The organism is Flavobacterium sp. DG2-3 (assembly GCF_030730925.1).
Taxonomy (GTDB): Bacteria; Bacteroidota; Bacteroidia; order Flavobacteriales; family Flavobacteriaceae; genus Flavobacterium.
This window is the reverse complement of sequence record NZ_JAVAMB010000003.1, coordinates 288,358-334,671: the sequence shown is the minus strand read 5'-3', so window position 1 is coordinate 334,671 and position 46,314 is coordinate 288,358. Positions and strand designations below refer to the sequence as shown.

Sequence of the window (46,314 nt, the reverse complement as noted above, 5' to 3'; positions counted from 1 at the left end):
TGGTCTACTAGGACTCGAACCTAGAAAGACGGCACCAAAAACCGTAGTGTTACCATTACACCATAGACCAGCAGTGCGGTTAAGCGGGTGCAAAATTAAAACTTTATTTAATTTATGCAAATTTTAAAGTAAACTTTTTTCAAATAAAAAAAGCCTCTCATTTCTGAGAGGCTTTTCTGTTGGTCTACTAGGACTCGAACCTAGAAAGACGGCACCAAAAACCGTAGTGTTACCATTACACCATAGACCAGCAGTGCTGTTAAGCGAGTGCAAATTTAAGTCTTTATTTAGTTTGTGCAAACTTTTTGAGCAAAAAAAATGTTTTTTTTTGATTTTTTTCACGTTAAAATCAGCTTCAGCATTAAAAACTCCTCATAGACAACATATTAGTTTTAAAAGATAGTTTTGTAGAATTTTATGTTAATGGTCGTTTCTTTAAGTAAAAAAACATTTTCTTTGTAGGATAGAAAAACATTCAAATTTTTAATACCTAAATATGGCACAATTCAATTTCAATAAATGGAATACAATTATTGGTTGGTTTGCATTTGCAATCGCTTTAATAACTTACACATTAACTGTTGAACCTACAATGAGCTTTTGGGATTGCGGAGAATATATTGCTACCGCAGCCAAACTTGAAGTAGGTCACCCACCTGGAGCTCCGCTTTTTCAGATGATGGGTGCATTTTTTGCCATGTTTGCAATAGATGCTCAGCATGTAGCTCTGATGGTTAACATGATGTCTGTTTTTTCTAGTGCATTTACCATATTATTTATGTTCTGGTCGTCGTCTATGATTTTGAAAAAGATTGTAGGTCGTTTTACAGAAATTGATCAAAACAATTCAATTGTTATTTTAGGAAGCTCATTTGTAGGGGCTTTGGCTTATACTTTTTCGGATAGTTTTTGGTTCAACGCAGTAGAGGCAGAAGTTTATGCAATGGCTTCTTTATTAATTGCTTTGCTTTTCTGGCTTGGTTTGCGTTGGGAGCAAGACATGGACCAACCAAAAGGAAACAAATGGTTACTAATTATTTCTTTGGTTATTGGTCTTTCGTTTGGAGTTCACTTTATGGCTCTTTTAACTATTCCATCGATCGGATTTTTATACTATTTCAAACACTACGAAAAAGTTACAATCAAAAATTTCATTATTGCTAACATTGTAGTTATTGGAATTTTATTGTTCATTTTTAAATTACTTCTTCCTCTTACTATGGCATTTTTCGGAAAAACCGAAATCTTCATGGTTAACAGCATGGGACTTCCATTTAATTCAGGAACTATCTTTGTAGCTTTATTATTTATTGCGTTTTTCTATTTCGGCTTAAAATACACGAAGCAAAAAGGTTTAATATTCTACAACACTATCATATTGTGTATTTTATTTATCCTGATTGGTTTCTCAACTTGGTTAATGCTTCCTGTTCGTGCAAACGCGAATACAGTTATTAACGAAAACAAACCATCAGATGCAACTGAGGTTTTGGCTTATTATAATCGTGAACAATATGGTGTAAATCCGTTGTTTTACGGACCTCAATACACAGAACTTTTTGCTGGTCTTGATGCTAAAACGCCTTATTTAGACAAAAAGCCTAACTACGAAAGAGATTATAAAACTGGTAAATACATTATTACCAATAATTATAAAAATGCAGAACAAAATTCTGATGACAACCAGAAAGCGATTCTGCCTAGAATGTGGAGCACGGAAACAGCTCACATTCAAAACTATATCAACTTTACCAATCCTCCGAAGTTCCGAATTAATCCTAATTACAATTATGAGGAAGATTTGGCAAAATACGGAATCGACGCAAGCCAATTGACTGAAGATGAATATAACAAAGCTACAGCTCAATTGCGCAATGAAGTTGAAAAAACTGTTTCTGAATTCAGAAGAGCTTATGCTCAAAAACAGATTGATAACGAAGGTTACGTAAAATTCTTAAGAAGCTATGGTGAATATCTTCTTATCGAAAAACCTTCTACAGGAGACAACTTCAGTTTTATGTTTGAATATCAATTCGGATACATGTATTGGAGATATTTAATGTGGAACTTTGTTGGACGCCAGAATGACATTCAAGGCAAATATGACAATCTGGACGGAAACTGGATTAGTGGTATCAAACCTTTAGATTCTGTTCATTTAGGTTCTCAAGACAACTTACCTTCTGATGTTTTAAACAACAAAGGGCGTAATGCTTATTATTTTATTCCGTTTATTCTAGGGTTAATCGGTATAATGTACCATGCTAACAAAGATTTAAAGAGTTTTTATGTTCTTTTAGCTTTGTTTTTATTCACAGGAATTGCATTAAAAATATATTTGAACGAAAGACCTTTTGAACCTCGTGAAAGAGACTACGCGCTTGTAGGTTCCTTCTACGTCTTTGCCATCTGGATCGGATTTGGTGTTTATTCACTTTACGAAAGTCTTCAGAAATATCTCGCTCCTAAAATTGCTGGACCAGTACTTATTGCGGGAAGTTTATTGGCAGCGCCTGTTTTAATGGCGGCTCAAAACTGGGATGATCACGACAGATCTGGAAAATATACAGCAGTTGCAATGGCAAAAGCGTATTTAAGTTCTTGTGATAAAGATGCTATTTTATTCACCATTGGAGATAATGACACCTTCCCTCTTTGGTACGCGCAGGAAATTGAGCATTTTAGAACCGATGTGAAGATTGTAAATACGAGTTTGTTTATGACAGACTGGTACATCGATCAAATGAAAGCGAAGTCTTATGAATCTAATCCGTTGCCAATTTCTTTCAATCACAGCCAGTATGTGGGTGATAACTTGGATTATACGGCTTATATTCAAAAAATTGATACTCGTTGGAATATTAAAGATTTTATCGATTTCATCAAAAACCCTAAATCTACTGTTGGATTACAAAACGGACAAACTATCCATTTCTATCCAACAAACAAGATTAGAGTAAATGTAGACAAGAATCTGATTATCAAAAACAAAGTTGTTAATCCTAAATATTACGATTCTATTGTTCCTTATTTAGATATTGATATTAAAGGAAGTGCATTATACAAAAACCGTTTAATGATGCTTGATATCTTGGCTAATAACAATTGGAAGCGACCAATTTATTTTAGCGGCGGTGCTTTTGATGATGAAGATTATTTATGGTTAAAAGATTATCTGCAGTTAGACGGAATGGTTTACAAACTGGTTCCTGTAAAAAATGCTCCTTCTAAAGACGGTGGACCATTAGATATGGGACAAATTGATGCCGATAAAATGTATGATATCGTAATGAAATGGGATTGGGGTAACAGCGAAAGCGAAAAAATCTACCACGACCCAGAAACGAGAAGAAACAGCATTACGTACCGTACGAATCTTTCTAGATTAATGAATCAGCTTATTGCTGAAGGTAAAATTGACAAAGCTAAAAACGTAATAAATTTAGCAATGACTAAAATGCCTTTGGATAAATTTGGATATTATTCGTTAGTTGAAGGTTTTGGTGACGGTTATTATAAAGTTGGCGAAAAAGCTAAAGCCCAAGATCTTTTAAATAAACTGGTTCAGAAATATAGAGAGAATTTGGATTATTATAAAACTTTAACGCCTTCAGATCAGACCGATTTGGCAATGGATATTATTACAGATATCGAGCGCTATAGAAGTTTGCTGCATGTAATGGATGAAAATAAAGACACTGCTTTTTACAATAAGCACAAAACTACATTCAATACTTATGTAAATATTTTTGAGCGTTTTGGACGTGAAAAAGAATAAATAATATACGAAAATCTTACTGATTAAAAAAATGCAGCACTGTTTGATAAATAGCGCTGCATTTTTTAATTTTATACGTACAATATAATTTTAATTCAAAATGAGCTTTTATTGGGTAAAAACTAATGCATTTATCAAAAAGGTGTTTTCTAAATATTGCTGGGACATTCCTAACAACGAAAAGAAAATATACCTCACTTTTGACGATGGCCCAACTCCAGAAATCACAGACTGGGTTTTATCTGAATTAAAAAAATTTGATGCCAAAGCTACTTTTTTCTGTATTGGAAAAAATATCAAAGCAAACTTGGCTTTATTTGAAAAGTTAATCACCGACGGACATTCTATTGGAAACCATACCATGAACCATGTAAATGGATGGAAAAGCCACACAAATGAATATGTTGAAAATGTAAAAAACTGCGCGGCAATTTTAGACGAACAAGAAAAAGCGCCTCGCTGTTTGCTATTCCGCCCTCCTTACGGGAAAATTAAAAAAGCGCAGTCTAAGATTCTTAGAAGTTTAGGCTATAAAATTGTAATGTGGGATGTTTTAAGTGCTGATTTTGATCAAAGCATTACTCCTGAAAAATGTCTTGAAAACGTGACAAAAAATGTAAAATCAGGAAGTGTAATTGTTTTTCATGACAGTATAAAGGCTTCTCCAAATTTAAGATTTGCCTTGCCTCGAACACTGCATTTTTTAAAAGAAAACGGATATAAGTTTGATATTATTCACTAAATAACATCAATAAAAAGAAGTTATTTAGACGCTGAATTGTTCCTGAACAATCCCGATTATAGTATTGGCATCAAGCTCTCCAGATTGCCTCCAGATCATTTGTCCTTCTTTATAAATCATTAAAGTTGGAAGTCCTTTAATACGAAGTGCTTCAGCTAGTTCCTGATTTTTATCTACATCAATTTTGATTACTTTGGCCTTATCACCAAGCGCAGCAGCTACGTCCTTAATAACAGGATGCATAGATACCGAAGATTCATTCCAATCTGTGTAAAAGTCAATTAACACTGGAACTTGAGCATTTATTAATTCTCCAAATTTTGACATAAAACCAAAAATTTAAGTTTTTTAAATCTCTTAAAAGAAATATATATTATACAAATGTAGCATTTTTAACGAATTAAGCGACATTACGGCCTTTTTTTAGTTCAATAACTGTTATTTCCGGCATAATTCCAACTCGTCCTGGATAAGCGTGAAAACCAAACCCACGGTTAACATAAACGTATCTTCCGACGTTTTCGTACAATCCCGCCCATTGTTTGTAAATGTACTGCGCCAAACTCCATTTAAAATATCCTGGAATTTCGATTCCGAACTGCATACCATGCGTATGGCCTGCAAATGTCAGATGAAAATTCTTTGGATGGTCTTTAATTTCGGCCTCCCAATGACTCGGATCATGGCTCATTAAAATTTTAAAATCGTCTTGATGCACATTTTCAGAAGCTTTATTCAGATCGCCAGCTTTCTTAAAATTCACACCCCAGTTTTCTACCCCAATTAAAGCGATTTTATCATCACCTTTTTGAATATAAGTATGCTCATTCAGCAAAAGCTTAAAGCCAATCTGGTCGTATAATCTTTTTATTTCCTGAAAATTTTCATTTTTATCCTTTTCAGAAGGCCATGTTACATATTCACCATAATCATGATTTCCTAAAACCGAAAACTTACCGTATTTGTAATTCTTGATACGATTAAAAGTTTCCAGCCAAGGATGCATTTCTTTAGCATGCGTATTTACAATATCTCCAGTAAACAAAATCAAATCAGATTCCTGTTCATTAATCAGATCGATTGCATAATTAATCTTTTCTGGATTATCGAAACTTCCGCTATGAACATCAGAAATCTGCGTGATTTTAAAACCATCGAAAGCATCTGGAAGATCTGGAAAAAATACGGTTTGTTTGATGACTTTGAAATTATATTTCCCTTCAAAAATTCCGTAAATAATGGAAAGAAACGGAATCGCAGCCAACCCTAAAGCAATCTGGCTAACAAACTTTCTTCGATCTGGCATCATTTCTTTACGTGGCGCATTGTAAACAAAATAATTTACAATACTAGCTCCTATTCTAAAAATATCCTCACCAAACATTATTAAGGTAAGTACAATTTTTGGAACGTATATTACCAGCATCAAACCTGTAGTAAACATAAACTGTCTGGTTTGACCAACAGAGCGATCTACCTGAGAAAATGAATATATAATGAAGATTAAAGCCAGTAAACTTATAATTTGATAACCAACCAAAACCCAGCGTGCTTTGATTAATGTTCGAAAAGCCTGATAAGAATAGAACTCAATAAATAATAAAAGAGCGCATAGAATTACAAAACGAAGGATCATTTAATATAGTTTTAAACAAAGTAACAAAGAATGAAAATTCTATTGGTTTTTATTATAATAAATTTAACGCTCTAAAAATAAAAAAGCCGAAAGATTACTCTTTCAGCTTTAACCTACCTATCTTTAAAACTATTTTATATTAGAGATTTACATCTCATTTATTTTGCTGTTGCAGCTTCTGGTTTTGCAGCTTCTGCTTTTTTACCTCCTTTTGCTTTTTTGTGTTTTTTATCGTGTTTTTCTGTTTTTACCTCTTTAGTTTTTGCTGGTGCTGGAGTTGTTTGCGCGTTTACCATTGCAAATGTTCCTAAAACTGCTACTGCTAAAATTGCTGCTTTTTTCATGACTTTTAAATTTTATGATTACTATTATTTCATTATTTATAAGTCAAAATTACATTCATGAGATTAAGGCAAAATGAAGAAAAAGTCTTACAATAAAGTTTAACTTTTAATTATGTTTTTCAAACCATAATTTAAAAGAAGTTCCTTCATTCAATACCGATTTTACCGTAATTTCTATATGGTGAAAAGAAGCAATACTTTTTGCAATGGCAAGACCTAAGCCCTGCCCTTCCTGATCTGAACTGATTCGGGCAAAACGGCTGAATACTTTATCCAATTGTGTTTCGTCCATTCCAATTCCAGTGTCTTTTACTGAAATAAAATAACGATTATCTCCAAAACCATCTTCGACCATAATCTTTCCCTTCGGCTTGTTATATTTTATAGCGTTGGTCACCAGATTATAAATCAGGATATGAATTAAGGTTTTGTTTCCAATAAAAATAAAACTGTTTTGCATTTTATTTTCAAACTGAATTTCTCTATCCTCAATACGATCTTGGAGATCTTCATACAAATCTGAAACAATTTCACGAAGGTTGATTTCTTCATTCGCTTCGTATTGATTGTTATCAATTCTTGAAATCAGCAATAAATTATTAATGATTTTTTTCAGCATATCGAGCGTCTTTAAAGAACCTGCAATTTTATCCATTGCATTATCATCCAGAGATTCATTCTGCAATAAGTTTTCAAGCTTATTTTTAAGAAGCGCAATTGGCGTTAGAAGCTCGTGTGAAACATTCGAAATAAACTGTTTTTCTTTTTTAAAAACTTCAGCAATTCGATCCATCATCTGGTTTAAAACAAAATCTAACTCTCTGAAATCTCTTGAAACCGCTTTTATCGGAGTGTGATCGAATGCATCTGGTTCGTTGACACGCCTGATTTTGGTATCGATAATTTTATAAAATGGTTTTAAAAGATATTCGATATAAAAAGTATCGGCCAAAAAGGTAATCAAGAGAATCACCACAAAAACAATAATAATAAACAGTTTGATTACGAATGTTAAATCGTTGACTTCGCTCAAACTGCTGCCAATTTCAAGCTGATAATCTTCGCCTTCATAAGTAAAATGATGCTCTAGAATTCGATATTCGTTTTCTTCGCCTTCAATTTTTCGGTATTCATTACTAAAAGTTGTTTTTTTCTGACGTGGTTTTATCGGAACTCTAGAAAGCACCAAAAACTCACTATGAAGGGTTGAAAACTCAGAAAAAGTTCCTGTTGAATTGTCCGGATTTTCTATAAAATCATTTATTTCCTCTTGATTCAGATGTTCAATAAATTTTTTCTTTTTTTCGAGCAGCGTGGTATTAATATGGCGATATACGACATTTTCTACCAAAATAGGAAGCATCAGCCATAAAATCAAAATGACCAGCAATCTGGTCAAAGCATTAAAAATGACTAATTGATGTTTTATTTTCACAAGAATCGATTTATTCGTTTATACGATATCCTACATTTCGAACCGTTTCAAACCAATCTATAGCAGTATGTTTGTCCAATTTTTTTCGGAGATTACGAACATGCACATCGATAAAATTAGAATCTGAATTTACCTCCAAAACATCTCCCCAAATATGTTCTGTCAGCTGCAATCTTGTGATAACGCGGTTTTTATTTAAAACTAAATATTGAAAAATATCAAATTCTTTTTTGGTGAGGTTTAAAGGAATTTCATTAAAACTAACTTTATAATCCTGAAGTTGCAGTAAAAAACCGTGAATGCTTAAATTGTTTAAAGTAAAACCATGAATCCTGCGAATTACCGCAAATATTCTCGCCGCCAATTCTGTCAAAGCAAAAGGTTTCGTTAAGTAATCATCGGCTCCTAGATGAAGCCCATTAATTCTATCACCTAATTCTCCGCGGGCAGTAAGCACAATCACCGCAATTTTTGATTTTGTTTTTCGAATGGTCTGCAAAACTTCAAAACCGTCGCCATCAGGCAAACCAAGATCCAGCAGCATAACATCATAATCATTGCTTCCGAATTCTTCCAGAGCATCGGCACAGTTATTTGCAATTTTACAAATATAACCTGCATTGCATAAAAAATCGAAAACTTCTACAGCAAGTTCTTTATTATCTTCAACAATTAAAACATTCATAAACAAAGGCTTTTAAGCGCAACTAAAATTAATCAATTATCAAAAGTCTAATCGCACATTATTAAAAAATTAACGAATAAAAAAAGCTGATAAATTTCTCCATCAGCTTTCTTCAATCGCATTCTCATAATCATTATTCCTGTTTTGTTTCCTTACAATGCTCCGAAAACAAAACGAGAGCAACTCTTATTTTTTCACTTTTGCAGTCTCTGGTTTTGCAGTTGCTGCTTTTGGCGCTTCACTTTTTACTGATTTTGTTTTTTTATCAGCTTTGTGTTTAGGATTTTTGGTCGCTTTTACTTCTTTTGCCGGAGCTTCTTTTCCGTCTTTTGCAGGAAATGCGTGAACCATTGCACTTGTTCCTAAAACTGCCACTAGTAACATTAATAAATTTCTCATGATTTCTAAGATTTAAGAATTAATAACCTTTTATTTTACAGATCAAAATTACCCTTACAAGATGAAGGAAAAATGAAGAAATCCTACGTTTAAAATATTTTAACTTGATGTTAACGCTTTGTGTTTCTGAACCATATAAATCATGTAAGTTTATTTTGGATTAGTAGGAATAATTTAATCTCATCGTAATAAAAATTAAAATGACCTTACATGACTTATATGGTTCAATAAAATATTCCTTTTCACAATTTAGACGCACTGCGGTGTGTCTCTACAAAATGACATGACTTATATGATTTAAAAATTAGACGTACGACTGTGCATCTCTAAAAAAATAAACTTATATGGCTTATATGGTTTAAATTTAGAAGCATTACGGTGCTTCTCTACATATATGGTGGAAAAAAAATCTGATTAGTTTAACTTTTGAGAACCCAATTGATTATTTTTACAGACTAATATTTTTAATATGTCAACTCAAAAACGCCTTTTTCTTCTAGATGCTTACGCATTAATTTTTCGCGGTTATTACGCCTTTATTAAAAACCCGAGAATCAACTCAAAAGGAATGGATACATCTGCAATTATGGGGTTTATGAACTCACTTTTGGATGTTATTAAAAGAGAAAAACCAGATCATTTGGCCGTTGCTTTCGATAAAGAAGGAAGCCACGCGAGAACCGAAATGTTCACCGAATATAAAGCCAATCGTGACGAAACTCCAGAAGCGATTAAAATTGCGGTTCCGTACATTCAAGAATTATTACGAGCGATGCATATTCCGATTATTGAACTTGCTGGCTGCGAGGCCGATGATTTAATTGGAACTATTGCCAAACAAGCAGAAAAACAAAACTACAAAGTCTATATGGTAACGCCAGATAAGGATTTTGCACAGTTGGTTTCTGAAAATATCTTTATGTACAAACCTGCCCGTATGGGTAACGGAATCGAAATTTGGGGCGTTCCAGAAGTATTGGCAAAATTTGAAATTGAAAGACCTGAGCAGGTAATTGATTTTCTTGGAATGATGGGTGACGCTGTAGATAATATTCCTGGATTGCCAGGTGTTGGAGAAGTTACGGCTAAAAAGTTCCTGAAAGAATTTGGAACTATGGAAAATCTTTTAGAAAATACGCATTTGTTAAAAGGTAAAATGAAAGAGAACATTGAAGCCAATAAAGAAAAAGGTATTCTTTCTAAAAAATTAGCAGCCATTATCACCGATTGTGATGTTACCTTTAATGAAGAAGACTACGAACTTTCTCGCCCAGATATCGAAAAAACAGATGCTATTTTTCAAGAGTTAGAGTTTAGAAGAATGGCGGAGCAATTTGATAATTTATTTAAAACGGGTGGTACGCAGACTGAAGCGCCAGATGCAAATGCTAAACCAGCCAAAAAAGCATCAGCTAAAAACGAAGATCAATTTGATCTTTTCGGAAGCGCGACTACAGATGAAGATACAGACACTCATAGAACTTCTTTCTACAATACTTTAGAAAACACAGAACATTCATACCAAACTGTTCAAGGTGATTTAGGAATTAAATTGCTTTTGCAAAATCTGCAAAAACAGCCTTCTGTTTGTTTTGATACTGAAACAACAGGAATTGATGCGCTGCATGCAGAATTGGTTGGAATGTCTTTTGCTTACGAAAAAGGAAAAGCATTTTATGTTCCGTTTCCGGAAAATCAGGAAGAAGCAAAAGCTTTGGTTGATAAATTTGTTCCGTTTTTTGAAAATGAAAACATTGAGAAAATTGGACAAAACTTAAAATACGATTTAAAAATCCTTTCTAATTACGGTGTTACTGTAAAAGGAAAGCTTTTTGACACGATGATCGCGCATTATCTAATTAACCCAGATATGCGTCATAATATGGATATTTTGGCAGAAACCTATTTAAAATATTCTCCAAAATCTATTGAAACTTTAATTGGTAAAAAAGGAAAAAATCAGCTTAACATGCGTGATGTTCCTTTGGAAGATATTAAAGAATATGCTGCCGAAGATGCCGATATTACTTTACAATTAAAAGAAATTTTTACCACTGAATTAGACAAGACCGAAACTAAAAAGTTGTTTGATGATATCGAAATTCCATTGGTAAGCGTTTTGGCTGATATGGAAACTGAAGGTATTCGTTTGGATGTTGATTTCTTGAAAGAAATGTCGAAAGAAATGGATGTCGAAATCAAATCTTTGGAACAAAAAATCTACGAAACGGCTGGAGAAACCTTCAATCTGGCTTCTCCAAAACAATTAGGAGATATTTTATTTGACAAACTTAAAATTGGCGGAGCAAAACAAAAGAAAACCAAAACGGGCCAATACGCAACTGGTGAAGAAGTTTTGACTTATCTGGCAAATGACAACCCAATTGTAAAAGATATTTTAGATTGGCGTCAAATGGTAAAATTGCAAAGCACTTATATTCTGGCTTTACCAGAACAGGTTGATAAAAAGACCTTGCGTGTTCATACTGATTATATGCAGGCTGTTGCTGCAACTGGACGTTTAAGTTCTAATAATCCGAACTTGCAGAATATTCCGATTCGTACTCAGAGAGGACGTCAGATTCGTAAAGCTTTTGTGGCGCGCGACGAAAACCATACATTAATCTCTGCCGATTACTCTCAGATTGAATTGCGAATTATTGCCGCTTTAAGCGGAGAAGAAAATATGATTGCCGCTTTCCAAAATGGAGAAGACATTCACAGAGCCACGGCCGCAAAAGTTTTTGATGTGGCGCTAGAAGAGGTTTCTCGCGAACAAAGAAGCAATGCTAAAACGGTAAACTTCGGAATTATCTACGGTGTTTCTGCTTTCGGATTGAGCAATCAAACTTCACTTTCTAGAAGTGAAAGCGCCGCTTTGATCGATGCTTATTATAAAACATATCCAAGATTACGTTCTTATATTAATGAGCAGGTTGAATTTGCACGCGAAAATGGTTATGTACAAACTATTTTAGGCCGTCGCCGTTATTTAAAAGATATTAATTCTGCTAATGCCGTTGTAAGAAGCGCTGCTGAACGAAATGCTGTAAACGCACCAATTCAGGGAAGTGCTGCCGATGTGATTAAAATAGCGATGATCAACATTCATAAAAAACTCCGCGACGAAAACTGGAAATCGAGAATGCTGCTTCAGGTGCATGATGAGCTTGTGTTCGATGTTCACAATGACGAACTCGAAAAAATCCAGCCAATGATTAAACACGAAATGGAAAATGCATTTAAAATGTCGGTTCCTTTAGAAGTTGAACTTGGATTGGGTAAAGACTGGCTAGAAGCGCACTAACAATTTTAGATTTCAGATTGTTGATTTTAGATTTTAGATTTTAGATTTTTTTCAAATAAAAAAAGTAAATGACCGACGATTTTAGGCCGCCGATTAAAACACGAACAACAAAAGAGTTGTTAGCGATAGCCGGCGCTCCAAAAAAATGGAATCCGAGAGCTTACAAATTGGCAACAAACGAACTTCATCTTAGAAAAGTTGATTTTAAATTAATACATCAAGCTAAATATATAGAAAAGAAGAAGGAAAATCTTGAAGTTTTAAAAAAGGCTAAAGAAAGCTATAGCATTTTTGACTTTCTATTTAATCTTGGAGGAACACTTATTGAAATTATATTTTCATGGAATTTAGAAAAAGAAGGGTATCTAACAAAAGCTCAACAGCAAAAGAAGTTTAGAATACTATTATTTTTCATAATTGCGTTTGCATATTTACTTTCTATCTAAACATATAAAGCCATTCTATTCGAATGGCTTTTTTATTCAATAAAAACAAAATCATTTCAAGCTATAAGAATTTCACTTTTCTTACATTTACTACTCCATTTTTAAATTTAAAAAAGTAAAATGAAGAAATTTCTTTTGCACCTATTTCTACTTTATTCAACAATTGCATTTTGTCAAAGCAAAGCCTATTATCTGGAAGGAACTCTCGGAAAAAGTAAAATTTTCATGAGGTTTGAAATTTATGAAGATGACAGTACACCAAACATTGTTTACTTTTATCAAAGCTCATTAAAAGATATTAAACTGGAAGGAAAAGTAAGTGACGGCAATAATTTTACATTCTACTTTAAACCTGGAGATAATATTACTGAAAAATTTTACCTTAAAAAATCAGGAAACAGTTTTGATGGTTTTTGGTATGATGCTAAAGACAAAAAATTAGCCGTTCATCTAGAGCCCGTTAATTTTGACAATTACAAATCAAATCTCAAAATTAGGTTTGATGACGAAAAGCTAAACTTAGTAAAATATAGATTCCTTGAATTTAAAAAACAGAAGACTACACTTTACAACAACAAAGAATTTGTTTGGTATTCTGAAAAGCATTGCGCCTCAGATTTCTTTAGATTGGGAACTAATTTTTCTGAGAAAAGCAAAACCTTGATTAATCCGATTTTAGAACAAATTCATATCGAAAACACCTTAAGTCAGCTTGGCTGTTCTTCTAGTTTTGAATATAGCAATGGACAAGGCATAGAAAGCAACACAACAATAAATTATTTAAATACCAATTTGTTAGGTTTTCAAACTTCTGATTCTTGGTTCTGCGGAGGCGCGCATCCCGATTTTGGAAGCAGCGGTTATTTAATCGATTTAAACAACGGAAAAAAATATGAAATTGATGATATTCTGGCTTTTGATAAAAGTGTAACGGGTGACAAAGAGAATAATTTTGATGCTTTTTCAAAATACAGAACTGATTTTTTTGCTCCTAAATTACTTGCTGTAATTAATTCTCAGGAACATTTTGAAAAACCAAAAAATGAAGATGATTATTGTGATTACACCAATGAAGAATACTGGGATTTTCCATCTTGGAATTATACAGAAAAAGGAATTGAATTTACTCCTATCTTTTATAGAGCAGCAAGATCCTGTGAAGAATCTTTTCTAGTTCCGTTTGAGAAATTAAAAAAATACAAGAATCCTAAATTTCCTTATGAGTTAAAATAAAAAACATCCGCCGCGGCGGATGTTTTCTGTTTATTTTTTCTTTCTCGTAGATTCTCTTTCTTTCAATTTCGTTTTAATGACGATTGTTTCGTATTCAGAAATTGTTCCTTCTGGTTCTTCCAATCTTTCGATTAATCTTTTTGCAGCAACTTCTCCAATTTCAACACCGTGCTGACTTACTGTAGTCAGACTTGGCGATAAACGTCTTGAAGCTAAAATTCCATCAGCAAAACCAATAATCGAAATATCTTCTGGAACTCTGTAGCCTTTTTTCAAACTTACTCTTAGCGCAGCAACCGAATCATTTTCGTCCAAAGCGAAAATTCCGTCTACTTTTTGATCCAATATGCCTTCGATTCTGCTTTTCATATCTTCTTCAGAATCGGTACGAAGAATTATCTTTTCGTTTACGGGAATATTATTGTCTTTCAAAGCTTTCAAATATCCGTCAGCTCTCAATTTTCCGATACTTAAATTGTCTACAGAAGAGATTAAGGCAATATTTTTACATCCTAAATCGATTAAATGCTGTGTTGAATTTAATGCAGAATCAAAATCATCTACCACCACTTTATCACATTCAACTTCATCAGCAATTCGGTCAAACATTACAATTGGAGTTCCGTCATTTATAATTTCAGAAAAATGATTGTAATCCTGTAATTTTTGAGCTTCTTCAGAAACCGAAAGAATGAAACCGTCGATTGTTCCGTTACTTAGCATTTCTAGTGTATGAACTTCTTTTTCTAAAGATTCATTAGAAATACACGTAATTACATTATACCCCTTTTTGTCGGCAACTTTCTCAATACCGCTAAAAACTTTCGCGAAGAAAGAATTTAAAATATTAGGAATAATCACCCCGATCGTTTTGGTTTTACGGTTTTTTAAATTTAGACCAATAACATTAGGCTTGTAATTTTTGAGTTTGGCATACTCCTTAATCTTCACCTTTGTTTGCTCACTGATTTCTGGGCTGTCATTTAACGCCTTAGAAACTGTCGATACAGAAACACCAAGTTCTTTCGCAATTTGTTTTAGAGTTGCTTTAGCTTTCATTTAAAAATAGTTTTTCATGTAATTGATACAAATATAGTAGAATTACCGAAAATAAAACAAAAAACAAGTACTTCATCTTCAAATCACTGAAATTTTTTTAAAAGAAAAATAATAAATGTTAAAGTTTAAAACCGTATGTCTAAAAATTTCGTTAATAAACTTAAGACCAATGTTATTAACCTTATTAAAAAACCTTTAATTATGAAAAACGAAGTTAAAATTCATGAAGTTGATCCTTCATTGAATAGCAGAAGGAGCTTTCTTAAGCTCAGTGGGTTAACATTAGTAACCACAGGTTTGGTTTTAGCTGGATGCAGCGACAATGATAACGATGATAATAACATGGGCGACACCTCACTTCCTGGAGTTCGAAATGGTGTTTTTGATTTAGGCTCTGGCGATTTTGGAGTTCTTACTTATGCATACGCTCTTGAACAATTGGAAGCTGATTTTTACACCAAAGTTGTAAATGCAAGCAATTTCAATACTGTTTTTAGTTCTTTAGAACGAGAAGTCTTAACCGATTTGTACCATCACGAGGTGGTTCACAGAGATTTCTTCAAAGCCGCTTTGACTGGAGCGCTTCCAGATCCAAGTTCACAATTGCTTCCTTCCCTAGCCTTTAATTATGGTTCACTAAATTTTAATAGCCGCACCGAAGTTCTTGCTACTGCAAAAGCATTAGAAGATACAGGAGTTGCTGCTTATAATGGTGCTGGAAAATTAATCAAAACTGCCGATTATTTATTGTTAGCAGGAAAAATCGTTTCTGTAGAAGCGCGTCATGCGGCGGCTATCAGAAGTTTGATTAATCCGAATTCTAAAGATTTTGCTGGAGATGATATCGTAAACATGTCAACAGGTTTAGATGACGCTAAAGATCCGTCTAAAATTCTGCCTATTGCTGCCGGTTTTATCACTACAAAATTTACAGCTAAATATTTACCTTAATCTAACCAGCTAAAACTTAGAAATTATGAACATTTTAAAATTTATAGAATCCTTTACTGATGATAATTTATTAAATAGCACTGGCTCAAGAAGAGACAGTTTTTCTCAGTTTGGAAACATCGGAAAAAATTTAGCGCTGGCTTCAATCCCTTTTGGACTATCAGCTTTGACTAATAAAGCTTTCGCTAAAGATATAACAGCAACTCCTGCTACGCCTATTGGAGCGCTTCAATTTGCTCTAACATTAGAATATCTAGAAAACGAATTTTATGCTATGGCTCTAGATTCTGGCGTAATTCCAGCATCTGAAAATGGTGGACGCGATTTAAAAGTTTTTCAGCAGATTGCTGCGCATGAGTCTGATCACGTGAAATTTCTAATTGCAGGATTAGGCGGAACAGCGAGTCCAAACTTTGTTGCCAAACCTACTTTTGATTTTACGGTTGGAGGCGCTTTTAATCCTTTTGGAGATTATCCCACATTTTTGGCTCTTGCTCAAGCTTTTGAAGACACAGGTGTAAGAGCCTATAAAGGACAGGCAGCGAATTTAATTACCACACCCGATTTATTACAAGCCGCTTTACAAATTCATTCTGTTGAAGCTCGCCACGCATCTGAGGTGCGAAGACTTCGAGGTTTAAAAGGCTGGATTTCTAATTCTGATAGAGGCGCAGGAATGCCAGCAGCGACACAAGCCGTTTATGATGGGGAAGGCGTAACCATGCAGGCAGGTTTTAATACTGCAACTGCATTTGGCGCTGCGGCAGGCTCAGAAGCTTATGATGAACCACTTACAACACAACAGGTGGTAGATATTGCCAATATATTTATTGTATAAGCCATTTTTTTTGTATTATTGAACCGTCTTTTTACTTCAGAAGAGACGGTTTTTTTTATGTCCATTTATTTCAAAAACTGAATGCCTGATTTTCAGCGAATAAAATATTCTTTAAGGTATTTGGTTTTAAAATAATTAATTGTACTTTTGCATCCCCTTTATTGGGGATGGAATGTTTAATTAAAATAATATTATGGACGCATTAAGCTACAAAACAGTTTCGGCAAACAAAGGCACTGTAACTAAAGAGTGGATTGTTGTTGACGCTGAAGGTCATAACTTAGGACGTCTTGCATCTAAGGTTGCTATGATCTTAAGAGGTAAGTACAAGCCAAGTTACACACCGCACGTTGACTGTGGAGATAACGTAATTGTTATCAACTCAGAAAAAATTAACCTTACAGGTACAAAATTGAATGACAAAATCTACATGCGTCATACAGGTTACCCAGGAGGACAAAGAACTTTAACTGCTAAAGTATTGCAAGCTAAAAACCCTGCATTATTAGTAGAAAAAGCGGTAAAAGGTATGTTACCTAAAAACAAATTAGGAGCAGAACTTTTCAGAAATCTAAATGTTGTTGTAGGAGCTGAGCACACTCACGGAGCTCAAAAACCTAGAACTGTTAACCTAAATGATCTTAAGTAATGGGAGTTATTCACAAAATCGGTAGAAGAAAAACCGCTGTTGCACGTGTATACGTTTCTGAAGGAACTGGAAACATCACTGTAAACAAAAAAGAATTCGCAACTTACTTTCCAACTGCAACTTTACAATACAAAGTTTTACAACCGCTTTCTATGACAGAAAACGCAAGTAACTTTGACGTAAAAGTAAACGTTTACGGAGGTGGTACAACTGGTCAAGCAGAAGCTGTAAGAATGGCATTAGCACGCGTAATGTGTGAAGTTAACGCTGAAAACAGAGCTATCCTTAAACCAGAAGGTTTATTAACAAGAGACCCAAGAATGGTTGAACGTAAGAAATTCGGTCAGAAGAAAGCTCGTAAGAGATTCCAGTTCTCTAAACGTTAATATTACCTGTCTTGTTCGGATGGGACAAGACATTATCAATTATTTATTGAAATTAAAAAACACAGTTATTGTTGCTCTCCTATCGAGGTAGGATATAGTTTAGCATCTAAATGTATAAAGCCAGAGAAATCGCCATTTATACATTGCTAATCAACAGAACGTAAACTAGTACAAAAATGGCAAACAAAATAGAAGTAAAAGAATTACTAGAAGCAGGTGTTCACTTCGGACACATGACTAGAAAATGGGATCCAAACATGGCTCCTTACATTTATATGGAGCGTAATGGTATTCACATTATCAATCTATATAAAACTGCAGCTAAAATTGAAGAAGCTAATGAAGCTTTGAAAAAAATTGCTGCATCAGGTAGAAAAATTTTATTCGTAGCTACCAAAAAACAAGCTAAAGACATCGTTGCTGATAAAGCAAAAGCTGCAAACATGCCTTACATCACTGAAAGATGGCCAGGTGGAATGCTAACTAACTTCGTAACTATCAGAAAGGCAGTTAAAAAAATGTCTTCTATCGATAAAATGAAGAAAGATGGTACTTTCAACACACTTTCTAAAAAAGAGCGTTTACAAGTTGATCGTCTACGTGCTAAATTGGAGAAAAACTTAGGTTCAATTGCTGATATGTCTAGACTACCTGCAGCATTGTTCGTAGTAGATATCAAAGCTGAACACATCGCAATAAAAGAAGCTCAAAAATTAAACATTCCAGTTTTCGCAATGGTTGATACGAATTCTGACCCAAGAGAGGTTGATTACGTGATTCCTGCAAATGATGATGCTTCTAAATCAATTGACAAAATTTTATCTTTAGTAACTACTGCTGTAATCGAAGGTCTATCTGACAGAGGTGCAGAAAAAGAAGTTGAAGCTGCTGAAGAAGCTCCTGCTGTTGAGGCTGAAGCTGCTCCTGCAACTGAAGAATAAATCAAATTTTAAATTCCAAATTTTAAATTCCAAATTCCAAATACAAAATTAAAAACGTTATGTTGATAATTTAATAAAATTGGAGTTTGGGATTTAGAAGATGGAATTTTTACTTTTAACATTAAAATTCAAAATATTATGGCAACAATTACTGCTGCAGACGTAAATAAATTAAGACAATCTACAGGTGCCGGAATGATGGACTGTAAAAAAGCTTTAGTTGAAGCGGAAGGAGATTTCGATAAAGCGATCCAAATCCTTAGAGAAAAAGGACAAAAAGTTGCTGCTAACCGTTCTGACCGTGAGTCTTCTGAAGGAGCTGCTGTTTCTTTTATCAATGCTGATAACACTAAAGGAGCTATTCTTACTTTGAACTGCGAAACTGACTTCGTAGGTAAAAATGAGGCTTTCGTAACTTTAGCTAAAGATTTAGTTGAAAGAGCTATCAACTTCTCTTCTAAAGAAGATTTCTTAGCTTCTGATTTCAACGGAATTACAGTTGCTGAGAAATTAATCGAGCAAACTGGAGTTATCGGTGAGAAAATCGAAATCGGTGGTTTCGAAATTTTAGAAGGTGCTTTCGTTGGATCTTACGTTCACGTTAACAAAATTGCTGCTTTAACAGCTATTTCTGCTAAAGTTGACAACGCTGAGACTTTAACAAAAGATATCTCTATGCAAGTTGCTTCTATGGGTGCTGATACATTATCTTACAAAGATTTTGATCCTGCTTTCGTTGAATCTGAACTTGCTGCTCGTATTGCTGTAATCGAAAAAGATAATGAAGAAGCTGCACGTTTAGGAAAAACGTTGAAAAATGTTCCTAAATACATCTCTTTCTCTCAATTAACTCCAGAAGTTATCAAACAAGCTGAAGAAGATGCTAAAGCTGAATTAAAAGCTGAAGGTAAACCAGAGCAAATCTGGGACAAAATCCTTCCAGGAAAAGTTCAACGTTTTATCTCTGACAACACTACGTTAGATCAAGAGAAAGCGTTACTTGACCAAAACTTCATCAAAGATGACAGTAAAAAAGTAGGTGATTACGTTAAAGGATTCAACGTTGAAATCACTGGTTTCAAAAGAGTTACTTTAGGTTAATATATTATTTTTTCAATATTAAAAAGCCCGAATATTTAGTTATTCGGGCTTTTTTTATTTCAGTCAACTTTCAACTGGAAAATTTCTCGCTCGCATCAAAGCATCAGATTGTGGAGCATGTCCTCTGAAATTCTCGTACATTGTTTCATTATCGATCGTGTTTCCAACGCTTAAAACTGTTTTATAGAGACGTTCAGAAACATTTTTGTCAAACGGTCCATTTGCTTCCAAAAACGCTTCCCAAGCATCGGCATTGATTACATCTGCCCATAAATAGCTGTAATATCCTGCTGCATATCCGTCACTTGAAAATATATGTGCAAATTGTGGAATTCTATGTCGCATCACAATTTCTGAAGGCATATTAATTTCGCTTAAAATCTTTTTCTCAAAATCATACGGATCGATTATCTCGGTTGTAAGATGCAGTTTCATATCAACAAACGAACTTGAAATTGTTTCTACAGTTGCAAAACCTTCATTAAAATTAGCTGCTTTTCCTATTCTTCCTACTAATGACTGAGATAAAGGTTCGTTTGTTTTGTAATGAAGGGCAAACTTATTTAGTACTTCAGGAGTTGCTAACCAATGTTCTAATAACTGGGAAGGAAACTCCACATAATCTCTTGCGACCGAAGTCCCAGAAAGGCTCGGATAAGTAACATTCGAACACAACCCGTGCAATGCATGGCCAAATTCGTGAAACAAAGTCGTCGCATCGTCCCAAGAAATCAAAGTTGGTTCGTCGCTGTTTCCTTTTATAAAATTGCAGTTGTTTGACACAATTGGCAATACTTTTCCGTTGATTTTCTGCTGATCGCGATGCGAATTCATCCAAGCTCCAGAACGTTTTCCAATTCGCGCATATGGGTCAAAATACCATAATCCAATTGGTTCTCCTGTATTTCTATTATTTACTTCCCAAACTCTAACATCTTCATGATAAACCGGAACATCAAACAACTGCTTAAAACCTAAATCAAACAATTCGCCCGCTGTCCAAAACATCGATTCACGTAAATTTTCTAACTGCAAATATTGCTTTATTTCGTTCTGATCTAAATCGTATTTTTCTTTTCGCACTTTTTCTGCATAATAACGGTAATCCCAAGGCTGGATTTTAAAGTTCCCTCCTTCTCTATCTACCATTTCCTGCATTGCCGAAACATCATTTTTTACTTTGTCTACAGCAGGTTTCCATACAGAATGCATTAGATCGAGCGTTTTCTGCGGATCCTTTGCCATTTTATTAGACAAACTCCACTCAGCAAAATTAGCAAAGCCCAAAATCTTCGCTTTCTCTGCTCTTAATCTTAAAATAGATACAAGAGTGTCATTTGTATCATTTTCATTCTTATTATCGCCTCTTTTTACAAAAATTTTAAAAGCTTGTTCTCTTAAATTTCTTTTGTTGGAAAAAGTCAAAAAAGGCTCAATTGAAGATCTTGTATTTCCGATACATCCCAAAACATTCAGATTTCTTTCTTTTGCTTCGGCAATTGCGGCATTTTTAAATTCTTCAGGTAAACCGTCAAAATCAGCTTCCGTTTTTAATTCGATATACTGATTATTTTCTTCTGCCAACAATTTTTGACTAAAAGAAGTAAAAAGCGTTGCCAATTCTTGGTTTATTTCGGCAACTTTATCTTTGTCTTCTTTGTTTAACTCCGCTCCTTCTCTAACAAAATCGGTATAATACAGCCAAAGCAAACGTTGCTGCTCCTTCGTGAAATTTTCCTTTTCATCCGATTTGTATAAAGCTTCAATTCTAGAAAACAACTTCTCATTTTGATACAGCTTATCATTAATCTCTGCCAATTTTGGAGACATTTCTGTATCAACACTATTAAATTCTGGAGTACTCAAATTCGATCTATAAATTCCGTAAACCGCATAAATTCTATCTAACTTTTCACCAGAAAGTTCTAAAGCTTTGACTGTATTTTCAAATGTCGGCTCTTCTGGATTAGTTGAAATTGCATCAATTTCTTCCAATTTTTCTTTTATTGCAAATTCTATTGCAGGCTTAAAATCGGAAACTTTGTAGGCTGTAAAATCTGGAACCCCTCCATAAGGACCAGACCATTCTCTTAACAATGGATTATCTAATTCTATTGGTGTTTTCATAACTATACTTTTATTAATTCTGTACAAAAATTGGACTAGCAAAAAATGCAACAGAATCTCAAAATTAACCAATCGAAAGCAAACTTCTTAATCCGTTTCTAAGATTTAAAAGAAATAGTTTATTTTTGAAATATCAATACCAAAAATCAAATGTTTAAAACCAGAAAAGAAATTGTTTTTGTAATTTTATCAGGGATATTTATCACCAATGCCGTTGTTGCTGAGTTAATTGGCGGAAAATTAATCCAAGTTGGACCTTTTGTAATGAGTATCGGAATTTTGCCTTGGCCAATCGTATTTCTAACAACCGATTTGATTAATGAATATTTTGGTGAAAAAGGAGTAAAAAAACTTTCTTTTATAACGGCATGTCTGATTGCTTATGCTTTTATTATCTTGTTTATGGCTATGGTAATTCCGGCCGCAAAAGGAATAAGTCCTGTAAATGATGAGCAATTTCAAGCCGTTTTTGGACAGAGCATGTGGATTATAGTTGGAAGTTTAATCGCTTTTATGGCTTCTCAGCTTATTGATGTTTGGATTTTTTGGTTTTTTAAAAACAGAACCGGCGAAAAGAAAATATGGCTGAGAGCAACGGGTTCTACCGTAATTTCGCAATTATTTGATTCGTTTATTGTTTTGGGAATTGCTTTTTGGCTTCCAGGAAAGATAGACTTTGACACCTTTATATCTTCAGGATTAATAGGATATACTTTTAAACTGGCAATCGCTATTTTATTAACCCCAGCGATTTATTTAGGACATCATCTGATTAAAAAATATTTAGAAGGAGATCCAGCACAAAAAAGTTAAAGAATAAAAAACTTAGGTCATGAAAAATAATTACTTTCTTATTTTATTCTCTGTCTCCTATTTCTTTTTAAGCTGTGGAAATGACGAAAAAAAACAGCATAAAAAAACCATTCAGCCTGTTAATAAATTAACACCCGCTGGCGTAAAAATAAATTCTACAATTTCATCAAAAAGCATTACCGCTCCAAAAGAGATCGATTCCAAAAAAACTGTTTCGACAAAAAATCCTTTTGCAGTTAAAACTCCGATAGAAGTTAAAACGGTAAATTCTAAAACCGTAAATAATACTTTAAATCAGCCAACTTCTATAAAAAAAGAAGCCAACGACAAATTATTAAGCTTTGTCAATATTCGCAAAATATTAGAAAAATGCAAAATGGGTCAGACCATGACTCAAAAGCAGTTAACAGAGAACTTCGAGATTCCCGAAGAAGCGGTTAAGCTCGTAAAAAGTGTAACTAAAACAGCAGAAAATGAATTGGCTGTAAAATGGCATTCTACTTGGTTTATTGAAAAAGTATCTGACGCAGAATTGGAAGATGGCAAAATGAAAGTGGTATTTAAAGCCAATAAAATGTACACTTCCGGAAATGCAATTGGCATTAAATACAACAAAAAAATCTACAATAATTTAGTTATAGTTGGACGTTCTGCATATATTCCGAGTGTAAAAGGTTATAGTTGGCAGATTGGAAGATAGTTGACCATACAGTGTTTCGAGAGAAAAAGCTAAAAAAAGTATTTTTTTTAAAATAAAAATAATCTTACAAAAATTAGTAATGATAAAAAATAGTTCGTAGTTTTGTTTTTTAATATTATTAATAAATTTATTACAAAATGAAGAAATTAGCTATTTTATTTGTTTCAATTGGGATATTACTATCATCATGTAGTAGCAACGATAATGAAAGCGACGACAAGGGCTCAATATCTGAAGCTTCTGTTATTGGCAAATGGAAACTTACAAAAAGAGGAAATATCTTAGATGGTTCCGAACTCCTATTAACAATTACTCCAGAGGGCGGGTGCAGTAATGATCAAATTGAATTTTTAGAAAATGGAAACTACAAAGAATTCGAATATGAGTATACCAATTCAAAATGTAAGGAATACACCAATGACGGAACATGGTTAAAATCAAATAATACCTTAAAACTAAAAGACATATTAAATAATGAAACTAGTTATGAGATTCTAAGATTAGATGAAACTTCCTTGAGATTAAAAATTACAAAAGGCAAAGATAATGCAGTGTATAAGTTATTAGAATACACTAGAAAATAATTATATTATTTAATAAAATACGCCTCGTTTCAATTTGAAATGAGGCTTTTTTATATCTTTAAAATAAAAAACAATGGAACTAATTAGATGCGGCTGGTGTTCCACCAGCGATTTATATAAAAAATACCACGACGAAGAATGGGGAACTCCTGTTTACGACGACCCGACTATTTTTGAATTTTTAATTTTAGAAACTTTTCAGGCGGGTTTAAGCTGGATTACGATTTTAAACAAAAGAGAAAACTTTAAAACTGCTTTTGATCATTTTGATTATAAAAAAATTGCTAATTATTCTGAAGATAAAATCGAAGAATTGATGCAAAACACAGGCATTATTCGAAACGGATTAAAAATTAAATCTGCTGTTTCAAATGCACAAGCATTCATGAAAGTTCAAGAAGAATTTGGAACTTTCTCAAAATACATCTGGGAATTTGTTGATGGAAAACCAATCGACAACAATCCAAAAACCTTAAAAGATGTTCCGGCAACAACTCCAATTTCTGATGCGATTAGTAAAGATTTAAAGAAACGCGGTTTCAAATTTGTTGGCTCAACGGTTATTTATGCTCACATGCAGGCAACTGGAATGGTCAATGATCATATAGAAGATTGCTTTACGCGAAAGAAATAACTATCTCAGTTTCAGTTCTAGTTTTCATTTTTTTTGAACTTGAAAACCTTAAACTTGAAACTTTAAACAAAAATTACATATATTTGCTTCACACTTTAGGGGTGTCTGCATCATGCAGGCTGAGATTTTACCCTCTGAACCTGATCTAGTTCATACTAGCGTAGGGAAAAGTAAGATGACTTCTATGCGCGCGCCTGCGTGTATTTTGTAGCCATTCCTATTGTGTAACTATACACTAAACTCAAAAAGGAATGGAACTTAAAATCAATCAACAAACCAAAAATTTCAATGCTGAATCGCTAAGCGTTCAATCATTGCTCGATCTCGAAATTCCGCTCAAACAAAACGGAATCGCTGTTGCTGTCAACAATACTGTTGTTCCAAAAACCAAATGGAACGAATACCTCCTACACGAAACTGACGATATTTTGATCATTTCTGCTACGCAGGGAGGTTAATTTTTAAAATTCCAAATTTTTAAATACCAAATTCCAATTTGCCAATCATACGTAGATGTACTGCAGTGCGTCTCTACGCAAAAACGTTGTGAATAAACACAATCAGAATCAACTTGAAACTTTAAACTTCAAACCTGAAACAAAAACTATGAAAGAAGAACAAATATCCAGAACCCCGTTTCCAAATTCTAAAAAAGTATATATCGACGGAGAAATTCATCCTATTAAAGTGGCGATGCGCGAAATTACTTTGAGCGATACCAAACTTTCTAATGGCGGAATTGAGAAAAACCCTCCAGTAACTGTTTATGACACTTCGGGTGCTTACACTGATCCAAATATTGCTATTGACATTCGAAAAGGATTGCCACGCTTACGCGAAAAATGGATTTTGGATCGAAATGATGTCGAAATCCTAGAAGAAATAACTTCAGATTACGGTCAAAGCAGACTGAAAGATGAAAGCTTAAACCATCTTCGATTCGAATATTTACATCAGCCAAAACGTGCTAAAAAAGGTGCTAACGTAACCCAATTATATTACGCTAAACAAGGAATTATTACTCCCGAAATGGAATATATCGCGATTCGTGAAAATCAGCGAATCGAACTTTTAAATGAACAAACTGAAGCTATGCGCTGTCAGCACCATGGCCATAGTTTTGGCGCCAACACTCCAAAAAGCAAGATTACTCCAGAATTTGTGCGCTCCGAAGTCGCTTGTGGGAGAGCTATTATTCCAAACAACATTAATCATCCAGAAAGCGAACCAATGATTGTGGGACGTAATTTCTTGGTAAAAATTAATGCTAATATTGGAAACAGCGCTGTGACTTCGAGCATCGAAGAAGAGGTAGAAAAAGCTGTTTGGGCTTGCCGCTGGGGAGCCGATACGATTATGGATTTGTCTACAGGAAAAAATATTCACGAAACCAGAGAATGGATTATACGTAACTCTCCTGTTCCAATCGGAACCGTTCCTATTTATCAGGCTTTAGAAAAAGTAAAAGGAATTGCCGAAGATCTGACTTGGGAAATTTTCCGCGATACTTTAATCGAACAAGCCGAACAAGGCGTTTCCTATTTCACGATTCATGCTGGAGTTTTATTGCGTTATATTCATTTAACGGCCAATCGTGTTACTGGAATTGTCTCTCGTGGAGGATCTATCATGGCAAAATGGTGTTTATTCCATCATAAAGAAAATTTCCTCTACACGCATTTTGAAGAAATCTGCGAAATCATGAAACAATACGATGTCGCCTTTTCTCTTGGAGACGGTTTACGTCCGGGTTCGATTGCCGATGCGAATGATGCCGCGCAATTTGCTGAATTAGAAACTTTGGGCGAATTGACAAAAATTGCATGGAAACATGATGTTCAAGTTTTTATTGAAGGCCCAGGACACGTTCCGATGCACATGATTAAGGAAAATATGGACAAACAGTTAGAACATTGCCATGAGGCTCCGTTTTATACTTTAGGACCTTTAACTACAGATATTGCACCAGGTTACGATCATATTACTTCTGCCATTGGAGCTGCTATGATTGGCTGGTATGGCTGTGCGATGCTGTGCTACGTAACTCCAAAAGAGCATTTAGGTTTACCGAATAAAAAAGACGTAAAAGACGGCGTGATTACGTATAAAATTTCTGCTCATGCAGCCGATTTGGCTAAAGGCCATCCGGGAGCGCAATATCGTGATAATGCATTGAGTAAAGCGCGTTTTGAATTTCGTTGGGAAGATCAGTTTAATTTGGCTTTAGATCCAGATACAGCAAGAGAATTTCACGACGAAACGCTTCCAGCTGATGGTGCAAAAGTGGCGCATTTCTGCTCGATGTGTGGACCGAAATTCTGTTCTATGAAAATATCTCAGGAAATTAGAGATGTGGCCGCTGCCGAAAAAGGAATGCAGGAGAAATCGGAAGAGTTTATTGAACAGGGAAAAGAGATTTATATTTAAAAAGAGGATAGAAAATAGAGTAAAGAACAAAGATCTCCTAAATCTGTGAAATCTGCGGGAGAAGAAAAAACAAATCGAATGATTTTAATCTCAAATCCAATTGTGGTAAAAAATGAAATTAATTTAATCACTTCCTTTTTTGAAGAAGGATTGCCATTGCTTCATATTCGCAAACCTTATTTTTCATCTTTAGAAATGATTCAGTTTCTTCAACAGATGAAATTAGAATTTCGGGATAAAATGGTTCTGCATAATCATCATGAATTAGCTGAAGATTTTGGCATTGACAGATTTCATTTTTCTGAAAAAGAAAGAAATCAATCTAGCAGCTCTCCTGCAAGGTTTTCAAAACCTAGTAGGTATTCAACATCAACGCATTCTATAGAAGATTTTAACTCTCTAGAAAATTTTGATTACGCCTTTTTAAGTCCCGTTTTTAAAAGCATTTCGAAAGAAAATTATTCTCCAGAGAAAGATCTTTTCGAAGAAATAAAATCAAGAACAAATCATGAAACAAAAATGATTGCTTTAGGCGGAATTGATTCAGAAAACATTCAAGAAGTTTTAGAAAAAGGCTTTGATGATTTCGCTCTTTTAGGAAGTATTTGGAAAAATAAAAATCCATTAAAACAATTTAAATTATGTCAGCAAATCGCCCTTTCGTACTCACAATCGCAGGTTTAGATCCTTCAGGTGGTGCCGGAATTTTGGCTGATATCAAAACATTTGAACAGCACAAAGTAACTGGTTTTGCTATTTCGACAGCGAATACCATTCAGACTGAAAATCAATTTTATGAAATTCAGTGGACCGATTTGAGTTTTGTAATCCGTTCGATTGAAACAATGTTTTTGAATTATAAAATCAGTGTTGCCAAAATTGGAATTGTATCTTCTTTATATGATTTAAACCGTATTGTTTCGACAGTAAAACGGCTTTCTTCATCAACAAAAATAGTTTGGGATCCTGTTCTAAAATCAACTACAAAATTTGAATTTATGAATATTGAAAATCGTTTAGATTTAAATAAAATACTTTCAAAAATCGATTTGATTACGCCTAATTATCATGAAATGAAAATTCTATTTCCTGAATTTGTTTTAATCGAAAATCAATTTCCTACGAACGTTCTATTAAAAGGCGGACATAACGAAAAAGCTATTGGTACAGATCGTTTATTTCTAAAGGATGAAATTTTAGAATTATTTCCATCAGAAAAAAAATGTTCCGAAAAACACGGTTCAGGTTGTGTGCTTTCTTCTGCTATTGCTTCCAATTTGGCTTTAAATCAATCGATAAAAGAGGCTTGTAAAAATGCTAAAATCTATATCGAAAATTACCTGAGTTCAACATCAACTTTAATCGGATATCATTATGTATAGCAAACTTCAATATATCTCGCAAGGCGAAACTATAGAAAAACAATTATCCAACATTCATCAGGCACTTGATGCAGGCTGCAACTGGGTGCAAATGCGATTTAAAAACCAGACACAAAAAGAAACTTTCACTTTAGCGGAAGCGATAAAACCTTTATGCGAAAAATACGCTGCCAATTTTATTGTAAATGATGATCTGCATCTCGCCAAAGAAATTGATGCCGACGGCGTTCATTTAGGTTTAACGGATACTAAAATTAATGAAGCGAGAGCTTTTTTAGGAACTTCAAAAGTAATTGGAGGGACTGCAAATACTTTTGAAGACATTCAAAATCACGTAAAAGATGGCTGTGATTATATTGGTTTAGGGCCTTTCCGTTTTACGGCTACAAAAGAAAAATTAAGTCCGATTTTGGGATTGTCGGGCTATTTTGACATTCTGCAAAAATTGAAAAAAAATAAAATCGAAATTCCTGTTTATGCCATTGGAGGTATCACATTACGAGATGTTAGTCCGCTAATGGAAACTGGAATTCACGGAATTGCCATTTCTGGAATCATTACGGAAAGTGATGAAAAAGAAAAATTGATTCAACAATTAAACGAAAAATTATATGCAAAAATCATTGTTTAATATCGGAGATAAAGCTTTTAAGTCCCGTCTTTTTCTTGGAACAGGAAAATTTGGGTCGAATGAAGAAATGGAAAATGCCATTCTGGCTTCAGAAAGCGAATTGGTTACCGTTGCTCTCAAACGCATTGATCTGGAAACAGATACTGATGCTATTTTATCGCATTTAAAACATCCAAATATCAATTTATTGCCTAATACTTCGGGCGCACGAAATGCCAAAGAAGCTGTTTTTGCTGCACAATTGGCTCGCGAAGCTTTAGAAACGAATTGGGTAAAACTGGAAATTCATCCTGATCCAAAATATCTAATGCCTGACCCGATTGAAACGTTAAAAGCAACAGAAGAACTGGCGAAACTTGGTTTTATTGTTCTGCCGTACATTCATGCCGATCCTGTTTTATGCAAACATTTAGAAAGTGCTGGAACTTCTGCGGTAATGCCTTTGGGTTCGCCTATTGGCAGTAATAAAGGCTTAAAAACGATTGATTTCTTAGAAATTATAATCGAACAAAGCACTGTTCCAGTTATTGTCGATGCTGGAATTGGCGCGCCTTCTGATGCCGCAAAAGCAATGGAAATTGGTGCAGACGCTGTTTTGGTGAATACTGCCATTGCGGTAGCAGGAAATCCGAAATTAATGGCTGAGGCTTTTAAGGAGGCGGTTATTGCGGGAAGAAAGGCGTTTGAAGCAAAAGTTGCCAATCAGCAGAATTATGCTTCGGCTTCTAGTCCTTTAACCTCTTTTTTATATGACTAATTTTGATTTTCTCTCGCAGATCTCGCAGATTTAGCAGATAAATTTTACACCAAAATGGCCTCAACTAATTTATTCTGATTTTCCAAAACATCAAAAAGAAAGAATTTTCTTTAATTTTGAATTAAAAAAATTATGTTAGAAAATGAAATTTCGTATAAAGTTAGGGGAGCAATTTTTAAAGTATACAATAATCTTGGACCAGGACTATTAGAATCAGTTTATGAGTGCGCACTTTATTATCAATTAGAAAAAGATGGATTACAAGTAGCTAAACAAATTGATTTACCAGTCAAATATGATGATGCTTATTTAGACATAACTTTCAGACTTGATATTTTAGTAGAGGACAAAGTAATTGTAGAATTAAAATCAGTAGACGAGATAAGGCCGATTCATTTTAAACAATTAAATACATACTTAAAATTAACCAATAAAAAACTTGGTTTATTAGTCAATTTTAATTGTTCTAATATCCTTGAAAATATTCACCGCGTTGCAAATAAAATTTAATCTGCACAATCTGCTAAATCTGCGGGAAACAAAATAAAAAAATGAAAACATTCAAATCTATTTTTGAGCAATATAATTGGGATGAAATCCAATCCAGAATATACAAAACCACATCAAAAGAGGTCAAGCAGTCTTTGGCTAAAACGAAACGAAATCTCGATGATTTTTTGATTTTGATTTCTCCTATTGCTCAAAACTATCTGGAGCAAATGGCACAAAAATGCCACGAAATCACCAAGAAGCGTTTTGGGAAAACGATTCAAATGTATGCGCCACTGTATTTAAGCAACGAATGCCAAAACATCTGCACCTATTGCGGATTTAGTTTAGACAATAAAATCAAAAGAAAAACACTTTCTGACGCTGAAATAAAACTCGAAGTTGAAGCTTTGAAAAAAACAGGTTTTGACCATGTTTTACTCGTTACAGGCGAAGCGAATTATACGGTAAATATTAATTATTTTCTGAATGCGATCAACTTAATTAAAGAAGATTTTTCGATTATTTCAGTTGAAGTTCAGCCACTTTCTACAGAAGATTACGAGCGTCTGCACGAAGCTGGAGTTTATTCGGTTTTGGTTTATCAGGAAACCTATCATCAAGAAGTGTATAAAAAGTATCATACGAAAGGCAAAAAATCAAATTTCGATTACCGACTCGAAACTCCTGATCGAATAGGAACTGCGGGAATTCATAAAATTGGTTTGGGCGTTTTATTAGGTTTGGAAGACTGGCGAACGGATAGCTTTTTTAATGCTTTGCATCTCGATTATTTGCAGAAGAAATATTGGCAGACTAAATATTCGGTTTCATTTCCGCGTCTTCGTCCTGCTGAAGGCATTATCGAACCCAATTTTATTATGGATGATAAAGATTTGACTCAGTTAATCTGCGCTTACAGATTGTGGAATGAAGATCTCGAAATTTCAATTTCGACTCGTGAAAACGAGAAATTCAGAAACAACATAATTCCGATTGGTGTTACGAGTATGAGCGCAGGTTCTAAAACAAATCCTGGCGGTTATGTGGTAGATCCGCAGTCTTTGGAGCAATTTGAAATCAGTGATGAACGTTCTGCAGCCGAAATTTCAAAAATAATCAAAAATGCAGGCTACGAACCGGTTTGGAAAGATTGGAGTAAAAGTTATTTTTAAAAAATTCCAAACTTTTAAATTGCTTCGCCTGTTCGCTATCGCTCGAGTCCAAATTCCAATAGAAAAATTCAAAATTCCAATTGGTACGTGAAACTTTGTCAAAGTTTTAAACTTTGACAAAGTTGCTGTTGGAAGCTAAAATTGCGATTCCAAAAAAATCTAAAATCTAAAATCTAAAATTCCCAAAAATGAGCATTATCCAAGAATTTCTTCGTTACAACAGGCAAACCATTCTTCCAGAAATTGGTGATGAAGGTCAGGAAAAATTAAAAAAAGCTAGGGTTTTAGTGATTGGTGCCGGTGGTTTGGGCTGTCCAATTTTGCAATATATTGCGACTGCGGGAGTTGGTTTTATCGGAATTATGGATTTTGATACGATTGAAGTTCATAATCTTCACAGACAGATTTTATATACTGAGAATGAAATTGGACAACATAAAGCCATTGTGGCGCAAAAAGTCGTTTCAAAACTAAATCCGCTTATTGAAGCTGTTTTGATTAATGAAAAATTAACAGCTGAAAATGCTTCAAAAATTATTGAACAATATGATATTATTGTGGATGGTTCTGATAATTTTTCGACTCGATATTTGGTCAATGATACCTGTGTTCAGCTTAACAAACCTTTGGTTTACGGAAGTATTTTAAAATTTGAAGGACAAATTGCTGTTTTTAATCATAACGGAAGTAAAAATCTCCGTGATTTATTTCCAGAAATGCCGGATCCAAAAGATGTTCCAAATTGCAATTTAAATGGAGTTTTAGGAACGCTGCCTGGAATTATCGGAAATATGATGGCGCACGAAACTTTAAAATTGATTTTAGAATTACCAACTTTAAACAATGAATTAATACTTTTTAATACTTTAAATTGGAATTTTACAAAATTGAATTTTTAGAAAACAACCTCATCGCCAACCTTAATAATTCCCGAATTCAAACTCACAATATTAGTCCCAAATAAAACTGAATTATCTACATTTCTGTATTTGCTCAACGTTTTTAGAGGCTCTTTTTTTATAACTCCTTTCTGCGGGTCATTATTTACCATAATACATCTTCCGCAAGGTTTTATATTTTTAAATTGAACTCCGCCAATTGCAAAAGTCTTAAAATTATCTTCTTCGTGAGCATTTTTTGTACTTACAACAATGTTCGGGCGAAATCTTTTTATGGTAATTTTTTCTTCCAGTTTAGAATTCAAGAAATCCAGACTTTCTGTTCCAATTAATAAATAAGGATAACCGTCAGCCAAACTCACATTGTACGTTTCCTGCGTTCTTGAGCTTTCGTGTTTACGAGCCCCAATTTTATTGATTTTCACTAATCTGCATTCAAAGCCGAGTTTATCGCTAAACCATTTTGAACTGTTTTTATTTACTTCGAAAACTTCACTTTTATCCTCCCAAACCTTTGATGCTATTGGGGTCTCTAAAGATTCGTTTATCAAAAATTCATGAGTTTCGCCTTCAAAAGCAATTTGAATTTTATCTCCTGCAATCTGAGGATAAAACTGACTCATTATCGGATATTCCCTTTGGGTAACATGAACATTTTCTGAATTAATCAGCATCCATCTTCTATCATTTTCAAAGCCCATTTCTTCTGCATTGGCACTTTCTAAACTTATGCCTGCTAAACTTTTTATCGGATAGATATAAATTTCTTTTACGCTGTAAACTGCACTCATTTTTATTTACTTTTTAAAATGGACATAAACTCTTCACGATCAATTTCTCTGCAGCCTAAACTCTCCAAATGTGAATTATAAACTTGACAATCCAACAATTTATATTTTTCTTTCTTCAAATATAAGGCTAAAGCAATGAAAGCTGTTTTTGAAGCATTGGAAACTTTAGAAAACATACTTTCTCCGCAAAAGACGTTTCCTTTACCCAAATCAATTCCGTACAAGCCGCCCACTAAAACATCGTCCTGCCAAACCTCAACAGATTTTGCTATTCCTTCTTCATTTAATTTGCAGTAAGCTTCTATCATTTCATCAGAAATCCAAGTTCCGTTCTGGCCTTCACGCTTTATTTGCTGACAATTGGAAATTACTTCTCTAAAATTTTTATTATACGTAACCTTAAATATTTTCTTATTGAGGATTTTTTTCATGCTTTTGGAAATCACCAATTCATCAAAAAACAATACCATTCTAGGATCTGGAGCCCACCAAAGAATTGGCTCTCCCTCATTAAACCAAGGAAAAATACCACTTTTGTATGCCAATTGTAAGCGCTCTGAGCTGAGATCGCCTCCAATTGCCAAAACCCCTTCTTCATCAGCTTCTGTTACTGGCGGAAAAAATAAATCGTTGAATAAGTAATACATCTTTAAAAAATTCCAAATAAAAAAAATCCAAATTCCAATCTTTCTTAAAAAACTTTGTCAAAGTTTTGAACTTTGACAAAACTATATTGAATATAAAAATTCCAAACTCCAAACACAGTAAAGCTTTGGAATTTGGAATTTATAATTTGAGATTTAAACTTTCTTAGAACGGTAAATCGTCTGGTTCGTCTTCGTTTAAGTTTGTTGCTGGAGCAAAAGTTTCTGCTGCTGGCATTGGTGGTGCTTGTGTAGCTCCTTCTGCAGCTAATCTTTCGATTCTCCAACCTTGAATACTATTGAAATATCTAGTTTCTCCTTGTGGATTAACCCATTCTCTTCCTCTTAAATTGATAGAAACTTTTACTGCATCTCCTTGTTTATAGCTACTCAATAAATCACATTTATCTTGTGTAAATTCGATTAAAATATGTTGTGGATACTGCTCCTCAGTAGTAACAACTAACTCTCTTTTTTTGAATGAGGCACTAACTTGCTGCTCTGGGTTTACCACTTTTACTTTTCCTGTAACTTCCATCTTCGTCTATTTAATTATTGTTTCTATTTCTTTTTATTTTTTAGCTAAAAGCACTTTCCAAGCCGATTCTACATCGCCATTATCCAGATATTTTTTGGCTTCTAAATGCACTTTTTTCTGATCGTCGGAGCTTAAAACTCCTTTGACTGCGAAATTTTCTTTCACAAATATACTAACTTCTTCTTTTGTAGGCAAGGCTTCTATATTTCCTAACTTACCTAAATCATTTCCGTCAAAAACAGCGCTTTCTTTTACAAAATCAGGAATTGCATCTACGCCTACTCCCAATGTTGTCAAGGGTTTTGCTACTTCAAAAAGTCCTTGGTTTGATCTTGAATACCAATTGTTTCCAAGTCTTGAAACCAAATCAATTTTATGCTGGTCGATTGCTCCGTTTTCATCCAAAATAGATTCAGCAATATGAATTTTTACTACTTCGCATAAAATTAAATTTCCAGCCCCGCCTTCAGTTCCTAACGGAATAATCTGCGTAATCTTGCATTCAAACTGAACTGGAGATTCTTTTACGCGAAATGGTTTTACTAAATCTGAAGGGATTTGCGTTAATCCAGCTTTAATAAATTCGTTGACACCATCTCCATATTCTGTACTTGCCAACGAGGTCTGCTGTACGATATCGTAATTTACGACATTTATTACTACTTCGCGAGTGGCTTCGGCATTAATTAAAGTATGTTTTATCGTATTATCTCGAACACGTCGCGATGGCGAAAAAACCAAAATCGGCGGATTGGCACTAAACACATTAAAGAAACTAAACGGAGATAAATTAGGAATCCCTGTCTCGCTAATGGTACTCGCAAACGCAATTGGCCTTGGACCGATTGAACTCTGTAGATAGCCTTGCAATTTGGCCGTTGGAATCTCTTTTGGATTAATGCTGATCATACTTTAAAATTTAGACAGAATCTCATTTTAGTACCTGCAAAAGTATTGAAATGGTTTAATTAGAAGAAATAGTTTTGCAGATAAAACGAAAAATCTTTTCAGCATCGGCAAAATATAAAATGTGTATATTTCGTTATATTTATACCACAAAATAACTGATATGTCTTTTTCTGAAAGAACAAATACAACCCGCTGGATTATTATTTCAATTTGCTTTTTAATCATTTCTCTAATTCTTTGGAACACTTATACTTTCTTCCAAATTTTTAAAAATGAGGAACGCTTAAAAATGAATCTTTTTGTAAATGCTCAAATTACTCTAGTAAATGCCGATGAATACACCGACTTAGATTTACCTCTTCAAATTATCAATAACAACACTTCTATTCCCGGTGTGATCATGCTTTACGACAAAGTTGTCAGCGCTAAAAATGTTTCTGACGATGTTTTGAATGACAAGAAAAAAAGGAAAGCGCTTTTAAATAGATTAAAAAATGAAAACGAGCCGATTACTTTTGAATATGCTCCAGGAAAATATCAAACGCTATATTATGGAAATTCTGAACTATTGAACAAACTCAAATATTACCCTATTGCACTGGTTCTCATTATTTTTCTTTGTATTGCTTTGATTTATAATTTCTACAAAAGCACCAAAATGGCAACTCAAAACAAACTTTGGGCTGGGATGGCAAAAGAAACCGCACATCAAATTGGAACACCGCTTTCTTCTTTAATTGGCTGGGTCGAAATATTAAAAACCGAAAATATTGATCAATCCATTAGTACTGAAATTGAAAAAGATATTGATCGATTGCAAACCATTACGGATCGTTTTTCTAAAATTGGTTCTATTCCTGTTTTAGAACTTCACGATATTGTCGAAGAAACAAAAAATGCTTACGAATATTTGCAATCGCGCTTTTCTAAGCAAGTTGCTTTTTCGTTTAAAGCTCCAGATTCTCCGATTTTAGGAATGATTAACCCAACGTTGCACAGCTGGACGATCGAAAATCTAGTCAAAAATGCAATTGATGCCATGAAAGGAAAAGGAACTTTGGATCTTCAGATTGAACAAGATCTGCATCATGTCAAAATTAATGTAAAGGATTCTGGAACAGGTATTTCTAAAAAACAATTTAAAACCATTTTTGAACCTGGATTTACAACCAAAAAACGCGGCTGGGGACTTGGTCTTTCTTTAACTAAAAGAATTGTCGAGGAATACCACAACGGAAAAATTAAAGTGCTTCATTCTGAAATTGGAAAAGGAACTACATTTCAGATTTCATTAAATAAAAAAGTGCAGTAAATAGTTTTACTGCACTTTTATAATAAAAGGGTTAGATTAAGCTTAATCTGGCTTCGACTCCGCTCAGCCTGACAAAATTTATTTCTTTATAAATTCGATTGAATATCTTTTGCTAAAGCTTCGAATTCTTCTTTAGAAAGCGAAACTTTATTAATGAAACGCATTTCATCCATTTCGTTTAACGGAATCAAGTGTACGTGTGCGTGAGGCACTTCAAGTCCAACAACCGCAATTCCGACTCTTTTGCATGGAACTGTTTTCTCTAAGGCCGCTGCAACTTTTTTAGAAAACTTCATTAAGCCTAAATACAGCTCTTCGTCCATATCAAAAATCTTATCAATTTCTTGTTTTGGAATACAAAGCGTGTGTCCCTTAGCATTTGGATTTACATCTAAAAACGCTAAGAAATTATCGTCTTCAGCAATTTTGTAACATGGAATTTCTCCGTTTACTATTTTGGTGAATATTGAGCTCATAGTTTATTTGTTTAAAATATAATAGTGAGATTGCTTCGTTCCTCGTAATGGCTTTAGTCTCTAGAAATTTCAAGGATTTCAAATTTCAAAACTCCGTTCGGAACTGTAATTTCAGCTACTTCTCCAACAGATTTTCCTAGTAAGCCTTTCCCGATAGGAGACGTTACAGAAATTTTTCCTGTTTTAAGATCTGCTTCACTTTCTGCAACCAGCGTATATTTCATCTCCATCCCGTTGCTTTGGTTTTTGATTTTCACATTCGATAAAACCAAAACTTTAGAAACGTCTAATTGAGATTCGTCAATTAATCTTGCATTTGCATATACTTCTTCTAGTTTAGAAATTCTCATTTCTAATAAACCCTGTGCTTCTTTTGCTGCATCATATTCTGCATTTTCAGACAAATCTCCTTTATCTCTTGCATCTGCAATATCTTGAGATGCTTTTGGACGCATTACACTTTTTAAATGCTCCAATTCATCTTTTAATTTTTTTAATCCTTCTGCTGTATAATAAGATACTTTACTCATAACTTCATCGTTTATATAAATACAAAAAATCCCATCGCGACGGGATTTTCTTACCACAAATATACTATAATTTTTAATAGTACATAATTATATGTTAATCATATAGATTTCAAATCTAAATAAATTATTTTTGTTTTAACTAATTCTTATTCAAATAATGAAAAAAATCTGGTTCTTTATCGCATTTACTGCTATTTTATTTTCTTGCAGTGACAACAACAGAAGCAACAACAATCCTAATATTCCTAATTATTCTATAAACGCTTATCTCGATACTAATTTGCCAACGTACAACAAACTGTTGTATCCGAGTAATCCAGTTTATGTTGCTAATTATGGTGCGAAAGGAATTATTGTAATGAAAACTGGCGAAGGAACTTACACTGCTTTTGATGCTGCGTGTCCAAACCAACCTTTGACTTCTTGCACTGCAATGACAATCGACGGAATTTACGCTGTATGCTCTTGCGATAAAACTCAATATAACTTATTTACAGGATTGGGCGGAAAAGAATATCCGATGAAACAATATCGTGTAGAATCGTCTGGAACTGTAATTCATGTCTACAATTAAAACAAAAAAGCCTGAAAATAATTTTCAGGCTTTTTTTGTGTCTTGATTTATTAAAATTTCAAACTCAAACCAATTAAGAAGTTTGTTCCCGCTTGCGGATAGTAGTATGGATAAACATCCCACATTGCGCCATTTGAAACATATTTTTTATCGAAAATATTATTTACTAAAGCAGTAATCGTAATCGATTTGAAAATCTTGTTTGGCTTTATTTCGTAAGAAGCATTAAAATCGTTTACAAAATAATCTGCCAGTTTTGCTGCTGGCAATTCGATATTATTCATGTATTGTTCGCCAACATATTTTTGTAATAACGAAAGATATAATCCTGAAATAGGTTTATAGACTATAATGTTTCCTGCAATAACTTCTGGAGAATAGGCGATTTTTGTTGTTCCGTAATATTCGCCATCAACAGCCAAATCAACATTTTTGTTGCTGCTTAAAGTAAAGTTTGGTCTTAAAGTAAATTTCTCTGAAAGTGCAATTGTTGCATCAAACTCAAAACCTAAACGATAGCTTTTTTCGGTATTAGCACGAATTGGCGCACCAACATCGTCTAATCTTCCCGTTAAAATCAACTGATCTTTGTATCCCATATAATATAGGTTTGAATTCAATTGAAATTTCTCTGTATTAAATCTCCACCCTAATTCAAAATCATTTAGTTTTTCTGGTTTTACATTTCCACCTTCATAATCGGTTCTGTTTGGTTCGCGATTGGCTCTTGCATAAGAAAAATACAAAGTGCTATTTTGAGTAAAAGCATAGTTTAAACCTGCTTTTGGGTTGAAGAAATTAAAATCATCATCAACCAAACCGGTTTCTATGCTATTGGCTTTGTAAGTAACTCTTCTATATTGCAAATCTCCATAAAAACTCAACTTTTCTGTAAACTGATAATTCGCTTTCGCGAAAATATTGCCATCTGTTTTTGCAGAGTAATCATCATAATAATGATCATCCTTTTCAGATTGAGAAGCATATCTAGCCCAGATTACTTTTCCGAAATGATCTCCTTCATATTTGTTCCAGCCACCGCCTAAAATAACGTCTAATTTCTCTGTTTTATATTTGGCAGAAAAAGTAGTTCCGTAAAAATCATTATCCAACCATTTTTGGCGAATTAAATCTGTTGTGGTTACAGCTCCGACCGGATCCAAATTATAATCGGCCATATCGGCATCTTCTTTATAATTTTCGAAATAACCTTTTCCTTTTGTATAATGCAAAGCAAAGTTTGTACTCCATTTATCAGAAATAGATTCGCTCCAATGCAACTGGTAATGATCTTGATTGTAATTATCGGTTTCATTATCATAAAAACGAACATTTCCTGCTTCATCAGTATACATACCTGCCGAATTAAACGTACGATTCTTATTTAGGGTTTCTCCATCAATTCCGTTCCAAGATTGGTAGGTTGTCTGAGCGCCTCCAAAAACCAAAGCTTTAATCAAAGTGGTTTTACCCACATAAGTTCCTTGAAGAAAATACGATTTTAAATCTGAGCTTGCACGATCTACATAACCATCAGATTTCATAGCAGACAAACGCCCCGCAATTTCAAAATGATCATTTAATAATCCTGTGCTAAATTTTACAGTATTTTTTAAACTGTTGAATGATCCAGCTGAACTTGAAATTTCACCTGTTGCTTTGCTAGCATAACTGTCTGTAAGCATGTTTAAACTCGCTCCGAAAGCACCTGCACCATTTGTTGATGTCCCAACTCCGCGCTGTAACTGAAGACTTTCTACAGAAGAAGCAAAATCGGGCATGTTTACCCAAAATGTACCTTGGCTTTCAGCATCGTTGTACGGAATTCCGTTTATGGTTACGTTTACACGTGTTGCATCGCTTCCGCGGACACGAATTCCGGTATATCCAAAACCATTTCCTGCATCAGAAGTTGTTACAACTGAAGGAAGGTAATTCATCAGAACAGGAATGTCCTGACCTAAATTTCTGTATTTAATTTCTTTTTTATCCATATTACTAAAACTCACTGGAGTTTTTGAGGTAACACGAACTGCAGAAACCAGAACATCGTCAAGCTGATTGACTTTGGTAGAATCTTGCTGTTGCGCAAAAGAGAATAGAGTAAAGAAAATAGAGAATAGAGAATAGAAAATAGATTTGGCTCTAAATTTATGAACCTTAGAACCTTTGCAACTTAGCACCTTAGTACCTTTAAATAAATTTTTCATTCGTAAAAAATTACGAATAAAAGGGGGAATTATTCTTTTGTTAAATTAATAAATGTGTTTCACGACAAAATAAAGTGTGCACGCTCAATAGTGTCGTTTTTTCCCTTAGCAACATTACTCGCTCAGGTTCTTTGGGTATGATCTCAGCTCGTTATTTAGAGCACCCCTTTGAGACAGTGCAAATGTAATGTTAAAAATTCCAAAAATCAAATCCCAAATTCCAAAAACGTTTATAGGCAAAATCTCCAAAAAATAAATTCCAAATTCCAATAGAAAACCATTTAGGTGAGTTTTTGGAATTTGGAATTTAAAAAATTGGAATTTCTTCTTTGAATTTAATCTATATTTGGCTTCTTTCGAGATTGTTTCAGATCAGACACATTCTTTTTATCTTTAATTCTCTTTTTAATTACCGCTTTCGGAACTTTTGTAGCCTTTCTAACTTTCGGGACATAAAGTCCTTTTTTGATGATTTCGAGAAATCGTTTCGTTACAATTTCTTTGTTTTTAAGCTGGCTTCGGTCTTCGTCACAATTTAAAATCAGAATATTTTCTGAAGTTAATCTTGCTGATATGTTTTCTTGTAAAAGCAATTTTTCTTCATCAGATAAAGCTTGAGAAGCATTCAAATCAAAATTCAAAACTACTTTTGACGAAACTTTATTCACGTTTTGCCCGCCCGATCCACTGCTGCGTACAGCCTTAAAGCTTAATTCTGATATGATTTTTTCTGCGTCCATATTATTGTGGCTGATGTGCCGCTTTCAATAAATCATTTACTGTTTTTACCGGATTAAAAGTAATCAGCGGAACCGCTACAAAAATAGTTAGCCAATTGGCCATTGAACCATTCCATAATCCTGGCAGTTCATAACTTCTCACTGTTTTCCCGTCAACGCTTTTCTCCACAATAAAACCTGCGTTCTGATCTACAAATTGTAATAAATCGAACTTTTCGTTTTTATAATTTTTAATACCGCAAACCAAATCTACGGGATTAAAATGTGTTGCTTCAGCTAAGATTTCCTGTTGTTTTTTATTTGACAAATCAACTTGCGAAGTTTCTACAATTTGAAGAGAAGTCACTCCCTTATCATTCATAACCCAAAACGGCCCGCCACCTGGTTCACCTTCGTTTTTAACCATTCCACAAACACGAATTGGTCTATCTAGAAGCTCTTTGATTTTTTCAATTTGATTTTCTAAAGTAAATTTATTGAAGTCGCTAGATAAATCTGTATTTAGTTTTTCTTTTAGAAAGCTCGTAATTTCGGTAATTTCTTCTTTCTGAATTTCCTTTTTTTCTATTGCTTGTAAATAGCCAAAAACTTTTTGCTGAATCGTTATTAAAATTCCCGCCAAAGCCTTCTTGTATAAGGTAATCTCATCAATATGATTCTGAATTACATTATCAATATTCTTAACAAAAATAATATCAGAATCAAGCTGGTTTAAATTATCAATCAAAGCTCCATGCCCACCAGGTCTAAAAACTAATTTATCGTTTTTATCTCTTACGAGTTTATTTTTTAAGTCAACATTTACAGAATCTGTTTTTTTACTTTGATAAGAATAAGAAACATTAATCTTCGTTTGAGACAATGCTTCAATATCATCTTTTAGTTTCAAAACCGACTCTTCAAACAGACTTTGATGCGCTTCAGAAACAGTAAAATGCAGATTTGATACTTCTCCAGAAGTGGCATAATGCACACATTCGTTTAAATGTTCTTCTATGGGAATTGCAATATGAGTTTTATATTCATGAAAAGGCAAAACTGCTTTTGGTTTGTTTGCAAAATCAAAATAGTCTGGAGATAATACTGTTTTTATGAAATAATAGTTTTTGTAATCTCTTTCTAAAGATTCAAAATCAGGATAAATTTCTCTCAGTTTTTTATCGACTTCTTTAAAAAACGGAAACTTCTCCATAGCCACTATAAAAATAGGAAGTTCACGATCTTTCGTTCTATTGATATAAGCATTGATAGTTTCTTTATTGATATCAAAATCATTTAGAAAAGCAGTCAAAAATTTAAACATTCTACTTGCAGCACCAGAAGCAGGCACAAACTTTTTTAGTTTAAATTCTGATTTATGAATATCATAAAAAGAAGCTTTTTCTTGGAATTCAGCTTCAGAAAGACTCAAAATTCCATTATTGACTGTAGCCGGACTTATCAAATTACTTTTTGGAATTCCGTTTTTAAAAATTTCCAATTGCTTGAAAACATTTTCAAAATCGGTTCCATGATTATAAATTTCTACGAAATCATTTGACGAAAAACCTTTTTCCTTAGCTATGGTCAGATTATTAATAATCGAAGTTGCCTTTGCCAATCTACATTCCTTATCTCCCGATAATGTTATAAAAGGTTTTTTAGTATCAATTAAAGTTTGTTTAAAGACCGAAAATACTGTTTCTCTGCCTTCAGGAGTATCTCGAATATCGTCTTTTTCCCAAGGAACATCAATATCTGTCAAGAAAAACAAATCGTATTCGTGTTTCAACGCCGCTTCATTTAAAAGTGGATCACAAAAACCGTAATACATTTCAGAAAACACCTTGGTAACCATTAAGTTGGTATCACAAAACAAGTATTTATTTGCGGTAGCTAATTTTTCGTTTTCTAATGCAGTCTGCCCGTAAGCAATTGGCATCATATCATCAGCTACACAAATATGCTTATTTTCTTCCCATTTTTCTTGTAAGTAGTCGCGTGCAAACTCAGGAACCCATTCGGTTTCGTAATACTCTGCAAGCTGTTTTGCTAAGGTTGTTTTCCCTGTACTTTCAGGTCCAAACAAAGCAATTTTTATGATAGTTGTTTTTTGCTGTCTAAGATCTTTCTCCATTCTAAATAAGCTGAAATAGCCAAAATTGTAAAAATTATATACTGAAGTGACAGCATCCCTAAGCCGCGATAAGCATAAAGAGGTACAACAATAATATCACCAATAATCCAAAGTGTCCAGTTTTCTATTTTTTTTCTGGCCATATACCACATCCCAGCAAAAAATATTCCTGACGAAATCATATCTACATAATTGTCAGGATGAATTTCGTAATCAAAATATTTATAAATGCCGAAAACTACAAAAACCGTAACAATAAACAGTAAGATTCCGATTATTTTTTCATTAAAATTTGTACGGGTAATTGGCAAGTTATCTTCTACCGTTCCTCCTTTTGCCCAAACATACCAGCCGTAAATACTCATTATAGAAAAATAAGCATTAATAATCATATCACCTATATAACCCGCTACATAAAGCAGATAAACTGATATGACAGTAGCAATTAATCCTGTTGGATATACCCAAATGTTTTCTTTTTTCGCAAACCAAACGCTTAAAATTCCACATACGAAAACTAAAAACTCTAAAGCTATATGCCATAGTGGGGCATTTTTATAACTGTCTAAAAAAAAGTCTATCATGAAAATGTGGTATTTGGCGTTTATTTTTCAAAAAAATGACTGTTGTTTTCAAAAGCTGTTCCAATAACAACCAAATCTGCCCCAGCATTATACGCTTTTTGAATTCCGTGCAAATCTACGATTCCTCCACCAACAATAACAGGAATTTCTATATTTTGAGAAATCAGCTCGATCATTTCCGTTGGCACTGGCTGTTTGGCACCGCTTCCTGCTTCTAAATAAATCAATTGATTGCCTAACATTTCTCCCGCCTGAGCTGTTGCCAGAACCAAATCAAGATTTTCTCGACTTAAAGGTTTTGTTTTGCTAACACGCGCAACGGCCGTTTCATTGCCACTTTCAATTAAAATATATCCTGTAGAAATTACTTCAAGATTTGTTTTTTTCAGAATCGGCGCTGCTTGAACCTGATATTCTATCAAATAATCTGGATTTCGGCCTGACAATAATGATAAAAATAAAATACCATCTGCTTTTGGTGAAATCTGTGAAGGATCTCCAGGAAATAATAGTACAGGCAGGTTGGTTTTCTGTTTTAAATCCGAAATCAACTCTTCCAGAATATTGTTTTGAACAATACTTCCGCCCACAAAAATATGAGTAGCAGGAGACTGATTAATTTTCTCAATTAAATGAGCTACATTTTCCAGTACAATTTTGTCAGGATCTAAAAGTACAGCCAATAGTTTCTGACCATTACTTTTAGCCTCTACAATCTGTTGTCTAATAGTGAGTATTTGTTCTTGCATTGCGGGTGTAAAAGTAAAAGTTTTTTAATGTCGAAGAACTATTTTGAATGAATTATATTTGTCTAACGTTTTTGATAACGTAAATGATACATTATGATTACAGTTGATTTATTAGAAAAATATGGCGCAACCAGAAAATCTTTCGATCGAAACGATATAATTTTCGAAGAAGGAAATCTGCCATTACACTATTATCAGATCATTTCTGGCGAAGTCAAAATGAGTAATTATAATGATGACGGACGTGAATTTATCCAAGGAATATTCTATAACGGACAATCTTTTGGAGAACCTCCTTTATTTCTAAACCAAAAATATCCTGCAAATGCGATTGCGGTAGAAGATTCGGAGATTTTTATTCTTCCAAAAGAAAATTTCATGAAACTTTTAGAAGAAAACCCAAAAATGAGCATTAAAATAATCGAAAATCTTGCTCAAAGATTGTACTACAAATCGGTAATGGCGGCAGAAATTTCGACACACGAACCCGAGCATCGTGTTTTAAAATTAATCGATCACGGAATTGCTTATTTCAATTTTCAGAAAGATGAAAATGGCTATCTCATTAATTTTACTAGGCAACAAATTGGTGATTTAACCGGTTTGCGTGTAGAAACTGTTATTAGAGCCATTAAAGCTTTAGAAAAAAAAGGCGAATTAAAGATTATTAATCGAAAAGTATACAGATAAAAAAGTTCCCGTTTTATGATTTTAATCATAAAATGAACATCGAATGCGAGCGTATCTTTGTCATATAAAAATCTGAATATCATGACACTATATCAAACAACATTCGACATTTTCAATAGAAATTATATGGGTTCTGCTGCAATGGCAGTTATTGGGCAAAGCTGTTTAGGAGGCGCTGCTGCAATGTACGTTTTAGCAAACGGAACTTCTATTACACAAATGATTCAGCTGGCTATTATTGTTTTAGCTTGTATATTTGTAAACACTTCAATTTTGGCACAAATGAAACATAAAGTGGTTTTTAATCTTTTAATTCTAAGTTCAATTTTAAGTGTGGCATTTATTCTTATAAACACATTATTTCTGTGAAAAAACAAATAGAAAATAGAGCTGACGTAAATTTTCTCGTCAACCATTTCTACGATAAAATAAGAGCCGATCAAGAAATCGGCTTTTATTTTAATGAAATGATTTCTGATTGGGAAGCGCATCTCGAAAAACTGACAGATTTTTGGGAAACCAATCTGTTCGGTGTTCGCAAATACAAAGGAAATCCGCATGCCGTTCATAATGAAGTCGATGCGCATTTTGACGAAAAAATCACAGCAAATGAATTCGGAATCTGGCTAAATCATTGGTTTCAGACCATCGATGAATATTTTGAAGGCGAAAATGCCGATACTCTAAAAAGACGTGCTAGAAAAATGAGTACTTTTTTGTATATGAGTATGTTTAAGCATCGTCAGAAAGAAAGTGAGGTTTAGGTGTCATTGCGAGGAACGAAGCAATGACACTATATTGATTCAGCAAAAGGGATTGCTTCGTTCCTCGCTATGACCAGGCTTTGTGGTTATTTCTCAAAAGCATATACCAAAGTGAAATTCTCGATTTCGAGATAGTGAA

General features: G+C 33.9%; 49 protein-coding genes, 2 tRNA genes and 1 riboswitch (1 of these 52 only partly in view). Of the genes, 29 read left to right on the top strand and 22 right to left on the bottom strand.

The features are described 5' to 3' along the window. Nucleotides 1-70: transfer RNA gene (locus Q9Q97_RS07485), tRNA-Gln, on the bottom strand. A 109-nt stretch (nucleotides 71-179) separates the two neighbouring features. Beyond that, a tRNA-Gln gene (locus Q9Q97_RS07480) sits at nucleotides 180-250 on the bottom strand. Between the two features lie 246 nt (nucleotides 251-496). Between Q9Q97_RS07480 and Q9Q97_RS07475 the strand changes: the two genes are divergently transcribed. Both Q9Q97_RS07475 and Q9Q97_RS07470 read left to right on the top strand, forming a co-directional pair. Beyond that, nucleotides 497-3,778, top strand: a complete 3,282-nt coding sequence (locus Q9Q97_RS07475) for a DUF2723 domain-containing protein (protein ID WP_306155933.1) — start codon at nucleotides 497-499, stop codon at nucleotides 3,776-3,778. Nucleotides 3,779-3,878: 100 nt separating this feature from the next. Continuing rightward, nucleotides 3,879-4,520 (top strand): polysaccharide deacetylase family protein, encoded by a 642-nt coding sequence (locus Q9Q97_RS07470; protein WP_306155932.1) that lies wholly within the window; start codon nucleotides 3,879-3,881, stop codon nucleotides 4,518-4,520. A gap of 24 nt (nucleotides 4,521-4,544) precedes the next feature. On the opposite strand, the gene Q9Q97_RS07465 is transcribed toward Q9Q97_RS07470, so the two are convergent. The 6 genes from Q9Q97_RS07465 to Q9Q97_RS07440 form a co-directional block, all read right to left on the bottom strand. After that, on the bottom strand, nucleotides 4,545-4,847 hold the full coding sequence (locus tag Q9Q97_RS07465) for a co-chaperone YbbN (protein WP_059117840.1): 303 nt from the start codon (nucleotides 4,845-4,847) through the stop codon (nucleotides 4,545-4,547). Nucleotides 4,848-4,920: 73 nt separating this feature from the next. After that, entirely contained in the window at nucleotides 4,921-6,156 is a 1,236-nt protein-coding gene (locus Q9Q97_RS07460) for a metallophosphoesterase (RefSeq protein WP_306155931.1), read from the bottom strand. Between the two features lie 158 nt (nucleotides 6,157-6,314). Further along, nucleotides 6,315-6,500 (bottom strand): hypothetical protein, encoded by a 186-nt coding sequence (locus Q9Q97_RS07455; protein WP_306155930.1) that lies wholly within the window; start codon nucleotides 6,498-6,500, stop codon nucleotides 6,315-6,317. Nucleotides 6,501-6,606: 106 nt separating this feature from the next. Next, a complete protein-coding gene (locus Q9Q97_RS07450) occupies nucleotides 6,607-7,935 on the bottom strand; it encodes a cell wall metabolism sensor histidine kinase WalK (protein WP_306155929.1) in 1,329 nt (442 codons plus the stop codon). Nucleotides 7,936-7,945: 10 nt separating this feature from the next. Further along, nucleotides 7,946-8,620, bottom strand: a complete 675-nt coding sequence (locus Q9Q97_RS07445; protein WP_306155928.1) for a response regulator transcription factor — start codon at nucleotides 8,618-8,620, stop codon at nucleotides 7,946-7,948. 186 nt (nucleotides 8,621-8,806) lie between these two features. Further along, a complete protein-coding gene (locus tag Q9Q97_RS07440; protein WP_306155927.1) occupies nucleotides 8,807-9,019 on the bottom strand; it encodes a hypothetical protein in 213 nt (70 codons plus the stop codon). A gap of 469 nt (nucleotides 9,020-9,488) precedes the next feature. Between Q9Q97_RS07440 and polA the strand changes: the two genes are divergently transcribed. The 3 genes from polA (at nucleotide 9,489) to Q9Q97_RS07425 (ending at nucleotide 14,005) form a co-directional block, all read left to right on the top strand. After that, entirely contained in the window at nucleotides 9,489-12,326 is a 2,838-nt protein-coding gene (polA, locus tag Q9Q97_RS07435; RefSeq protein WP_306155926.1) for a DNA polymerase I, read from the top strand. Nucleotides 12,327-12,394: 68 nt separating this feature from the next. Next, nucleotides 12,395-12,772: a hypothetical protein gene (locus Q9Q97_RS07430; protein WP_306155925.1), complete on the top strand. Its 378-nt coding sequence runs from the start codon at nucleotides 12,395-12,397 to the stop codon at nucleotides 12,770-12,772. A gap of 120 nt (nucleotides 12,773-12,892) precedes the next feature. Further along, nucleotides 12,893-14,005, top strand: coding sequence for a hypothetical protein (locus tag Q9Q97_RS07425; RefSeq protein WP_306155924.1), 1,113 nt, complete (start codon nucleotides 12,893-12,895; stop codon nucleotides 14,003-14,005). Nucleotides 14,006-14,035: 30 nt separating this feature from the next. On the opposite strand, the gene Q9Q97_RS07420 is transcribed toward Q9Q97_RS07425, so the two are convergent. Beyond that, nucleotides 14,036-15,064 carry a LacI family DNA-binding transcriptional regulator gene (locus Q9Q97_RS07420; protein WP_306155923.1) on the bottom strand — a complete coding sequence of 343 codons (1,029 nt, stop codon included), beginning with the start codon at nucleotides 15,062-15,064 and terminating at the stop codon, nucleotides 14,036-14,038. Between the two features lie 201 nt (nucleotides 15,065-15,265). Here Q9Q97_RS07420 and Q9Q97_RS07415 point away from each other — a divergent pair, with 201 nt between their 5' ends. The 6 genes from Q9Q97_RS07415 (at nucleotide 15,266) to tsf (ending at nucleotide 19,930) form a co-directional block, all read left to right on the top strand. Next, complete coding sequence (locus Q9Q97_RS07415; RefSeq protein ID WP_306155922.1) at nucleotides 15,266-16,015, top strand: ferritin-like domain-containing protein; 750 nt, start codon at nucleotides 15,266-15,268, stop codon at nucleotides 16,013-16,015. A gap of 25 nt (nucleotides 16,016-16,040) precedes the next feature. Further along, nucleotides 16,041-16,853 carry a ferritin-like domain-containing protein gene (locus Q9Q97_RS07410; protein ID WP_306155921.1) on the top strand — a complete coding sequence of 271 codons (813 nt, stop codon included), beginning with the start codon at nucleotides 16,041-16,043 and terminating at the stop codon, nucleotides 16,851-16,853. A gap of 193 nt (nucleotides 16,854-17,046) precedes the next feature. Beyond that, nucleotides 17,047-17,502, top strand: coding sequence for a 50S ribosomal protein L13 (rplM, locus tag Q9Q97_RS07405; RefSeq protein WP_125722248.1), 456 nt, complete (start codon nucleotides 17,047-17,049; stop codon nucleotides 17,500-17,502). Then, nucleotides 17,502-17,888: a 30S ribosomal protein S9 gene (gene rpsI, locus Q9Q97_RS07400; RefSeq protein WP_008466792.1), complete on the top strand. Its 387-nt coding sequence runs from the start codon at nucleotides 17,502-17,504 to the stop codon at nucleotides 17,886-17,888. The genes rplM and rpsI overlap by 1 nt, the downstream gene beginning before the upstream one ends. Before the next feature lie 176 nt (nucleotides 17,889-18,064). After that, the gene (rpsB, locus tag Q9Q97_RS07395; RefSeq protein ID WP_095927954.1) at nucleotides 18,065-18,829 is read left to right on the top strand and encodes a 30S ribosomal protein S2; all 765 of its coding nucleotides are present in this window, start codon (nucleotides 18,065-18,067) and stop codon (nucleotides 18,827-18,829) included. A gap of 138 nt (nucleotides 18,830-18,967) precedes the next feature. After that, nucleotides 18,968-19,930: a translation elongation factor Ts gene (gene tsf / locus Q9Q97_RS07390; protein WP_306155920.1), complete on the top strand. Its 963-nt coding sequence runs from the start codon at nucleotides 18,968-18,970 to the stop codon at nucleotides 19,928-19,930. Between the two features lie 63 nt (nucleotides 19,931-19,993). On the opposite strand, the gene Q9Q97_RS07385 is transcribed toward tsf, so the two are convergent. Continuing rightward, nucleotides 19,994-22,057 (bottom strand): M3 family metallopeptidase, encoded by a 2,064-nt coding sequence (locus Q9Q97_RS07385; RefSeq protein ID WP_306155919.1) that lies wholly within the window; start codon nucleotides 22,055-22,057, stop codon nucleotides 19,994-19,996. Between the two features lie 150 nt (nucleotides 22,058-22,207). On the opposite strand from Q9Q97_RS07385, the gene Q9Q97_RS07380 reads away from it, so the two are divergent. The 13 genes from Q9Q97_RS07380 to Q9Q97_RS07320 all read left to right on the top strand — a co-directional run bounded on the left by Q9Q97_RS07380 (nucleotide 22,208) and on the right by Q9Q97_RS07320 (nucleotide 32,548). After that, complete coding sequence (locus Q9Q97_RS07380; RefSeq protein ID WP_306155918.1) at nucleotides 22,208-22,870, top strand: queuosine precursor transporter; 663 nt, start codon at nucleotides 22,208-22,210, stop codon at nucleotides 22,868-22,870. A gap of 19 nt (nucleotides 22,871-22,889) precedes the next feature. After that, a complete protein-coding gene (locus Q9Q97_RS07375) occupies nucleotides 22,890-23,570 on the top strand; it encodes a hypothetical protein (protein WP_306155917.1) in 681 nt (226 codons plus the stop codon). 137 nt (nucleotides 23,571-23,707) lie between these two features. Continuing rightward, the gene (locus Q9Q97_RS07370; RefSeq protein ID WP_306155916.1) at nucleotides 23,708-24,154 is read left to right on the top strand and encodes a lipocalin family protein; all 447 of its coding nucleotides are present in this window, start codon (nucleotides 23,708-23,710) and stop codon (nucleotides 24,152-24,154) included. 73 nt (nucleotides 24,155-24,227) lie between these two features. After that, nucleotides 24,228-24,788 (top strand): DNA-3-methyladenine glycosylase I, encoded by a 561-nt coding sequence (locus Q9Q97_RS07365; RefSeq protein WP_306155915.1) that lies wholly within the window; start codon nucleotides 24,228-24,230, stop codon nucleotides 24,786-24,788. Between the two features lie 87 nt (nucleotides 24,789-24,875). Then, nucleotides 24,876-24,972: riboswitch (TPP riboswitch) on the top strand. 67 nt (nucleotides 24,973-25,039) lie between these two features. Continuing rightward, nucleotides 25,040-25,246: a sulfur carrier protein ThiS gene (gene thiS, locus Q9Q97_RS07360; protein ID WP_306155914.1), complete on the top strand. Its 207-nt coding sequence runs from the start codon at nucleotides 25,040-25,042 to the stop codon at nucleotides 25,244-25,246. Between the two features lie 148 nt (nucleotides 25,247-25,394). Then, nucleotides 25,395-27,215, top strand: coding sequence for a phosphomethylpyrimidine synthase ThiC (thiC, locus tag Q9Q97_RS07355; protein ID WP_306155913.1), 1,821 nt, complete (start codon nucleotides 25,395-25,397; stop codon nucleotides 27,213-27,215). Nucleotides 27,216-27,293: 78 nt separating this feature from the next. After that, on the top strand, nucleotides 27,294-27,899 hold the full coding sequence (locus Q9Q97_RS07350; protein ID WP_306155912.1) for a thiamine phosphate synthase: 606 nt from the start codon (nucleotides 27,294-27,296) through the stop codon (nucleotides 27,897-27,899). Then, entirely contained in the window at nucleotides 27,857-28,597 is a 741-nt protein-coding gene (locus Q9Q97_RS07345) for a hydroxymethylpyrimidine/phosphomethylpyrimidine kinase (RefSeq protein ID WP_306155911.1), read from the top strand. The genes Q9Q97_RS07350 and Q9Q97_RS07345 overlap by 43 nt, the downstream gene beginning before the upstream one ends. Further along, on the top strand, nucleotides 28,590-29,228 hold the full coding sequence (locus tag Q9Q97_RS07340) for a thiamine phosphate synthase (protein WP_306155910.1): 639 nt from the start codon (nucleotides 28,590-28,592) through the stop codon (nucleotides 29,226-29,228). The genes Q9Q97_RS07345 and Q9Q97_RS07340 overlap by 8 nt, the downstream gene beginning before the upstream one ends. After that, nucleotides 29,209-29,985, top strand: coding sequence for a thiazole synthase (locus Q9Q97_RS07335; protein ID WP_306155909.1), 777 nt, complete (start codon nucleotides 29,209-29,211; stop codon nucleotides 29,983-29,985). Before Q9Q97_RS07340 ends, Q9Q97_RS07335 begins: the two co-directional genes overlap by 20 nt. A gap of 132 nt (nucleotides 29,986-30,117) precedes the next feature. After that, nucleotides 30,118-30,495, top strand: coding sequence for a GxxExxY protein (locus Q9Q97_RS07330; protein WP_306155908.1), 378 nt, complete (start codon nucleotides 30,118-30,120; stop codon nucleotides 30,493-30,495). Nucleotides 30,496-30,536: 41 nt separating this feature from the next. Then, nucleotides 30,537-31,649, top strand: a complete 1,113-nt coding sequence (gene thiH / locus Q9Q97_RS07325) for a 2-iminoacetate synthase ThiH (protein WP_306155907.1) — start codon at nucleotides 30,537-30,539, stop codon at nucleotides 31,647-31,649. A gap of 188 nt (nucleotides 31,650-31,837) precedes the next feature. Next, nucleotides 31,838-32,548 carry a HesA/MoeB/ThiF family protein gene (locus Q9Q97_RS07320; RefSeq protein WP_306155906.1) on the top strand — a complete coding sequence of 237 codons (711 nt, stop codon included), beginning with the start codon at nucleotides 31,838-31,840 and terminating at the stop codon, nucleotides 32,546-32,548. On the opposite strand, the gene Q9Q97_RS07315 is transcribed toward Q9Q97_RS07320, so the two are convergent. The 4 genes from Q9Q97_RS07315 to Q9Q97_RS07300 all read right to left on the bottom strand — a co-directional run bounded on the left by Q9Q97_RS07315 (nucleotide 32,545) and on the right by Q9Q97_RS07300 (nucleotide 35,430). Continuing rightward, on the bottom strand, nucleotides 32,545-33,339 hold the full coding sequence (locus tag Q9Q97_RS07315) for an MOSC domain-containing protein (protein WP_306155905.1): 795 nt from the start codon (nucleotides 33,337-33,339) through the stop codon (nucleotides 32,545-32,547). The two genes, Q9Q97_RS07320 and Q9Q97_RS07315, sit on opposite strands and share 4 nt — an antisense overlap. Nucleotides 33,340-33,341: 2 nt before the next feature. Then, nucleotides 33,342-33,986: a leucyl/phenylalanyl-tRNA--protein transferase gene (gene aat / locus Q9Q97_RS07310; protein ID WP_306155904.1), complete on the bottom strand. Its 645-nt coding sequence runs from the start codon at nucleotides 33,984-33,986 to the stop codon at nucleotides 33,342-33,344. 163 nt (nucleotides 33,987-34,149) lie between these two features. Beyond that, the gene (locus tag Q9Q97_RS07305) at nucleotides 34,150-34,521 is read right to left on the bottom strand and encodes a DUF3127 domain-containing protein (protein ID WP_306155903.1); all 372 of its coding nucleotides are present in this window, start codon (nucleotides 34,519-34,521) and stop codon (nucleotides 34,150-34,152) included. A 33-nt stretch (nucleotides 34,522-34,554) separates the two neighbouring features. Further along, nucleotides 34,555-35,430 (bottom strand): flavin reductase family protein, encoded by an 876-nt coding sequence (locus tag Q9Q97_RS07300; protein ID WP_306155902.1) that lies wholly within the window; start codon nucleotides 35,428-35,430, stop codon nucleotides 34,555-34,557. 160 nt (nucleotides 35,431-35,590) lie between these two features. Here Q9Q97_RS07300 and Q9Q97_RS07295 point away from each other — a divergent pair, with 160 nt between their 5' ends. Continuing rightward, the gene (locus tag Q9Q97_RS07295) at nucleotides 35,591-36,742 is read left to right on the top strand and encodes a PAS domain-containing sensor histidine kinase (protein ID WP_306155901.1); all 1,152 of its coding nucleotides are present in this window, start codon (nucleotides 35,591-35,593) and stop codon (nucleotides 36,740-36,742) included. 86 nt (nucleotides 36,743-36,828) lie between these two features. Here Q9Q97_RS07295 and Q9Q97_RS07290 read toward each other — a convergent pair whose 3' ends face one another. Then, entirely contained in the window at nucleotides 36,829-37,218 is a 390-nt protein-coding gene (locus Q9Q97_RS07290) for an HIT family protein (protein WP_306155900.1), read from the bottom strand. Nucleotides 37,219-37,271: 53 nt separating this feature from the next. After that, nucleotides 37,272-37,748, bottom strand: coding sequence for a transcription elongation factor GreA (greA, locus tag Q9Q97_RS07285; RefSeq protein WP_111288069.1), 477 nt, complete (start codon nucleotides 37,746-37,748; stop codon nucleotides 37,272-37,274). Nucleotides 37,749-37,905: 157 nt separating this feature from the next. On the opposite strand from greA, the gene Q9Q97_RS07280 reads away from it, so the two are divergent. After that, nucleotides 37,906-38,322, top strand: a complete 417-nt coding sequence (locus Q9Q97_RS07280; RefSeq protein WP_306155899.1) for a hypothetical protein — start codon at nucleotides 37,906-37,908, stop codon at nucleotides 38,320-38,322. A 50-nt stretch (nucleotides 38,323-38,372) separates the two neighbouring features. Here the strand turns inward: Q9Q97_RS07280 and Q9Q97_RS07275 are convergent, their stop codons facing one another. From Q9Q97_RS07275 to Q9Q97_RS07255, 5 genes are all read right to left on the bottom strand, one after another. Continuing rightward, the gene (locus tag Q9Q97_RS07275; protein WP_306155898.1) at nucleotides 38,373-40,532 is read right to left on the bottom strand and encodes a TonB-dependent receptor; all 2,160 of its coding nucleotides are present in this window, start codon (nucleotides 40,530-40,532) and stop codon (nucleotides 38,373-38,375) included. A gap of 335 nt (nucleotides 40,533-40,867) precedes the next feature. Continuing rightward, complete coding sequence (gene arfB / locus Q9Q97_RS07270) at nucleotides 40,868-41,272, bottom strand: alternative ribosome rescue aminoacyl-tRNA hydrolase ArfB (protein WP_306155897.1); 405 nt, start codon at nucleotides 41,270-41,272, stop codon at nucleotides 40,868-40,870. Nucleotide 41,273: 1 nt separating this feature from the next. Continuing rightward, a complete protein-coding gene (locus tag Q9Q97_RS07265) occupies nucleotides 41,274-43,388 on the bottom strand; it encodes a DUF4301 family protein (protein ID WP_306155896.1) in 2,115 nt (704 codons plus the stop codon). Further along, a complete protein-coding gene (pnuC, locus tag Q9Q97_RS07260; RefSeq protein ID WP_306155895.1) occupies nucleotides 43,349-43,972 on the bottom strand; it encodes a nicotinamide riboside transporter PnuC in 624 nt (207 codons plus the stop codon). The genes Q9Q97_RS07265 and pnuC overlap by 40 nt, the downstream gene beginning before the upstream one ends. A gap of 20 nt (nucleotides 43,973-43,992) precedes the next feature. Beyond that, nucleotides 43,993-44,721 carry a geranylgeranylglyceryl/heptaprenylglyceryl phosphate synthase gene (locus tag Q9Q97_RS07255; protein WP_306155894.1) on the bottom strand — a complete coding sequence of 243 codons (729 nt, stop codon included), beginning with the start codon at nucleotides 44,719-44,721 and terminating at the stop codon, nucleotides 43,993-43,995. Nucleotides 44,722-44,814: 93 nt separating this feature from the next. Between Q9Q97_RS07255 and Q9Q97_RS07250 the strand changes: the two genes are divergently transcribed. From Q9Q97_RS07250 to Q9Q97_RS07240, 3 genes are all read left to right on the top strand, one after another. Further along, nucleotides 44,815-45,411 (top strand): Crp/Fnr family transcriptional regulator, encoded by a 597-nt coding sequence (locus tag Q9Q97_RS07250; protein WP_306155893.1) that lies wholly within the window; start codon nucleotides 44,815-44,817, stop codon nucleotides 45,409-45,411. 81 nt (nucleotides 45,412-45,492) lie between these two features. After that, nucleotides 45,493-45,780 (top strand): hypothetical protein, encoded by a 288-nt coding sequence (locus Q9Q97_RS07245; protein WP_306155892.1) that lies wholly within the window; start codon nucleotides 45,493-45,495, stop codon nucleotides 45,778-45,780. After that, complete coding sequence (locus tag Q9Q97_RS07240; RefSeq protein WP_306155891.1) at nucleotides 45,777-46,175, top strand: group III truncated hemoglobin; 399 nt, start codon at nucleotides 45,777-45,779, stop codon at nucleotides 46,173-46,175. Before Q9Q97_RS07245 ends, Q9Q97_RS07240 begins: the two co-directional genes overlap by 4 nt. 86 nt (nucleotides 46,176-46,261) lie before the next feature. Here the strand turns inward: Q9Q97_RS07240 and Q9Q97_RS07235 are convergent, their stop codons facing one another. Continuing rightward, on the bottom strand, nucleotides 46,262-46,314 hold the final stretch of the coding sequence (locus Q9Q97_RS07235; RefSeq protein ID WP_306155890.1) for a 4'-phosphopantetheinyl transferase superfamily protein. It continues 580 nt past the right edge of the window; 53 of the gene's 633 nt are visible here — the last part of the coding sequence; the start codon falls outside the window, past its right edge; its stop codon occupies nucleotides 46,262-46,264.

Bases quoted from the DNA above. Each gene is read 5' to 3' on its own strand.
- Q9Q97_RS07380 (WP_306155918.1), top strand. From the start codon at position 22,208: ATGTTTAAAACCAGAAAAGAAATTGTTTTTGTAATTTTATCAGGGATA.
- Q9Q97_RS07295 (WP_306155901.1), top strand. From the start codon at position 35,591: ATGTCTTTTTCTGAAAGAACAAATACAACCCGCTGGATTATTATTTCA.
- polA (WP_306155926.1), top strand. From the start codon at position 9,489: ATGTCAACTCAAAAACGCCTTTTTCTTCTAGATGCTTACGCATTAATT.
- Q9Q97_RS07340 (WP_306155910.1), top strand. From the start codon at position 28,590: ATGTATAGCAAACTTCAATATATCTCGCAAGGCGAAACTATAGAAAAA.
- Q9Q97_RS07385 (WP_306155919.1), bottom strand. From the start codon at position 22,057: ATGAAAACACCAATAGAATTAGATAATCCATTGTTAAGAGAATGGTCT.
- rplM (WP_125722248.1), top strand. From the start codon at position 17,047: ATGGACGCATTAAGCTACAAAACAGTTTCGGCAAACAAAGGCACTGTA.
- Q9Q97_RS07470 (WP_306155932.1), top strand. From the start codon at position 3,879: ATGAGCTTTTATTGGGTAAAAACTAATGCATTTATCAAAAAGGTGTTT.
- aat (WP_306155904.1), bottom strand. From the start codon at position 33,986: ATGTATTACTTATTCAACGATTTATTTTTTCCGCCAGTAACAGAAGCT.
- Q9Q97_RS07250 (WP_306155893.1), top strand. From the start codon at position 44,815: ATGATTACAGTTGATTTATTAGAAAAATATGGCGCAACCAGAAAATCT.
- Q9Q97_RS07290 (WP_306155900.1), bottom strand. From the start codon at position 37,218: ATGAGCTCAATATTCACCAAAATAGTAAACGGAGAAATTCCATGTTAC.
- Q9Q97_RS07305 (WP_306155903.1), bottom strand. From the start codon at position 34,521: ATGGAAGTTACAGGAAAAGTAAAAGTGGTAAACCCAGAGCAGCAAGTT.
- Q9Q97_RS07440 (WP_306155927.1), bottom strand. From the start codon at position 9,019: ATGAGAAATTTATTAATGTTACTAGTGGCAGTTTTAGGAACAAGTGCA.
- Q9Q97_RS07370 (WP_306155916.1), top strand. From the start codon at position 23,708: ATGAAGAAATTAGCTATTTTATTTGTTTCAATTGGGATATTACTATCA.
- tsf (WP_306155920.1), top strand. From the start codon at position 18,968: ATGGCAACAATTACTGCTGCAGACGTAAATAAATTAAGACAATCTACA.
- Q9Q97_RS07320 (WP_306155906.1), top strand. From the start codon at position 31,838: ATGAGCATTATCCAAGAATTTCTTCGTTACAACAGGCAAACCATTCTT.
- Q9Q97_RS07475 (WP_306155933.1), top strand. From the start codon at position 497: ATGGCACAATTCAATTTCAATAAATGGAATACAATTATTGGTTGGTTT.
- Q9Q97_RS07465 (WP_059117840.1), bottom strand. From the start codon at position 4,847: ATGTCAAAATTTGGAGAATTAATAAATGCTCAAGTTCCAGTGTTAATT.
- Q9Q97_RS07275 (WP_306155898.1), bottom strand. From the start codon at position 40,532: ATGAAAAATTTATTTAAAGGTACTAAGGTGCTAAGTTGCAAAGGTTCT.
- Q9Q97_RS07375 (WP_306155917.1), top strand. From the start codon at position 22,890: ATGAAAAATAATTACTTTCTTATTTTATTCTCTGTCTCCTATTTCTTT.
- Q9Q97_RS07330 (WP_306155908.1), top strand. From the start codon at position 30,118: ATGTTAGAAAATGAAATTTCGTATAAAGTTAGGGGAGCAATTTTTAAA.
- thiC (WP_306155913.1), top strand. From the start codon at position 25,395: ATGAAAGAAGAACAAATATCCAGAACCCCGTTTCCAAATTCTAAAAAA.
- Q9Q97_RS07280 (WP_306155899.1), top strand. From the start codon at position 37,906: ATGAAAAAAATCTGGTTCTTTATCGCATTTACTGCTATTTTATTTTCT.
- Q9Q97_RS07420 (WP_306155923.1), bottom strand. From the start codon at position 15,064: ATGAAAGCTAAAGCAACTCTAAAACAAATTGCGAAAGAACTTGGTGTT.
- Q9Q97_RS07335 (WP_306155909.1), top strand. From the start codon at position 29,209: ATGCAAAAATCATTGTTTAATATCGGAGATAAAGCTTTTAAGTCCCGT.
- greA (WP_111288069.1), bottom strand. From the start codon at position 37,748: ATGAGTAAAGTATCTTATTATACAGCAGAAGGATTAAAAAAATTAAAA.
- Q9Q97_RS07255 (WP_306155894.1), bottom strand. From the start codon at position 44,721: ATGCAAGAACAAATACTCACTATTAGACAACAGATTGTAGAGGCTAAA.
- Q9Q97_RS07300 (WP_306155902.1), bottom strand. From the start codon at position 35,430: ATGATCAGCATTAATCCAAAAGAGATTCCAACGGCCAAATTGCAAGGC.
- pnuC (WP_306155895.1), bottom strand. From the start codon at position 43,972: ATGATAGACTTTTTTTTAGACAGTTATAAAAATGCCCCACTATGGCAT.
- thiH (WP_306155907.1), top strand. From the start codon at position 30,537: ATGAAAACATTCAAATCTATTTTTGAGCAATATAATTGGGATGAAATC.
- Q9Q97_RS07245 (WP_306155892.1), top strand. From the start codon at position 45,493: ATGACACTATATCAAACAACATTCGACATTTTCAATAGAAATTATATG.
- Q9Q97_RS07455 (WP_306155930.1), bottom strand. From the start codon at position 6,500: ATGAAAAAAGCAGCAATTTTAGCAGTAGCAGTTTTAGGAACATTTGCA.
- Q9Q97_RS07445 (WP_306155928.1), bottom strand. From the start codon at position 8,620: ATGAATGTTTTAATTGTTGAAGATAATAAAGAACTTGCTGTAGAAGTT.
- Q9Q97_RS07425 (WP_306155924.1), top strand. From the start codon at position 12,893: ATGAAGAAATTTCTTTTGCACCTATTTCTACTTTATTCAACAATTGCA.
- Q9Q97_RS07415 (WP_306155922.1), top strand. From the start codon at position 15,266: ATGAAAAACGAAGTTAAAATTCATGAAGTTGATCCTTCATTGAATAGC.
- Q9Q97_RS07315 (WP_306155905.1), bottom strand. From the start codon at position 33,339: ATGAGTGCAGTTTACAGCGTAAAAGAAATTTATATCTATCCGATAAAA.
- rpsB (WP_095927954.1), top strand. From the start codon at position 18,065: ATGGCAAACAAAATAGAAGTAAAAGAATTACTAGAAGCAGGTGTTCAC.
- rpsI (WP_008466792.1), top strand. From the start codon at position 17,502: ATGGGAGTTATTCACAAAATCGGTAGAAGAAAAACCGCTGTTGCACGT.
- arfB (WP_306155897.1), bottom strand. From the start codon at position 41,272: ATGGACGCAGAAAAAATCATATCAGAATTAAGCTTTAAGGCTGTACGC.
- Q9Q97_RS07460 (WP_306155931.1), bottom strand. From the start codon at position 6,156: ATGATCCTTCGTTTTGTAATTCTATGCGCTCTTTTATTATTTATTGAG.
- Q9Q97_RS07345 (WP_306155911.1), top strand. From the start codon at position 27,857: ATGTCAGCAAATCGCCCTTTCGTACTCACAATCGCAGGTTTAGATCCT.
- Q9Q97_RS07265 (WP_306155896.1), bottom strand. From the start codon at position 43,388: ATGGAGAAAGATCTTAGACAGCAAAAAACAACTATCATAAAAATTGCT.
- Q9Q97_RS07430 (WP_306155925.1), top strand. From the start codon at position 12,395: ATGACCGACGATTTTAGGCCGCCGATTAAAACACGAACAACAAAAGAG.
- Q9Q97_RS07350 (WP_306155912.1), top strand. From the start codon at position 27,294: ATGATTTTAATCTCAAATCCAATTGTGGTAAAAAATGAAATTAATTTA.
- Q9Q97_RS07365 (WP_306155915.1), top strand. From the start codon at position 24,228: ATGGAACTAATTAGATGCGGCTGGTGTTCCACCAGCGATTTATATAAA.
- Q9Q97_RS07410 (WP_306155921.1), top strand. From the start codon at position 16,041: ATGAACATTTTAAAATTTATAGAATCCTTTACTGATGATAATTTATTA.
- thiS (WP_306155914.1), top strand. From the start codon at position 25,040: ATGGAACTTAAAATCAATCAACAAACCAAAAATTTCAATGCTGAATCG.